This window comes from Isoptericola sp. NPDC057653, from assembly GCF_042799955.1.
Classification (GTDB): Bacteria; Actinomycetota; Actinomycetes; order Actinomycetales; family Cellulomonadaceae; genus Isoptericola.
The window spans coordinates 115,344-173,014 of record NZ_JBHVHP010000003.1 but is presented as its reverse complement, the minus strand read 5'-3'; the positions used below and the strand labels follow the sequence as shown (position 1 = coordinate 173,014).

At 74.3% G+C, this 57,671-nt stretch carries 42 protein-coding genes and 2 riboswitches (2 of these 44 cut by a window edge); of the genes, 23 read left to right on the top strand and 19 right to left on the bottom strand.

Annotation, left to right across the window (positions count from 1 at the left end):
- The 3 genes from ACFU9A_RS17735 to ACFU9A_RS17725 form a co-directional block, all read right to left on the bottom strand.
- Positions 1-417, bottom strand: the 5' portion of a protein-coding gene (locus ACFU9A_RS17735) for a hypothetical protein (RefSeq protein ID WP_430576620.1). The gene continues 300 nt to the left of window position 1, outside the view; 417 of the gene's 717 nt are visible here — the first part of the coding sequence; it begins with the start codon at positions 415-417; its stop codon lies beyond the left edge, outside the window.
- 114 nt (positions 418-531) lie between these two features.
- A complete protein-coding gene (locus tag ACFU9A_RS17730; protein WP_430576619.1) occupies positions 532-2,178 on the bottom strand; it encodes a sensor histidine kinase in 1,647 nt (548 codons plus the stop codon).
- Positions 2,175-2,909, bottom strand: coding sequence for a response regulator transcription factor (locus ACFU9A_RS17725; protein ID WP_430576618.1), 735 nt, complete (start codon positions 2,907-2,909; stop codon positions 2,175-2,177). The genes ACFU9A_RS17730 and ACFU9A_RS17725 overlap by 4 nt, the downstream gene beginning before the upstream one ends.
- Positions 2,910-3,015: 106 nt before the next feature.
- Between ACFU9A_RS17725 and ACFU9A_RS17720 the strand changes: the two genes are divergently transcribed.
- Positions 3,016-4,260: a winged helix DNA-binding domain-containing protein gene (locus tag ACFU9A_RS17720; protein ID WP_430576617.1), complete on the top strand. Its 1,245-nt coding sequence runs from the start codon at positions 3,016-3,018 to the stop codon at positions 4,258-4,260.
- 19 nt (positions 4,261-4,279) lie between these two features.
- On the opposite strand, the gene ACFU9A_RS17715 is transcribed toward ACFU9A_RS17720, so the two are convergent.
- The 3 genes from ACFU9A_RS17715 to ACFU9A_RS17705 form a co-directional block, all read right to left on the bottom strand.
- On the bottom strand, positions 4,280-4,894 hold the full coding sequence (locus tag ACFU9A_RS17715; protein WP_430576616.1) for an NYN domain-containing protein: 615 nt from the start codon (positions 4,892-4,894) through the stop codon (positions 4,280-4,282).
- 36 nt (positions 4,895-4,930) lie between these two features.
- Positions 4,931-5,683 (bottom strand): PspA/IM30 family protein, encoded by a 753-nt coding sequence (locus ACFU9A_RS17710; RefSeq protein WP_430576615.1) that lies wholly within the window; start codon positions 5,681-5,683, stop codon positions 4,931-4,933.
- Positions 5,684-5,781: 98 nt separating this feature from the next.
- Positions 5,782-7,845, bottom strand: a complete 2,064-nt coding sequence (locus ACFU9A_RS17705) for a TPM domain-containing protein (RefSeq protein WP_430576614.1) — start codon at positions 7,843-7,845, stop codon at positions 5,782-5,784.
- Positions 7,846-7,913: 68 nt separating this feature from the next.
- Between ACFU9A_RS17705 and ACFU9A_RS17700 the strand changes: the two genes are divergently transcribed.
- Together ACFU9A_RS17700 and ACFU9A_RS17695 are read left to right on the top strand one after the other, a co-directional pair.
- Positions 7,914-8,834, top strand: coding sequence for a formylglycine-generating enzyme family protein (locus tag ACFU9A_RS17700; RefSeq protein ID WP_430576613.1), 921 nt, complete (start codon positions 7,914-7,916; stop codon positions 8,832-8,834).
- Between the two features lie 53 nt (positions 8,835-8,887).
- On the top strand, positions 8,888-13,561 hold the full coding sequence (locus ACFU9A_RS17695) for a GH92 family glycosyl hydrolase (RefSeq protein ID WP_430576612.1): 4,674 nt from the start codon (positions 8,888-8,890) through the stop codon (positions 13,559-13,561).
- Between the two features lie 32 nt (positions 13,562-13,593).
- On the opposite strand, the gene ACFU9A_RS17690 is transcribed toward ACFU9A_RS17695, so the two are convergent.
- The 3 genes from ACFU9A_RS17690 to ACFU9A_RS17680 all read right to left on the bottom strand — a co-directional run bounded on the left by ACFU9A_RS17690 (position 13,594) and on the right by ACFU9A_RS17680 (position 18,870).
- A complete protein-coding gene (locus ACFU9A_RS17690) occupies positions 13,594-15,279 on the bottom strand; it encodes a DNA repair helicase XPB (RefSeq protein ID WP_430576611.1) in 1,686 nt (561 codons plus the stop codon).
- Positions 15,280-15,369: 90 nt separating this feature from the next.
- Positions 15,370-17,859, bottom strand: a complete 2,490-nt coding sequence (locus tag ACFU9A_RS17685) for a helicase-associated domain-containing protein (protein WP_430576610.1) — start codon at positions 17,857-17,859, stop codon at positions 15,370-15,372.
- Between the two features lie 87 nt (positions 17,860-17,946).
- A complete protein-coding gene (locus ACFU9A_RS17680; RefSeq protein ID WP_430576609.1) occupies positions 17,947-18,870 on the bottom strand; it encodes an NAD-dependent epimerase/dehydratase family protein in 924 nt (307 codons plus the stop codon).
- A gap of 122 nt (positions 18,871-18,992) precedes the next feature.
- On the opposite strand from ACFU9A_RS17680, the gene ACFU9A_RS17675 reads away from it, so the two are divergent.
- The 5 genes from ACFU9A_RS17675 to ACFU9A_RS17655 all read left to right on the top strand — a co-directional run bounded on the left by ACFU9A_RS17675 (position 18,993) and on the right by ACFU9A_RS17655 (position 25,086).
- Positions 18,993-19,706, top strand: coding sequence for a TetR/AcrR family transcriptional regulator (locus ACFU9A_RS17675; RefSeq protein ID WP_430576608.1), 714 nt, complete (start codon positions 18,993-18,995; stop codon positions 19,704-19,706).
- Between the two features lie 162 nt (positions 19,707-19,868).
- A complete protein-coding gene (locus ACFU9A_RS17670) occupies positions 19,869-20,252 on the top strand; it encodes a cold-shock protein (RefSeq protein ID WP_430576607.1) in 384 nt (127 codons plus the stop codon).
- 67 nt (positions 20,253-20,319) lie between these two features.
- Positions 20,320-21,246, top strand: coding sequence for a DUF3027 domain-containing protein (locus ACFU9A_RS17665; protein ID WP_430576606.1), 927 nt, complete (start codon positions 20,320-20,322; stop codon positions 21,244-21,246).
- The gene (locus tag ACFU9A_RS17660; protein WP_430576605.1) at positions 21,243-24,416 is read left to right on the top strand and encodes a sacsin N-terminal ATP-binding-like domain-containing protein; all 3,174 of its coding nucleotides are present in this window, start codon (positions 21,243-21,245) and stop codon (positions 24,414-24,416) included. The genes ACFU9A_RS17665 and ACFU9A_RS17660 overlap by 4 nt, the downstream gene beginning before the upstream one ends.
- Before the next feature lie 67 nt (positions 24,417-24,483).
- Complete coding sequence (locus ACFU9A_RS17655; RefSeq protein ID WP_430576604.1) at positions 24,484-25,086, top strand: TIGR00730 family Rossman fold protein; 603 nt, start codon at positions 24,484-24,486, stop codon at positions 25,084-25,086.
- A 23-nt stretch (positions 25,087-25,109) separates the two neighbouring features.
- Here ACFU9A_RS17655 and ACFU9A_RS17650 read toward each other — a convergent pair whose 3' ends face one another.
- Positions 25,110-25,367 (bottom strand): DUF2530 domain-containing protein, encoded by a 258-nt coding sequence (locus ACFU9A_RS17650; protein WP_430576603.1) that lies wholly within the window; start codon positions 25,365-25,367, stop codon positions 25,110-25,112.
- Between the two features lie 227 nt (positions 25,368-25,594).
- Between ACFU9A_RS17650 and ACFU9A_RS17645 the strand changes: the two genes are divergently transcribed.
- The 8 genes from ACFU9A_RS17645 (at position 25,595) to ACFU9A_RS17610 (ending at position 39,036) form a co-directional block, all read left to right on the top strand.
- Entirely contained in the window at positions 25,595-27,103 is a 1,509-nt protein-coding gene (locus ACFU9A_RS17645; protein ID WP_430576602.1) for a sugar transferase, read from the top strand.
- A gap of 97 nt (positions 27,104-27,200) precedes the next feature.
- On the top strand, positions 27,201-28,664 hold the full coding sequence (locus ACFU9A_RS17640; RefSeq protein WP_430576601.1) for an NCS2 family permease: 1,464 nt from the start codon (positions 27,201-27,203) through the stop codon (positions 28,662-28,664).
- A gap of 138 nt (positions 28,665-28,802) precedes the next feature.
- Positions 28,803-29,198, top strand: coding sequence for a glycerol-3-phosphate cytidylyltransferase (gene tagD, locus ACFU9A_RS17635; protein WP_430576600.1), 396 nt, complete (start codon positions 28,803-28,805; stop codon positions 29,196-29,198).
- Between the two features lie 229 nt (positions 29,199-29,427).
- Positions 29,428-31,320: a glycosyltransferase gene (locus ACFU9A_RS17630; RefSeq protein WP_430576599.1), complete on the top strand. Its 1,893-nt coding sequence runs from the start codon at positions 29,428-29,430 to the stop codon at positions 31,318-31,320.
- A 14-nt stretch (positions 31,321-31,334) separates the two neighbouring features.
- Positions 31,335-32,582 (top strand): UDP-N-acetyl-D-mannosamine dehydrogenase, encoded by a 1,248-nt coding sequence (gene wecC / locus ACFU9A_RS17625; protein ID WP_430576598.1) that lies wholly within the window; start codon positions 31,335-31,337, stop codon positions 32,580-32,582.
- A gap of 191 nt (positions 32,583-32,773) precedes the next feature.
- Positions 32,774-34,816 carry a glycosyltransferase gene (locus ACFU9A_RS17620; RefSeq protein ID WP_430576597.1) on the top strand — a complete coding sequence of 681 codons (2,043 nt, stop codon included), beginning with the start codon at positions 32,774-32,776 and terminating at the stop codon, positions 34,814-34,816.
- A 19-nt stretch (positions 34,817-34,835) separates the two neighbouring features.
- Positions 34,836-37,631 carry a heparinase II/III family protein gene (locus tag ACFU9A_RS17615; protein WP_430576596.1) on the top strand — a complete coding sequence of 932 codons (2,796 nt, stop codon included), beginning with the start codon at positions 34,836-34,838 and terminating at the stop codon, positions 37,629-37,631.
- Positions 37,624-39,036, top strand: coding sequence for a hypothetical protein (locus tag ACFU9A_RS17610; protein WP_430576595.1), 1,413 nt, complete (start codon positions 37,624-37,626; stop codon positions 39,034-39,036). Before ACFU9A_RS17615 ends, ACFU9A_RS17610 begins: the two co-directional genes overlap by 8 nt.
- A gap of 23 nt (positions 39,037-39,059) precedes the next feature.
- Here ACFU9A_RS17610 and ACFU9A_RS17605 read toward each other — a convergent pair whose 3' ends face one another.
- Genes ACFU9A_RS17605 through ACFU9A_RS17590 form a run of 4 tightly spaced genes read right to left on the bottom strand, consistent with a single transcriptional unit; the run spans position 39,060 to position 43,834 of the window.
- The gene (locus ACFU9A_RS17605; protein ID WP_430576594.1) at positions 39,060-40,736 is read right to left on the bottom strand and encodes a DUF6270 domain-containing protein; all 1,677 of its coding nucleotides are present in this window, start codon (positions 40,734-40,736) and stop codon (positions 39,060-39,062) included.
- On the bottom strand, positions 40,733-41,890 hold the full coding sequence (wecB, locus tag ACFU9A_RS17600; protein WP_430576967.1) for a non-hydrolyzing UDP-N-acetylglucosamine 2-epimerase: 1,158 nt from the start codon (positions 41,888-41,890) through the stop codon (positions 40,733-40,735). The genes ACFU9A_RS17605 and wecB overlap by 4 nt, the downstream gene beginning before the upstream one ends.
- Before the next feature lie 11 nt (positions 41,891-41,901).
- Positions 41,902-42,921 (bottom strand): ABC transporter ATP-binding protein, encoded by a 1,020-nt coding sequence (locus ACFU9A_RS17595; protein WP_430576593.1) that lies wholly within the window; start codon positions 42,919-42,921, stop codon positions 41,902-41,904.
- The gene (locus ACFU9A_RS17590) at positions 42,908-43,834 is read right to left on the bottom strand and encodes an ABC transporter permease (protein WP_430576592.1); all 927 of its coding nucleotides are present in this window, start codon (positions 43,832-43,834) and stop codon (positions 42,908-42,910) included. The genes ACFU9A_RS17595 and ACFU9A_RS17590 overlap by 14 nt, the downstream gene beginning before the upstream one ends.
- A gap of 80 nt (positions 43,835-43,914) precedes the next feature.
- Between ACFU9A_RS17590 and ACFU9A_RS17585 the strand changes: the two genes are divergently transcribed.
- Positions 43,915-45,228 (top strand): UDP-glucose dehydrogenase family protein, encoded by a 1,314-nt coding sequence (locus ACFU9A_RS17585; protein WP_430576591.1) that lies wholly within the window; start codon positions 43,915-43,917, stop codon positions 45,226-45,228.
- A 28-nt stretch (positions 45,229-45,256) separates the two neighbouring features.
- On the opposite strand, the gene ACFU9A_RS17580 is transcribed toward ACFU9A_RS17585, so the two are convergent.
- Both ACFU9A_RS17580 and ACFU9A_RS17575 read right to left on the bottom strand, forming a co-directional pair.
- The gene (locus ACFU9A_RS17580) at positions 45,257-46,906 is read right to left on the bottom strand and encodes a glycosyltransferase family 4 protein (RefSeq protein WP_430576590.1); all 1,650 of its coding nucleotides are present in this window, start codon (positions 46,904-46,906) and stop codon (positions 45,257-45,259) included.
- Positions 46,903-48,216, bottom strand: coding sequence for a glycosyltransferase family 4 protein (locus tag ACFU9A_RS17575; protein ID WP_430576589.1), 1,314 nt, complete (start codon positions 48,214-48,216; stop codon positions 46,903-46,905). The genes ACFU9A_RS17580 and ACFU9A_RS17575 overlap by 4 nt, the downstream gene beginning before the upstream one ends.
- A gap of 124 nt (positions 48,217-48,340) precedes the next feature.
- Between ACFU9A_RS17575 and ACFU9A_RS17570 the strand changes: the two genes are divergently transcribed.
- Both ACFU9A_RS17570 and ACFU9A_RS17565 read left to right on the top strand, forming a co-directional pair.
- Positions 48,341-49,420 (top strand): LCP family protein, encoded by a 1,080-nt coding sequence (locus ACFU9A_RS17570; RefSeq protein ID WP_430576588.1) that lies wholly within the window; start codon positions 48,341-48,343, stop codon positions 49,418-49,420.
- Positions 49,421-49,499: 79 nt separating this feature from the next.
- Positions 49,500-50,918, top strand: coding sequence for a hypothetical protein (locus ACFU9A_RS17565; RefSeq protein WP_430576587.1), 1,419 nt, complete (start codon positions 49,500-49,502; stop codon positions 50,916-50,918).
- 22 nt (positions 50,919-50,940) lie between these two features.
- On the opposite strand, the gene ACFU9A_RS17560 is transcribed toward ACFU9A_RS17565, so the two are convergent.
- Positions 50,941-51,408: a hypothetical protein gene (locus tag ACFU9A_RS17560; protein WP_430576586.1), complete on the bottom strand. Its 468-nt coding sequence runs from the start codon at positions 51,406-51,408 to the stop codon at positions 50,941-50,943.
- A gap of 159 nt (positions 51,409-51,567) precedes the next feature.
- Here ACFU9A_RS17560 and ACFU9A_RS17555 point away from each other — a divergent pair, with 159 nt between their 5' ends.
- On the top strand, positions 51,568-52,914 hold the full coding sequence (locus ACFU9A_RS17555; protein ID WP_430576585.1) for an MFS transporter: 1,347 nt from the start codon (positions 51,568-51,570) through the stop codon (positions 52,912-52,914).
- A gap of 4 nt (positions 52,915-52,918) precedes the next feature.
- On the opposite strand, the gene ACFU9A_RS17550 is transcribed toward ACFU9A_RS17555, so the two are convergent.
- Both ACFU9A_RS17550 and serC read right to left on the bottom strand, forming a co-directional pair.
- Entirely contained in the window at positions 52,919-53,746 is an 828-nt protein-coding gene (locus ACFU9A_RS17550; RefSeq protein ID WP_430576584.1) for an MHYT domain-containing protein, read from the bottom strand.
- Between the two features lie 140 nt (positions 53,747-53,886).
- Entirely contained in the window at positions 53,887-55,071 is a 1,185-nt protein-coding gene (serC, locus tag ACFU9A_RS17545; RefSeq protein WP_430576583.1) for a phosphoserine transaminase, read from the bottom strand.
- 144 nt (positions 55,072-55,215) lie between these two features.
- Here serC and ACFU9A_RS17540 point away from each other — a divergent pair, with 144 nt between their 5' ends.
- The 3 genes from ACFU9A_RS17540 to ACFU9A_RS17530 all read left to right on the top strand — a co-directional run.
- Positions 55,216-55,935: a metal-dependent transcriptional regulator gene (locus ACFU9A_RS17540; protein WP_430576582.1), complete on the top strand. Its 720-nt coding sequence runs from the start codon at positions 55,216-55,218 to the stop codon at positions 55,933-55,935.
- A gap of 132 nt (positions 55,936-56,067) precedes the next feature.
- Positions 56,068-56,245: riboswitch (cyclic di-AMP (ydaO/yuaA leader) on the top strand.
- A gap of 3 nt (positions 56,246-56,248) precedes the next feature.
- Entirely contained in the window at positions 56,249-57,058 is an 810-nt protein-coding gene (locus ACFU9A_RS17535) for a C40 family peptidase (protein WP_430576581.1), read from the top strand.
- A gap of 217 nt (positions 57,059-57,275) precedes the next feature.
- Positions 57,276-57,438, top strand: a riboswitch (cyclic di-AMP (ydaO/yuaA leader).
- Positions 57,439-57,671 carry the start of a C40 family peptidase gene (locus ACFU9A_RS17530; RefSeq protein ID WP_430576580.1) on the top strand. Its footprint extends 568 nt past the window's final position, so only the first 233 of its 801 coding nucleotides appear in the window; the start codon lies at positions 57,439-57,441; its stop codon lies beyond the right edge, outside the window.

The window sequence follows — 57,671 nt, the reverse complement described above, 5'->3', positions numbered from 1 at the left end:
GTCGGGCAGCGGCTTGTGGCGGTCGATGGAGTCGACGAGGCGCGCGGTGCGCTGGACCGCGACGGCCGGAAGGCCGAGGTCCGTGAGCTGCGTGCGCGCGAGGTTCGCGCTGACCGTGGTCTGCTCGCCGCCCTGCGTCGCCTGGGCGACCTTGCGCGTCGCGTCGAAGACGGCGCCGTGGTACCAGGCCGCGAGCCGCACGAGGTCGGGCTCGTGCGTCTCCTGGGACAGCTCGTCCACGCGGTGCAGGACGTCGGCCAGGTGGCGCAGGTTGTGGAAGCGCCGGTCCGGGGCGGACCACCGCTCGAGGAGGTCCTCCCCGACGGCTCGGATCTCCGCCTCGTCGGCCGTGGCGCCCGCCCCGTGGCAGGTACGGACGAACGCGGAGAGGAACCACTGGGGCGCGTCGGCGCTCATGACGCCCATCGCAATCAGACCTTCGGTCGCCGGACTCGGACTGTCCTCCTCGCCAGAGTACGACCGCACGGCGACACCGCAGCGCGGTCGAGGCTCACCGGACCGGTATCCCGTTCAGGCGGACGAGGACGACGCGCCATCGTAGCCGTCCGCCGCCGGGAGCAGAACTCGCACCGTCATCCCGCCGCCGGGGGTCTCGGCCACGGACACGTGGCCCTGGTGGGCGCCGACGATCGCGGCGACGATCGCCATGCCCAGACCGGAGCCTCCGGACCCGCGGTTGCGCGAGGAGTCCGCGCGGTAGAACCGCTCGAACACGCGCTTCGCCTGCTCCGGCGTGATGCCGGCGCCGTGGTCGCGGACCTCGAGGACTGCCGCGCCGTCGGGCGCCCGGCCCACCGCGACCTCGGCCGGCGAGCCGGCCGGTGTGTGCCGCGCCACGTTGCCCACGAGGTTGGTGAGGACCTGGCGCAGGCGGTCGGCGTCCCCGGTCACGACCAGGTCCGCCGGCGGGGCGGTGCCGGGGACCAGGCCCGTCACGCCGACCTCGCGCGTCGGGTCCAGGGCGTGCAGGTCCTGGGCGGCGTCGCGCGCCATCGTCACCAGGTGCACGGGCTCGCGGCGCATCGGGCGGCCCTCGTCGAGGCGGGCGAGGACGAGGAGGTCGTTGACCAGCGTGCTCATGCGGCGCGCCGAGTCCTCGATGCGCTCCATGGTGTCGTCGACCTTGTCGGGCGTGTCGAGGGCGCCCATCCGGTACAGCTCGCCGTAGCCCTTGACCGTGGCCAGCGGGGTGCGCAGCTCGTGGCTGGCGTCCGAGACGAACCGGCGCATGCGCCGCTCGGACTCCTCCTGGGCGGAGAACGCCCGCTCGATCTGCGCCAGCATCGTGTTCAGCGAGGCGGACAGCGAGCCCACCTCGGTCGACGCCGGCCGCTCCGGGACGCGCTGGGACAGGTCGCCCGCGGCGATCTCCGCCGCCGTGGCCTCGATCTCCCGCAGCGGCCGCAGCGAGCGGTGCACCAGGACGAACGAGATGGCGCCGCCGAGCAGCACGATGCCGAGCGCCGAGAACAGCAGCGAGCGCGTGAGGTAGGAGACCGTCTGCTGCACGCCGGCGAGCGGCAGCGCGACGTACACCGACTGCTGCGTGGAGAGGTTCACGAAGCCGACGGCCTGCCACTGCGCCGGGTCGGTGCCGCCGGACGACCCGACGGTGAACGGCTGGGCCTTGCGGGCGGCGACGTCGGAGAGGCTCTCGGTGGGGAGGTCCGGGGTGCCGTACTTCTCGAGGTTGTGCGACCAGGCGTAGGGATCCCCGTCGCTGTTCCCCTCGGCGTCGTGGATGGACACGAAGTACTCGGTCGGGAGCCGCGGCTCGGCCTCGGGGGGCTGGCTGACCGCCAGGCTGGCGACGCTCTTCGCCGACTGCCGGAGCTGCTCGTTGGTCTGCTGCACCAGGTAGTCCGAGACCACCGTCCGGGTGACGACCGCGGCCAGGATCAGCCCCGCGGCCAGCACCAGCACGGTGATCACGACGAGCCGGGTGCGCAGCGGCAGCCGCTCGACCCACGACCAGCGCCGCGACCGGGCGGGGCCCGCCCCGGAGGGCGTCCCCGGGCCCGGGGCGGGGTGCGGCGTCGCGGCCGACCGCGGGTCGGCGGGCAGGGCCCGGCCGTCCGCCGTCGCGCCGGGAGCGGCGGGGGCCGCCTCCGGCGTCGCGTCCGCGGTCCCCGGGGCGCCGGGCGTGGGGGCCGTCATCGCGTCTGCGGCGCCCGGAGCAGGTAGCCCACGCCGCGCTTGGTGTGGATGAGGGGAGGCAGTGCGACGTCCTCGCCGTCGGGGCCGGTGACGGTGAGGTTGTCGATCTTGCGGCGCAGGTACGAGATGTAGGACTCGACGATGTTGGCGTCGCCGCCCCAGTCGTACTGCCACACGTGGTCGAGGATCTGCGCCTTGGACAGGACGCGGCCCGCGTTCAGCATGAGGTAGCGCAGCAGCTTGAACTCGGTGGGGGAGAGGTCGATCTCCACGCCGGCGCGACGCACCTCGTGCGAGTCCTCGTCGAGCTCCAGGTCGCCGACGCGCAGGACGGCATCGTCCTCGGGCTCGCCCGCGTGGGTGCGGCGCAGCACGGCGCGGATGCGGGCCACGACCTCCTCCAGGCTGAACGGCTTGGTGACGTAGTCGTCGCCGCCGACGGTGAGCCCCTGCACCTTGTCCTGCGTGTCGTCGCGGGCGGTGAGGAACAGCACGGGGGTGTGGCGGCCCGTGGAGCGCATGCGGCGGGTCACGGTGAAGCCGTCCATGTCGGGCAGCATCACGTCGAGCACGACCAGGTCGGGCTCGACGTCGCGGACGAGCTGTAGCGCCCCGTTGCCGTCGCCGGCCGCGTGCACCTCGAACCCCGCGAACCGCAGGGAGGTGGACAGCAGCTCGCGGATGTTGGGCTCGTCGTCCACGACGACGAGGCGTGCCTCGGGTGCGCTCATGGCTTCAGTGTGCGACCGGGCTCTGAGCGTTGCCTGGGAACGGGCTCGGACGGTCCTGGCGCCCGGGGCGGGCGCGCGTGTGGGTGGCGCGACCCATGATGGGCGGGTGCGGATCACGGGGGAGCAGCGCCGGCGGCGCCTGGTCGTGCGGCAGCTCGCGCTCGGTGTCGAGGGGCCCGGAGGCGGCCCGGCGGCCCGGTCCCCGGAGGACGTCACCCGCCGGCTGGTCGCGCTGCACGCCACGGACGCGCCCAGCGTGCACCTCGCCGTGCTCGCGCGGACAAGGGGCGTCACGCTCGACGACGTGCGCGACGCGCTGTTCGTGCGACGCAGCCTCGTCAAGGTGCTGGGGATGCGCCGCACGATGTTCGTCGTGCCGCGCGAGACCGTGCCGGTGGTGCACGCCGCGGCGTCCGCGGCCGTCGGCCGGCGGCTGCGCGCGCGGCTGCTCAAGGAGCTGGCGACGCTGCCGACCGACCCCCTCGTCGAGGATCCGGAGGCGCTGCTCGCGGCGGCCGAGGCGCAGGTGCACGCGGCCCTGGCCGCCGGCCCGCTCGACGGCGCGGAGCTGTCGAGGGCGGCGCCCCTGCTGCGGACCGCCTTCCTGCCCACCAGCGACAAGGCGTGGGACGTGCGGCGCACCATGACGTCGCCGCTGCTGTCCCTGCTGTCCGCCGAGGGCGCCGTCGTGCGTGGTGAGCCGCGGGGTGCCTGGTCGTCGCCGCGGCACGTGTGGTCGCCGATGAGCGACTGGTTCCCCGACGGCATCCCGGACCTGGACGAGGACGCCGCGCGCGTCGAGCTCGCCCGCGCCTGGCTGGAAGCGTTCGGGCCCGCCACCGTGGCGGACCTCAGGTGGTGGACGGGGTGGAACCTCGGACAGGCGCGGCGCGCCGTCGCGGCCCTGGACACGCGCGACGTCGAGGTGGAGGTGGGCGCCCCCGGCGCGGGGGCCGTCGCCGAGGGGGTGGTGCTGCGCTCGACCGACCTCGACGCGGACCTCGACCCCGCGCTCGACGACGTCGTGGCCGGGCACGCGGCCCTCCTGCCCACCCTCGACCCCACCACGATGGGCTGGACCGCCCGCGACTGGTACCTCGGCCCGCACCGGGGGCACCTCTTCGACAGCGCCGGCAACGCGGGCGCCACGGTCTGGTGGCAGGGCCGGGTGGTCGGCCTCTGGGTCGTGCGGCCCGACGGCGAGGTCGCGTGGCGGCTGCTCGAGGACGTCGGGGCGGACGGCCGGGCCGCCGTCGCCGCCGAGGCCGAGCGGCTCGGCGCGCTCCTGGCGGGCAGCACCTTCACGCCCGGGTACACGACCCCGGCGTACCGCGAGCTGCTCGCCGGCTGAGCGGCCCCGCCGGCCGCGGTCAGATGTAGCGCAGCGGGTCGAACTCGTCGAGCGGGATGATCCGCACGCGCGGCAGCGAGGTGGTGAACGCGTCGGCGTCGCCCTCGAGGTCGAACATCTGCAGCCCGCGCTCCGTGAGCTGCGTGAACTGGCCGTTGACGAACTCGCGGAACGCCAGCAGGCCCACGCGGCGCTCGCCGCCGAGCAGCGTCTCGATCTGCGGCAGGAAGTCGCCGTCGTGGCTGGCGAGAAGGACGTCGCCGTCCCGGTCCGCGAGGGCGTCCAGCGTGCGCTGGATACCGACGTCGACGACCTTCTCCGTGCCCGACGACGCCAGCGGGATCGGCTTGTAGCCCATCGCCAGCAGCGCCTGCACGAACGCCATCGGCATCTGCCCGCTGCTCGCGTTGAGGAAGAACAGCGGGACGACGTCCTGCTCCCACAGCTGCTGCGCGAAGGCCGAGATGCGGTCCCAGCGCGGCCGCTCCTCGGGGTTCGGCCGCCGCCCCAGCACGTTCATGCCCAGCGTGGCGTCGATGTTCTCGCCGTCCACCAGGAGGTAGGTGCGGCGCGCGGTGCCGTCGGCGGGAGCGGGCGCGCTCGCGGGGACCGGGGCGGTGAAGGCGGGGGACATGCTGCCCAGCGTATCCGCCCGCCCTCACCGGACCCGTCAGGCCGGGTCGGCCGGGGAGATCTGCGGCGCGGGGGAGCCGCCGGCCTTCAGCGCGGCGAGCCGGGCCTCGAGCTCGATGTCCTTGTCGGAGGACTCCAGCTCGGCGAACTGCGCGTCCAGGGACGACGCGGCGACCTCGGCCTGGCCCATGGCCAGGGCCTCCTCGCGGCGGACAGTCTCCTCGAACCGGGAGATCTCGCTGGTCGGGTCGAGCACGTTGATCGAGCTGATCGCGCCCTGCACCGTCTGCTGCGCCTGCGCCGCCTTCTGGCGGGCCACGAGCTGGTCGCGCCTGGACTTCAGCTCGCCCAGCTTGTCCTTCATCGCCGCGAGGCCCGTCTTGAGCTTCTCGACGGTGACACGCTGCTGCTCGATCATCGGCTGCGCGGTCGTGACGTCGGTCTCGGCGTCGAGCTGCTTGCGCAGCGCCACCTTGGCGAGGTTGTCGAACTTGTCGGCGTCGGCGGCGTTGCCCGCGGCGCGGTACTCGTCGGCCTTGCGCGACGCGGCGAGGGCCTTGGTGCCCCACTCGGCGGCCGCCTGGACGTCCTCGTTGTAGTCCTGCTCGGCGAGCCGCAGGTTGCCGATGGTCTGCGCGATGGCCTGCTCGGCCTCGGCGATGTTGTTCGTGTAGTCGCGCACCAGCTGGTCCAGCATCTTCTGCGGGTCCTCGGCGCGGTCGAGCAGCGCGTTGATGTTCGCCTTCGCGAGCTGGCTGATACGCCCGAGGATGCTCTGCTTCTGCGTCATGGTCGTGCTTCCTTCCGTCGCCCTGCTGAGGTGATGTTCGAGGTCACTGCCTGCCAGAACGCCCGTCGCCCTGGCCGAGTTCCGTGTCGGTCCCGTCGTCAGAAGCGGCCCCCGCGCGACCGCCCGCCGCGCCCGCCCGCCCCGCGGCCGCTGCCGCCGCCGAAGCCGCCGCCGCCGAAGCCCCCGCCGAACCCGCCGCCGTAGCCGCCGCGCCTGCGGCCGCCGCCGAGCCCGCCCCCGATGCCGCCGCCGGAGCCGCGCAGCACGGAGTCGAGCAGGATGCCGCCCAGCACCATCCCGCCGACGTTCGAGCCGCCCTGACGGCCGCCCTGGCTCATGTCCCACGACGCGGTGTCCTGCTCCGCGACCCGCGCCGCCTGCCCCGCGTACCGCTCGGCGAGCTGGGCGCGCTCGAGGGCCGCCGTCGGGTCCTGCGCCTGCAGCGCCTGCGCCTCGGCGACGAGGCGGGCGGCCTCCGCGAGGCGGGTGCGGGCCTCCGGGCCGACGGCGCCGCGGCGCGTGGCGACGTAGTCCTGGGTGGCGCGGACCTGCGAGTCCACGCGGCCCAGCGTGTCCCGCAGGAGGGCGCGGGCGCGGGCGTCGGACTCGGCCTTCTCCCGCGCGGGCGCCAGCGCGGCGTCCAGCGCCGCCTCGGCCGCGGTGAGACGGTGCAGCGCGGCGAGCGGGTCGCCGCCGCTGCGGGCGTCGCGGGCCTGCGCCATCGCCGCCCCCGCCTCGGACAGCGCGGCCGCGACGGCGGCCCGGTCGGCCGCCTCGGGCGACGTGCCGCCGGCCGGGACGAGGCGGGCCGCGTCGGCCACGTCCTGCCCGATCGAGGCGAGCCCCTTGTCGAGGTCCGCGCCCGCGGACGCGAGCTGCGCCCCGGCCGAGTCGACGGCGTCCAGCAGCGTGGCGGCCTGCCCGAGGGCGTTCTGCGCGGCGCGCAGGTGCGCGACGGCGGCGGACCGGGTGCGGCCCGTGAGCGCGGTGCGGCCGGTGGCCACGGCCTCGCGGGCGTGCGCGACCAGCGCGGTCGCCTGGTCCGGGTTGCCGCTGACCGACGCCAGCGCCGTCGACGGGTAGGTGGCGGCGAGCCCCGCGAGGGTCTCCCGGGCCACCGCGACGCGGGCCTCGATCTCGCCGGCGCGCTGCTCGGTCTCGTCCAGCAGCTCGGGCGCCCGCTGCTGCAGCGCGCGCAGCTCGTCGAAGGCGTCGGTCTGCGCGTCCAGGGACGTGCCGGCCCGCTCGCACAGCCGCAGGATGCCGGTCAGCAGCTCGCGCCGGCGGGGCTCGTCCTCGGGCACGTCGTCGTCCAGCTCCTGACGCAGGCGGAAGGCCTGCGCCACGTCGCCCTTGGCCGCCTCGAGGGCGGCCGCGAAGTCCTTCGTGGCCTCCAGCCCGAACTCCGCCTGCGCGAACCCGAGCTCCTGCTCCGAGGTGCGCACGGCGTCGTCGATCCCGACGAGGGCGGTGCCGACCCGGCGCTCCAGCTCCTCGGTGGGCAGCACGGCGAGCTCGTCCGCCGGGGCGGCGGGCCCCGCCTGGGCCGTGGCCCTGCGTCGGGAGCGGAACCAGAGCCAGCCGCCCACCACGACGAGCACCAGGACGCCGACGCCGAGGATCGCGCCCCAGGGCGTGCCCCCGCCGGACACCGTCGTGCCGCCCGTGCGCACCGTGTCCGCCGCGGCGATCGCCGCGCCCGCCCAGTCGCCGTCGCGCAGGTGGTCCTCGACCGTCGCGTCGACCGCGTCGAGCTGGGCGTCCGTGAGGGCCGCGTTGTTGTCCACCGACAGCCCGTACGCGCCGTCCTCGGTCGCGACGGCGAGCAGCAGGTCGTTCGCCCCGAGCGCCCCGTTGTTCGCCGTGGCGTTCGCCCAGCTGGGGCCGTCGGCGCCGTCGAAGGAGTCCACGTAGACCACGAACAGCTGGTACGGCGTCTCGTCCGCGAGGGCGTCGAGCGCGGTCTGCACCTGCGCCTCGTCGCCGGCGCCGAGCACGCCCGCCTGGTCGGTGACCTCGCTGGTGAGCTGGGTCAGGGGCGGGACGGCGGAGGCGGTGACGGCGGGCAGGGCGGTGGCGGCGGACGCCAGCAGCAGCGCCAGCACGCACGCGCCGACGGCCGCGGCGCCGCGGCGCCGGGCGGCAGGAGCAGGGGGATTCACGACCTGATCGTGTCGCGCCGTCCCGGGCGACGCAATCGCGGTCCGGCCCTCGCCGTACGATCGAGCGCGTGACCGACCACCCCCGGCCCGCGGGAGGCGACGGCCCGACGCCGCTGCGCCTGTCCCTGCCGTCCGCACGACGCGCCGGGCCGCCGAGCCCGGCGGCCTCCCGACGCGTGACCGCGGGCCTCGTGCCCCTGCCCGGCGGCACGTTCGACATGGGCAGCGAGGACCCGGACGTCAACCCCGGCGACGGCGAGGGGCCGGTGCGCCCGGTGGACGTCGCGCCCTTCCGGGTGGCCCCGACGACCGTGACCAACGCGGAGTTCGCGCGGTTCGTCGTCGACACGGGCTACCGCACGCAGGCGCAGGAGTTCGGCTGGAGCTTCGTGTTCCACCTGTTCGTGGGCGAGGAGCCCGAGGTGCGCGGGTCGGCCGCCGGCACACCGTGGTGGCTCGCGGTCGACGGCGCGGACTGGGACCACCCCGAGGGCCCCGGCTCGACCGTCGAGGACCGCGCGGACCACCCCGTGGTGCACGTGTCCCGCGAGGACGCGCTCGCGTACTGCGCCTGGTCGGGCACGCGCCTGCCCGCCGAGGCCGAGTGGGAGTACGCCGCGCGCGGCGGCCTGCACCGCCGGCGGTACCCGTGGGGCGACGAGCTCACCCCCGGCGGCGAGCACCGGTGCAACATCTGGCAGGGCACGTTCCCGCGGGTGGACACGGCCGAGGACGGGTACGTCGGCACCGCGCCCGTCGGCTCCTACCCGGCCAACGGGTACGGCCTGCACGACGTGGCGGGCAACGTGTGGGAGTGGACCTCCACCGCGTGGGACCCGCGCGCCCGCGACGTGTGGGTGGTGCGCGGCGGCTCGTACCTGTGCCACGACTCGTACTGCAACCGCTACCGCGTGGCCGCCCGCACGCGGAACACCGGCGACTCCTCGTCCGGCAACACCGGGTTCCGCGTCGTCGCCGACGCGGGCTGAGCCGCCGACCGGCCCTTGACCGCCGGTATCCACCTCCGCGTATCATCTGGCACATGACAGCGCTGTCGAGCTCGAGCTCGGCCCTCACGCCCCGCCGGTCCGCCCCGGCAGCACTCCTCCGTCGGATCGCCGTCCCCACGGCCCTCGCCCTGCTGGCGTCGGCGGTCGTCGCTCCGCTCAGCGCGCCGGCGAGCGTCGCGCAGGCGGCGACCGGGACCGACTACACGCGGTTCGTCAACCCGTTCATCGGGACGCAGGGAGACCACGGTCAGGACGGGCCGGGCGCCATCGCGCCGTACGGCCTCGCCACCGTCACCCCGACGACGACGCCCGGCAACCACGTGGGCTACGAGTACACGGCGGACACGCTCCGGGGCTTCACGAACGTCGCGCTCGACGGCGTCGGCGGCGGGGGCGGCGCGGGCGACGTCCTGGTCGTGCCGACCTACCGGACCTACACCTCGCGGCCCGCCACGAGCAGCTACGACAAGGCGATCCGCACGACCGACGGCGCCAAGGACGAGTCCGCGACCGCGGGGTACTACCGCGTCGGGCTCGAGGAGTCCGGCCAGGACATCGACGCGCAGGTGACCGCCGCGACGCGCACCGGCGTCCACGACTACGCCTTCGGCTCCGGGGGCCACGCGTCGCTCGTCGTCGACCTCCAGCACACCGGCAACGGGCGCCGGGCGACCGACCTCGAGGTCGGCACGAGCGCGGACGGGCGCACCACGCTCTCCGGCTCCTTCACCGGCTACTTCTACAACTCGGCGTACAAGCTCTACTACTACGCGGAGACGACCGCCCCGACGTCGTCGGTCCAGACCTGGGGGAGCGGCGGGCTGAGCAGCACGCGTACCTCGCAGGACGGCACCGACATCGGCGCGGTCCTGAACTTCGACGCCGCGGCGGGCGAGCACGTGGGCCTGCGGGTCACCCTCTCGCCCGTCAGCGCCGAGCAGGCGCGGCGCGACGCGGCCGTCGAGGTGGGCGGGAGGTCGTTCGACCAGGTCCGCGCCGCGACCAAGGCCGAGTGGAACGACCGGCTGGGCAAGGTCGACGTCGACGCGAGCACCACGAACGACCCGACGGGCGACCTGCGGACCCAGTTCTACACGCACCTGTACCGGCTCGCGGACACCCCGATGAACGCCACGTCGACCGACGGGACCTACCGCGGCGCCGACGGCGTGATCTACCGGGCGGAGGGCTACACCCACTACGACTCCTGGTCGCTGTGGGACGACTTCCACAAGTACGCGGCCGTCGCCTCGGTCTACCCCGACGTCTACCGCGACGTCGTCCAGTCGCTCGTCGACCTGTACGCCGCGGTCGGCCGGAGCGGCAAGGGTTCCGTGGGCGGCCTGCTGCACTCCGTGCCGACGGTCCGCTGGGAGCGGGCCCCCGTGGTCGTGGCGGACGCCGTCTCCAAGGGCGTCGAGCTCCAGGGGCTCGACCGGGCGTACCCCGCGCTCGTCGCCCAGGTCGGCGGCCCCGCGAGCCTCACCAACCTCGACTCGCGCGCCGGCGGCCTGCTCGGCTACTCCTACGACGCGTACGGGCTGTCCGTGATCGCCGACGCGATCGGCAGGACGTCCGACGCCGACCGGTACCGCACCGAGGCCGCCCGCTGGGCCAAGGCCTACGACGCCGACGCCCTGACCGGCGACGCGCGCGCGAAGGCCGCGACCGGCGCCGCGGCCGGGGTCGACCAGGTCGGGCTGCTGATGCCGCGCTCGTCGAACAGCGGCACCGCGGGCTTCACCGCCACCGACCCCGAGAAGTGGCAGGCCGCGGGCCTCTACCAGGGCACGCTGTGGCAGTACGCCTGGTACGACGCCCAGGACCTCGGCGGCATGGTCGAGCTGATGGGTGGGAAGGAGCAGGCCGCGAAGGCGGTGAACTACTTCTTCGGCACCTACACGGACGACTGCTCGCGCAACCTGCACCTCTACGCGAACGAGATCTCGGTCCACGCGCCGTTCCTGTTCAACTACGTCGGCGACCCGGCGCAGACGCAGGACCTCACCTACCGCACGGTCACCGAGCCGGTGTGCACGAGCTACACGGCCGACGGGTCGTCGACGAGCGCGTCGAAGAAGTGGGTCTACCAGAACGCGCCCGACGGCATGCTCGCGACGATGGACAACGACGCCGGGACGATGTCCGGCTACTTCGTGTCGAGCGCGCTCGGGCTGTACCCGGTGATGGCGGGCGGCGACACCTTCCAGATCACGTCGCCGATCTTCGACCGCACGACGGTCCACTACCCGGGCGGCAAGGACCTCGTCATCGAGGCGCCCGGCGTCAGCACGGCGAACCACTACATCCAGGGCGCGACGCTGAACGGCGTGCCGCTGCACCGCACGTGGCTCACCGCGGCCGAGATGAACGCCGGCGGCGTGCTGCGCTTCGCCATGGGGTCCGAGCCCTCGTCGTGGGGCGCCGACGGCGTCGCCGAGGACTCGGTGGTCGACCATGTCCCGAGCTCCCTGTACCGCCCGGGCGAGGCCGTCTCGACGTCGTCGCGCGTGCTCGAGGAGTCCGACGCGAACGACGGCTCGGTCGACGGCGCGGTCTCCGTGCGGGTGAGCGGCACGACGCTCGCCGGCAGGGCCGGCGCCGACCTGAGCCGGCAGGTCCGGGCCACCGGGGTGCCGAAGGGCCTGCGGCTGCGTGCGACCAGGACGGGGGACACCACGCTCGACCTCGCCCTCACGGGCCGGGCCGCGCGGCACCTCGTCGACGACTCGACCGACGACCTCGAGGTCACGCTCACGGCCGACGCGTTCGCCGGCACCGTGCCGGACGCGGCCGACCGGGAGCTCACGCTCCAGGTCCGGTTCGACGGGTACACGCTCACGCCGAGCACCACCACGCTCACCGCGGACGCGAAGGGCGCCGTGCGGGGCACGGTCGACCTCACGCTCGGCGGCGGCGCGACCTTCGCGGGGAAGAACCGCCCCGCGCTCTCGAAGGGCGCCGTCACGTTCCCGGGCCTCGACCCGGGCGTCACCGCCTCGGTCGCGCGGACCGGCGACACCACCGCGGAGGTCACCTTCCGCGGCAAGGTGCGGAGCGCGACCGGCACCCGCTTCACGGTCCGGCTCTCCGACGCGGCGCTCGAGGGCGCCACGGCGGCCCAGGTCACCGGCGCGGGGACGACGGCGCTCGACCCGATCACGCTCTCGCCCGCGACCACCACCCGCGCGGACCTCCGGGCGGTCTACGACGACGCGCGACTCGTGACCGCCGACCGCTACTCCGCGGCGTCGTTCGCCGCCCTCCGGTCGGCCGTCGCGGACGCGAAGGCGACGCTGGCCGACGAGGACGCCTCCGAGTACGTGCTGTCGTCCTCGCTCGCCGTGCTCCGGGCCGCCGCGGACGGGCTCGAGATCGCCGGGGACGGCTACCGGGTGCTGCAGGCCGAGGACTACGACCAGTGGTCCGGCGGCACGCTGAAGACGGAGAGCGGCGGCAGCGGCACCGACGTCGGCGGCGTCGCACCCGGCTCGTGGCTGGCGTTCCAGGGCCTCGACCTCGCGGGCGCCCCGCTCGACTCCGTGGTGGTCGACTACGCCCACAACCCGGGGACGGCGTCGGCCAGCTCCGCCGTCGAGCTCCGCACCGGCTCGCCGACGGGTCCGCTGGTCGCCACGATCGCGCTGCCCACGACGAACGGCTGGTCGAACTACACCGCGCTGACCCACACGTTCACCGCGGACGAGGCCGCGCGGCTCGACGGCCCCCAGGACGTCTACTTCGTGTTCACCGGCGCGCTCGCCCCGGGCCAGAGCTGGGTCGCGAACGTCGACTGGTTCCGGTTCGCCGCGAAGGCCGACGCGGCCCCGACGTCGACGAAGGTCCAGTTCGAGTCGGTCCGCAGCGGCTACGGCCCGCTGGGCGCGGCGGACTCCGGGCTGGTCGCCGGGACCGACTTCGCGGGCGCCGACCTCAAGACGGAGGCCGGCCCGGTGGGCGGGCAGCTCGCCGGGACGAAGGACGGCGCGTGGGTCCGTTACCCGGCCGTGGACCTCGGCGAGCACCGCGCCACCTCGGTCGGCGTCCGTTACGACGCGCCGTCGACCAAGGTGTCCGGGGCCAGCCTCGCCCTCTACGCGGACTCGATGTCCGGCGACCCGTTGGTCACCGTCCCGCTCCCGGCCACGGGCTCGGGCTGGGGCACCTACGCCACCACGACCGTCCCGCTCCCCGAGGAGCTCGCGGGCCGCCACGCGATCTACGTCGTCCTCCGCAGCACGCCCACCACGAGCCAGCCCTACGTGGGCAACCTCGACTGGTTCGAGCTCGGTCACGGCGTCGACAAGACCGCCCTGCACGCGGCGGTCGGCCGGTACGGCGAGCTCACCGCGGACTCCGACCTCTACCTCGCCACCGACTGGGGCGTGTTCGCACGGGCCCTCGCCGCGGCGAAGGCCGTCGACGCCGACGCCGACGCCACGGCCGACAGGGTCGCGGACGCCCTGCGCGTGCTCACCGTGTCGGGCGACCAGCTGCGGTGGAAGGTCGTCAAGCAGGTGGACGCGCTGCTGGCCCGGGCCGACGCGGTCGACCAGGACGACGTCACCGCCGCGTCGTACGCGCGGCTGCGGCGGGCGGTCGCGGCGGCCGAGGCGCTCGACCCGGCGACGAGCGACCACGACGACTGGGAGACCGCGCTCTCCGGCCTGGCGCGGGCCTACGACGGGCTACGGCCCCGCCGCTAGCCCGTGCCCCGAGCTCCCCCGCGTCGCCGTGGTCAGGCCGGCGCGGGGGAGTCGAGGTCCTCCGCGTCGACGATGCGGTACGCGTACCCCTGCTCGGCGAGGAACCGCTGCCGGTGGGCGGCGAAGTCCTGGTCCACGGTGTCGCGTGCGACGACGGCGTAGAAGTGCGCCGTGCGGCCGTCGGCCTTGGGCCGCATGACGCGCCCCAGCCGCTGCGCCTCCTCCTGGCGGGAGCCGAACGACCCGGACACCTGGATCGCGACCGACGCCTCCGGCAGGTCGATGGAGAAGTTCGCGACCTTGGAGACCACGAGCCGGCTGATCTCGCCGGAGCGGAACGCCTCGAACAGGCGCTGGCGCTCTCGCACCGTCGTCGCGCCCGTGATGAGCGGGGCGTCGAGGTGCGCGCTGAGCTCCTCGAGCTGGTCCAGGTACTGGCCGATGACGAGCACCTGGTCGTCCGGGTGCTGCGCCACGATCCGCTCCACCACGCGGTTCTTGCCCGGCGCGCACGCGGCGAGCCGGTACTTGTCCTCCGGCTCGGCCGTCGCGTACACCATCCGCTCGTGCTCGGGCAGGGTGAGCCGCACCTCGACGCAGTCGGCGGGCGCGATGTACCCCTGCGCCTCGATGTCCTTCCACGGGGCGTCGTAGCGCTTGGGCCCGATGAGGCTGAACACCTCGTCCTCGCGGCCGTCCTCGCGCACGAGCGTGGCGGTCAGCCCGAGGCGGCGGCGCGCCTGCAGGTCCGCCGTCATGCGGAAGATGGGCGCGGGCAGCAGGTGCACCTCGTCGTAGAGGATGAGGCCCCAGTCGCGGGCGTCGAGCAGCTCGAGGTGGCTGTACACGCCCTTCCGCTTGGTGGTGAGCACCTGGTAGGTGGCGATCGTGACGGGCTTGATCTCCTTGCGGGAGCCCGAGTACTCGCCGATCTCGTCCTCGGTGAGCGTGGTGCGGCGCACCAGCTCGTCGCGCCACTGGCGGGCGCTGACGGTGTTCGTCACGAGGATGAGGGTGGTGGTGCCGCTCTTCGCCATCGCGCCCGCGCCGACGATCGTCTTGCCGGCGCCGCAGGGCAGCACGACGACGCCCGAGCCGCCGTGCCAGAACCCGTCCACGGCCTGCGCCTGGTAGGGGCGCATCTCCCACTCCTTGGGCTGCTCCGTGGGGGTGCGCGGGTGGGTGGGGGAGGCGAGGGCGATCTCGTGCTTCTCGCCGTCGACGTAGCCGGCGAGGTCCTCCGCGGGCCAGCCGAGCTTGACCAGGACCTGCTTGAGGTGGCCGCGCTCCGACGGGTGCACGACGACGGTCTGGTCGTCGACGCGGTCGCCGACGAGGCCCGCGGTGCGCCTGGACTTCAGCACCTCGGCGAGCACGGCGCGGTCGCTGGCCTCGAGGACGAGCCCGTGGGTGGGGTGGGTCGCGAGCGTGAGGCGGCCGTAGCGGCCCATCGTCTCGGCGACGTCGATCAGCAGCGCGTGCGGCACCGGGTAGCGGGAGTACTCGATGAGCGTGTTGACGACCTGCTCGGCGTCGTGCCCGGCGGCGCGCGCGTTCCACAGCCCCAGGCTGGTGAGCCGGTAGGTGTGCACGTGCTCCGGCGCGCGCTCCAGCTCCGCGAAGGGCGCGATGGCCCGGCGGGCGTCGTCGGCGCGGGGGTGGTCCACCTCCAGCAGGATGGACTTGTCGCTCTGCACGATCAGCGGTCCGTCGGTCATGCGGCTCCTTCCGGGAGGCGATCGAGGGTGGCGATCCAGGGGGTCAACGCCGCGGGCGGGCGCGGTTGTTCCGGCGCGGTCCGGGGCTGGTCAGCCGTCCGCCGGCTCGACGGCGGCGATGCGGTGCACCGCGACGGTGAGCTCCGCCTCGCGCGCCGGGTCCAGCGCGCGCAGCCGCCCGCCGTCGAGGCGCAACGGCTTGAGCGCCCGCCGCTCCAGCGTGCCCGAGGCGCCGACCATCTCGATCCACACGAGGCGGCCGTCGCGCAGCGCGTCGTGCAGGATGGCGAGAGCGTCGCCGGGCTCCGTCGTGCGGGGCCGGCCGTTCGGGGCGCGCGACGGCGTGACGGGTGACGGTGCTGCCGTGGACGGCGCCACCGGCTCCGGACGGCGTCCGGCCAGGCGGTCCACGGCGGTCTCGTCGCCGGAGTCGGCGGCGCGCAGGCGCGCGACCAGCGCCGCGCGGGCGTCGTCGGTCGTCGCCTCCTGCTCGGCGGCGGGGCCGCGGCGCGCGTCCCGGGCCGCGCGGTCCAGCCGCGGCGGGCGGCGCAGCCGGGTGCTGAGCACGCGGCCGTCGGGGCCCTCCACGGCGGACAGCAGGCCGCGAGCACGCAGCGCGTCGTGCAGCTCGACGGCGGGCACGCTCGCGGCGAGCACCGTGGGGGCCAGGCGCACGAGCCCGAGGTGGGCGAGCCGCGGGTCCGCCGCGAGCCCGGCGAGCACCGTCGGGTCGGCCGCGCGCACGTACGACCCGGCCGAGCCGACGCGCAGCGACTCGTGCCGCCGCGCCGTGTCGCGCACCAGGTACTCCAGCGGCTGCGGGACGGGGACCCGCGACCGCTCGGCGAGCGCCCCGAGCAGCTCGTCCGCGGTGGTGCCGTGGTCCAGGGCCCGCGTGACCGACGCGGGCGAGAAGCGCACCGTGGTCGCCGCGCCCCGCGACTCGACGTCGGACGACCGCTCCAGCAGCAGGGCGAGCGCCTGCGACGGGCGGCCCGGCACGATGCCGGTGAGGTCGCCCTGCAGCAGCACCTCGTCGACCTCGCCGGGCAGGGCCGCGCGCATCGCCGCGGCCAGGTCGCCGGGGGCGAGGTGCACCGGGGTGGGCCGCGCGTCGGCCGGGCGGCCGGGGGCGGGCAGGTGCGCGAGCAGCGCCGCGCCGGGCCCGGACAGCGCGCCCGCCCCGGTCGCGCCGAGCAGCGCCGCCTCGCCGAGCAGCCCCGCCACCGCCTGCTCGGGCGGCACCGTGCGCGGGGCGTGCCAGCGCAGCACCTCCATCACGGCCTCCGGGCCCAGGGCCGTCTCCGGCTGCGCGGCGAGCACGTCCAGCACCTGCCGGCGCAGCCGCGGCACCCAGCCGCGGTGCAGGTCGGGCGACAGCGGGGCCCGCAGCGCCCCCTTCTCGTCGCGCGACCCGACCAGCCACGGCGTCCGGCGCGAGCCCACCCAGGCCGCCGCCAGGAGGGCCCACCGCTCGGCGTCGTCCATCCCCTCCCACGCGTCGGCGACCGTCGTGGGCCGGTACGACGGCGGGGCGTCGCCGTCGTCGGCCACCACGCCCGCGGCCGCGGCGAGCTCGACGACGAACGCCGCGTCCGCCTCGTCGGAACCCAGCGCCTGAGCGGTGCGGCGCACGTCGCGCACGCCGAGCCCGCCGCTGCGCAGCACCGGGGGCGCGGTCTCGTCCCACGCGGCGACGAGGAGGTCGACGCGGCGCACGAGCTCGAGCGCGGCGCTCGCGGCCTCCGCGTCGGCGGCCTCCTGCAGCACGAGGCGACCGTCCGGGCGAGGCGGCGCCAGCTCGGGGGAGCGGTGGGTGCGCCCGCCGCGCAGCGCCAGCCCGACGTCGCGCGGCAGCGTCACGTGCCGGGCGTCCGTGCGCAGCAGCAGCCGCGCGTCCACGAGCGCGTCGACCGCCGTCCGCGCGGTGGTGCCCGGCGCGGGGACGAGGCCGATCGGCGGCCCCCACGCGAGCGCGTCGAGCACCTCGTGCCCGCCGCGGGGCAGGTCGGTGAGCGCCGGGTCGGCGCCGTCGGCCGGCGCGCCTTGGGGCTGTCCCGGCCGGGCGCCCGGGCGGACCGGGCCGAGGCCGGCGGGGTGCGGGCCGAGCACGTCGTCCAGGCCGGGGGCGGGGCGCAGGTCGGGCCGGCCGGGCTCGCCCGCGTCCCACAGGAGCGCGGCGGTCAGCGCGTCGCCGAGCACGCGCTCGACGACCGACCCCGCGTCCTCGCCGTCGGGCGTCGGGGCGTCCTCGTCCGCGCCGACGGCGTGCCGCACGTCGCCGGGCGTCACGGGCCCGCCCGGGGCGAGCGCCACGACGGCCTCGAGCGCCTGCAACGTCCGCGCGTCAGCGTGGGCGAGCGCCCGCTCGAGGGCGGTGCGGCTGGACGCGCGGGCCGCGAGGGAGCGCAGCGTGGACGGCGACGGCGTGGCCAGGTCGGGGCGCGCGCGCAGCAGCGCGAGCAGCTCGTCGTCGTCCCGCGCGCGGACCGCCTCGGTGAAGGTGCGGGGCGCGGCCGGGGCGCCGGCGCCGTCCACGACGTCGGCCTCCGCCGTGCTCCCGGGCGAGGTGCTGGCCATCTGATCGATGCTACGCGTCGCCCCCTCGGTGCCGGACAGGTGGTCGCCCACGGGCTGCGCGCCGGCAGGGGGGCGGCCTGCTCGGCGTCACGGCCCGGCGGTGCGGCGGCAGACCTCCTCCCACGGGGTGGGCTCGAGGCCCCAGCGGGCGCGGGCGGCGGAGTCGTCGAGCACGTACGGCCGCTCCCACTGGTAGATCAGCTCGCGGAGCTCGCGCAGGAGCGGGGAGAAGGTCGCGACGGCGGCCAGGGCGGGCCCGCGCAGCGAGCCGACCTTCACGGGCGGGCGACCGGCGGCGGCGAGGACGTCGGCCAGGGCCTCGGCCTGCGTGCGCGGCGCGTTGCTCGGCACGTGCCAGGTGCGGCCGTGGGCGCCGGGGTCCTCGGCGGCCGCGACCAGGGTGCGCGCGACGTCGCCCACGTCGGTGAACGTGTGCGGCAGGTCGGTGCGGCCCATCATCGTGACGCGCCGCCCGCGCAGTGCGGCGGGCAGGACGCGCGAGACGTGCCCGTTGGCGCCCACGCCGGGGCCGACGTAGTCGGAGGCGCGGACCTCGACGACGCCGCGCAGGCGGCCGTCCTCGAACGCCTGCCGGGCGTCGGCCCACAGTCGGGCGCGCAGCCGGCCCTTGTGGTCGGTGGCGGCGTCGGGGAGGTCCTCCGTCATCGGGCCCTCGACCGGGCCGTAGGGGTAGAGGTTGCCGGTCACGGCGTAGACGGCGCCGGACCGCTCGGCGGCCGAGAGGAACGCGGCGGCCAGCGGGGGCCAGGCGCGCTCCCACTGCGTGTAGTCGCCGGGGTTGGCGCAGTTGTAGAGGACGTCGGCGCCGGCGGCCGCGCCGGCCAGGGCATCGGCGTCGGTCGCGTCGAGGGCGGCGTGCGCGACGCCGGCGATCCCGGTGTCGCGGCCGCTGCGGGTCACGACGGTGACGTCGGAGCCGCGTGCGGCGAGCAGCGCGGCGACGTGCCGGCCGACGGGGCCGGCGCCGACGATCAGGTGACGGTCGGTCATGACGGGTGCTCCATTCCGAGAGCGGTGCTCTCTGTCTCGACGATCGTGGCACGCGCGGCGACGCCTGGCAAGAGCGATGCTCTCGTTTGTGGTCACTGCTCTCGCGTGTCACGCTGGGCCGCATGGTCGACGCCCCCCGCACCGCCCGCGCCCTCGCCCGCGAGACCCTCACCCGCGAGATCCTCGCCGCGGCCCGCGCGCGCCTCGCGACCGACGGCCCGGCCGCCCTGTCCCTGCGCGCCGTCGCGCGCGACGTCGGGATGGTGTCCTCGGCGGTGTACCGGTACGTCCCGAGCCGCGACGCGCTGCTCACCGCCCTGATCGTGGAGTGCTACGACGAGCTCGGCGCCGCCGTCGAGGAGGCGGACGCCGCCGTCGCCGACCAGGACGACGTCGCCGCCCGCTGGCTCGCCGCGTGCCACGCGCTGCGCGGCTGGGCCGTGGCGCACCCCGCCGAGCTCGGCCTCCTCTACGGCACGCCCGTGCCCGGGTACGCGGCCCCGCGCGACACCGTCGACCCGGCGACGCGCGTGGTGCGCGTGCTCGTCACGGTGGTGGCCCGCGCCCACGACGCGGGGGCGACCCCGCGGCCGGCACCGCGCGACGCGCCCGACGTCCATGACCTCGTGGACCCCGCGCGACAGTTCGTCGCGGCGCGGGGGATCGTGGCCGACGCGCCCACCGAGCTGGTCGCCCGCACGCTCATGGCCTGGACCACGCTGTTCGGCACGGTGTCGTTCGAGCTCTTCGGGCATCTCGTCGGCTCCGTCGCCGACCCCGGGCGGTGGTACGACGCGGTCGCGCGGCGGCTGGCGGCCGACCTCGGGATCGCCTGACCGCCTGCTCGGCGGAGCGCGACGGACCGATGCGGCGTCGGGCGGCACCGGCCGGTAGCCTGAGCGTCTGGCCGGAGCCGGGCGTGCGCCCGGGCACCGGCCGGACCAGGTTCCGCGCACCGGCGCGGCACCGCAGTCGACGACGAGCACGAAGAGGTCCAGGTGCCCACCGGCAAGGTCAAGTGGTACGACGCGGAGCGGGGTTTCGGCTTCATCGCCAGCGAGGACGGCGGGGAGATCTTCCTGCACGCCTCCGCCCTGCCCACGGACGTGACGGGCGTCAAGCCGGGCGCGCGGGTCGAGTTCGGCGTGGCCGACGGCCGCCGCGGCCCCTCGGCGCTCTCCGTGACGCTGCTGGACCCCGCCCCGTCGGTGGCCAAGGCCCGGCGCAAGGCGCCGTCGGAGATGGCCGCGATCACCGAGGACCTCATCAAGGTCCTCGACCGGGTCGGCGACCAGCTCAAGCGGGGCAAGTATCCGGACGCCACGGCGGGCCAGCGCGTCGCGACGCTGCTGCGGGCCGTGGCCGACGACCTCGACTCCTGACCGGCGCGCCCGCCCGGCCGAGGGCCCGAGACGAGGACATGACGAGCACGAAGAGGACCACGACATGGTGACCGTTGCCGCAGACGCCCCCGCACGCACGACGCGGGTCAGCTCCCGCGCGCGCAAGGACGCCGTGCTCCTGGGCGCGGTCGACCTGGCCCGCGAGGCCGCGCAGGAGGGCGCGTCGTCGCCGTCGGACGTGGGGGAGCACCTCGGCACGGTCGCCGAGGGCGAGCGCCTCATGTCCCACCGGTTCGCCGCCACGATGCCGGGCTACCGCGGCTGGCACTGGACGGTGACGCTGGCGCGCGTGCCCCGCGGCCGCGTGGCGACCGTGTGCGAGGTCGAGCTGCTGCCCGGCGACGACGCGCTGCTCGCCCCGGCGTGGCTGCCGTGGGCGGAGCGCCTGCGCCCGGGCGACATCGGCCCCGGCGACACGCTGCCCTTCAAGGCCGACGACCCGCGCCTCGAGCCCGGGTGGGAGGCCACCGGCGACGAGGAGCTCGACTCCGTCGCGATCGACGAGCTCGCCCTCGCGCGCGAGCGGGTGCTGTCGCCGCAGGGTCGCGACGAGGCCGCCGAGCGCTGGTACCGCGGGTCGCGCGGGCCGACGGCGCCGGGGGCGGTCGCGTCGCCCGCGGAGTGCACGACGTGCGGCTTCCTCGTGCCGCTGCAGGGCCCGCTCGGGCAGCTCTTCGGCGTCTGCGCCAACGCGTGGTCGCCCGACGACGGCAAGGTCGTCTCGCTCGACCACGGCTGCGGCGCGCACTCGGAGACCGACGCGCCGCACCCGCCGAGCGACTGGCCGGCCGACGCCCCCCTCATCGACGAGCTCCGGGTGGAGGCGGTGTCCGTCGAGCCGCGCGCACCCCGGGCCGCCGCGCCCGGCACGCCGGACGACGCGGCCACCCCCGACGGCACGACCGACGCCGCGGAGGCGACGGCAGAGGCGACGGAGGCGGACACCGCCGACCGGCGCCCCGACGCCGAGTGACGGGCGACGCCTTCGGGACCGCCGCGCTGCGGCACGCGGTCACGGAGGCGTGGCTCGGCTCGGGCACGCGCTTCCGGGAGGACGCGAACGCGGAGGAGGACCACGCCCGCGGCTACTACCGCGACCGCGTGGTGGTCGAGCTCGCGCAGAACGCCGCGGACGCCGCCGCACGTGCCGGGGTCCTCGGGCGGCTGCTGCTGCGCCTGACCCCCCTGCCCGCGGACGACCCGCGCGGCGTCGCGACCCTGGTGGCGGCCAACACCGGTGCGCCGCTGACGGCCGACGGCGTGGCGTCGCTCGCGTCGCTGCGCGCGTCCGCCAAGGTCGAGCCCGCGCCGGCCGCCGGCGCCGGGCCGGGGGACGGCGCGGAGCCCCACGCCTCGCTCCAGGTCGGCCGGTTCGGCGTCGGCTTCGCCGCGGTGCGCGCGGTGTCGGACGAGGTCACCGTGCGCTCCCGGGGCGGCGGCGTCCGGTTCTCGCTGGCCGCGACCCGTGACCTGCTGGCGGACGTCGCACCCGCGGGCTCGGCCCTCGGCGACGCCGTGGCCGGACGCGGCGCCGACCTGCCCGTGCTGCGCCTGCCGTTCCCCGCGCCCGCGCTGGGCGACGACGAGTCCGACGACACGGTCGTGGAGCTGGTCCTGCGCGACGCGGACGCCGTGGACGCGGTCCGCACGCAGCTCGACGCCCTCGACGACGCGCTGCTGCTGGCGCTGCCCGCGCTCGCCTCGGTGACGATCGAGCGTGACCACGACGACGAGGGTCCCCGGGTGCTCGCCGACCTCGAGGACCGGTGGGTCGTGCTGCGGCGCACCGGCGCGGTCGACGCGGACGCGGTGGCGGACCTGCCGCTCGAGCAGCGCCGGTCGCGCTGGTCGGTCGCGTGGGCCGTCCGTCGCGACGGCGCCGCGGCCGAGGGCGGCGTCCTGCACGCGCCGACCCCCACCGACGTGCCGTTGACGTTCCCCGCGCTGCTGGTGGCGTCGTTCCCCGTGGACCCGGGACGCCGCCGCGTGCTGCCCGGCGCGCTCGCCGAGACGGTCGCCGCGGAGGCCGGGCGCGCGTACGCGGACCTCCTCGCCGGCCTCACCCCCGGGCGGGGCGCCGACGTGCTGGACCTCGTGCCCGGCGGGATGCCGGCCGGCGACGTCGACGCCGCCGTGCGTGACGCCGCGCTGGACGCCCTGCGGTCCGCCCCGCTGCTGCCCGCGCCGCGCGGCACGGAGGAGGCCCCCTCCGCCGACGACGGCCCGGTCGCGGGTGCCGTCGCGCCCGCCGACGCCACGGTGCTCGTCGGTGCGGCGGGGGACGACCCCCGGCTGGTGGCCGTGCTGGCCGGCGTCGTGCCCGGCCTCGTGGCCCTGACCACCGCGCAGCAGGGCGTGGCCCGGCGCCTCGGCGCGACGCCGACCACGCTCGCCGACGTCGTCGCCGACCTGCCCGGCGGCCTGCCGCCCGCACGCTGGAACGCGCTGTGCGCGGCGCTCGAGCCGTACGCGCCCGACCCGGGCGTGCTCGAGGCGCTCGCCGGGGCGCGGGTGCCGCTCGCCGACGGCCGCACGGCGTCGGGGGTGCGGGGCACCGTCGTGCTGCCGGAGGACGACGACGACCCCGCGCTCGCCGCCGTCGCGCGCACCCTCGGCGTGCGGGTCGTGCATCCCGACGCCGCGCACCCCCTGCTGGTCCGCGCCGGCGCCACGTCCACGAGCCCGCGCGCGCTGCTGGACGACCCGGGCGTGCGCGCCCTCGCGCTCGCGGCGTCGGAGGCGCTGCTCGACGGCGCGGCCGACGTGCCCCAGGTGCCGGGCGTCCTCGGCGGGCCGACGCTGGTGGGCCCCGTGGAGGTGAGCCCGCGCGAGGTGGTGCAGAACGTGCTGGCCCTGGCCCGGCTCGCGCTCGCGGCCGGGGGCGGCACGTTCCCGTTCTGGCTCGGCGAGCTGCCGGTGCCCACGGAGGACGGCATGCGCCCCGCGCGCGAGGCCGTGCTCCCCGGTTCCTGGGCGGCGGGGATGCCCGGGCTGGCGCCCGTCACCCGCGCGGCGCTGGCGTACTACACCGCCCCGCTGCTGACCGCCGTCGGCGTGCGGGCCGACGTCGGCGTCTACCGCGTCACCGACGTCCTCACGCCCGACCCGGCGGACCCCGACGCGGAGCACGGGCCCGACGACCCCGCCGGCTGGCTCTCCGGCTGGGAGGACTACCTGCGCTACCTCGCCGACCGCGTGGGCCCCGGCGTCGACGTCGGCGACGTGGACGCCGTGGCCGACCTCGACGCGGTCGACGTCCCGGGCGACGACGACGAGGGCGACGAGGGCGACGACCCGTGGGCCGGGGTGCTGAGCACGCTCGTCGCCGACCCCGACGCGCGCCGGGCCCTCGTCGCCCCGGTCGCGGGCGCCCCGTCGTACACGGCGTGGTGGCTGCGCGACCGGCTCGGGGCGCCGTTCGCGGCCCACGACGGGGTGCCGCTGCTGCCGCCCGCGCCGCCCGCCGTGGCCGCCCTCGACCCGGAGGCGCAGCGCGCTCTCGGCGTCGTGGACGGCCTCGACCGTCTCGACCCGCTCGACTGGCCGGCCGCGCTGGACCGGCTGCCCGAGCCCGGCACGTCCGTGCCCCTGCCGGTCGCGCTGGGGGTGTGGAGGGGGCTCGCCGGCCTCGCCGTGCGGCTCGCGCCCGGCGCTCGCACCAGCGCCCTCGACCCGCTGCCGGACCGGCTGCCCGCGCTCGACGCGAGCGACGTCGTCGTGCGCCTGGCCGACGACGTCGAGGTGGCGGGGACCGCACGCTGGGCCGTGCTCGGCGCCGTGCTGCCGGTGCCCGAGCCCGAGGTGGCCGCCGTCGCCGACCTGCTCGACCTGCCCGTCGTGGGCGAGGACGGACTGCCCTCCCCCGACGGCCCGGGTCGCGAGCGCGAGCTCGACGAGCGCGTCGCGGCGCTGGACCCCCGCCTGCCGCGCGTGTGGTTCGAGCACGGGAGGCTGTCCGTCGCCGGCGGGCCCGTGCCGTGGTGGGTCGACGCCGAGGGGCGCGCGCACGCCACCGACCGCGCCGGCCTGGCCGCGGCGCTCGCCGACCTCCTGGGCCGGCCCGACCGTGCGGCGCTCCTGGCCACCGTGCTCGCGGCGCCCGAACGCGCCGCCGAGCTGTGGGTCACGACCGCCTGGGGCTGACGGCCCCGACGGCGCCGGCCGGGCCGACCGGGCCGACCGGCGGCCCGCGCCTCCCTACGATGGCGGGATGCTCGAGCCCGACACCACGACCTCGCCCGCGGCGCTGCGCCGCCTGACCCTCTTCACCGGCTCCGCGAGCGGGCGGGAGCCGCGGTACGCCGCCGCCGTCCGCGACCTCGCGGGCGTGCTGGCCGGGCGGGGCGTCGGCGTCGTCTACGGCGGCGGGCGCGTGGGCCTCATGGGCGAGCTCGCCGACGCCGCGCTGGGCGCCGGGGGAGAGGTGCTCGGCGTGATGCCGCGGTCCCTGGTCGACGGGGAGATCGCGCACCCCGGCCTCACCCGCCTCGACGTCGTCGCGGACATGCACGAGCGCAAGCAGCGGATGGGGGAGCTGGGCGACGGGTTCGTCGCGCTGCCCGGCGGCGCGGGCACCCTCGAGGAGCTGTTCGAGGTGTGGACCTGGCAGCAGCTCGGCATCCACGCCAAGCCCGTCGCGCTGTACGACGTCGACGGGTTCTGGCAGCCGCTGCTGCGGATGGTCGACCACATGGTCGACGAGGGGTTCCTGTCGTCCCGCTACCGGGAGTCGCTGGTCGTCGCGCGCTCCCCGCAGGGGCTCCTCGACGCGCTCGCGGCGTGGGAGCCGCCCGCCGCGAAGTGGGGCCGCTGACCGGTCGGTCGCGTCCGGGCGGGTCAGTCCTCGCCGCGGTACTCGTCGCGGTGCCGGCGCTCCCAGAGCAGGCCGGCGCCGCCGAGCAGGATGCCGGCGACGCAGGTCACGACCGCCTCGACGGTCCCGCGGTCCAGCACGAACATCACGAACGTCGCGACGAGCGCGACCACCCACAGGCCGATGCCACCGAGCATCACGCGCCGCAGGTCCACGCGCAGGGGCGGGGGGCCGGGGCGGCGCTCCTCGGGGTGGGTCAGCAGGCGGACGAGGGAGGGCACGGGCCCAGTCTATGGCCCGGGGCGGCGGTGTCCCGAGGCACCTCGACCATGACGCGGAGCGACGGCTGAAGTGCGGGTGAAAGTGCAGGTCAGAGGGTGAAAACGGGGTCGGGTGAAAGCCGGGGTGAAAGGACCCCCGAGGGGGCTCCGTGACCCCTCCGACGCTCCTACCTTGGTGACGCCGCCGTGCGAGGGCACGGCGGCCGGCCCGGAGGAAGGAGGCCGTCGTGATCACCGTCCCGGACACCGGCCAGCCCCTCCGGTCGCGTACCGCCGCCGTCCGCGCCGCGCGCCTCAAGGAGGTGCGGGACTCCTTCCGCGCGGGGTCGTGGCAGACCTCCTACCGCCGCCGCCTGGTACGGACCGACGTGGTGGTGGTCGTCGTCACGGCCCTCGTCGCGGCCGCCGCGCGGGGCGCCGCCGTCCACGACAGCGTGACGCCGACGGTGCTCGGCGACCAGGTGCTGTCCGTCGGGGTGCTCGTCACCGCCTGGCTCGCCAGCCTGTGGCTCGCCCGCGCCTACGACGTCCGGGTGTTCGCGTCCGGGCCGGCCGAGTACCAGCGGGTCTTCGACGCGTCGTGGCGGCTCGTGGCGCCGCTCGCCCTGCTCGCCCTGCTGGTCGCGCGGCCCGGCGTCTCCACGTTCCTGCTCGTCGCCGTCCCGACCGGCGTCCTCGCCCTGCTCGTCGGCCGGTGGCTGTGCCGCAGCTGGCTGCACCGGCAGCGGCAGCAGGGCGGCTGCGTCACCCTGGTCCTCGCGATCGGGCTGAGGGACCAGGTCGAGCGGCTGGTGCACGAGCTCAACGACCGCCAGTCCGGCTACCGCGTCGTGGGGGTGTGCGTCCCGACGACCGACGACGTGCGCCCCGGCGAGGACATCCTCGGGGTCCCGGTGCTCGGCGACCTGCGCACCGCCGGCGTCATGGCGGCGCAGGTCGGCGCCGACTGCGTGGCCGTGAGCGGCTCGGACGCCATCACCGCCGACGTCGTGCGCCGCCTCGGCTGGGAGCTCGAGCCGGTCGGCGTGGACCTCATGCTCACCGCGGAGCTGGCGGACGTCGCCGGTCCGCGGATCACCGTCACCCCCGAGCAGTCCGTGTCGCTGCTGCACGTGGACGCGCCGCGGTTCACCGGGCCGCGGTACGTGCTCAAGTCCGTCGTCGACTGGACGGGGGCGGCGTTCATCACGCTGCTGCTGCTGCCGCTCATGGTCGTGGTGGCGCTCGCCGTCAAGCTGTCGAGCCGCGGCCCCGTCTTCTACACCCAGGACCGCGTCGGCCGCGACGAGCGGACCTTCCGGATGCTGAAGTTCCGGTCCATGCGCGTGGGCGCCGACGCGGAGGTCGCGGTGCTGGCGGAGCCGAACGACGGCTCCGGCGTCCTGTTCAAGCTGCACGACGACCCGCGCGTGACCGCCGTCGGCAAGGTGCTGCGGCGCCTCTCCCTCGACGAGCTGCCGCAGCTGCTCAACGTCCTCGCCGGGCAGATGTCCCTCGTCGGGCCGCGGCCCCCGCTGCCGCAGGAGGTGTCGCGCTACGAGTCGCGCGTCCGGCGGCGGCTGCGGGTCAAGCCGGGCCTCACCGGGCTGTGGCAGGTGGGCGGCCGGTCCGACCTGACGTGGGAGGAGGGGGTGCGGCTCGACGTCTTCTACGCCGAGAACTGGACCGTCTTCGGCGACCTCCTCATCCTCGCCCGGACGGCGAAAGCCGTGGTCAGCGGGCGTGGGGCGTACTGACGGACGGTCGCCCCGGCACATCGCCGGGCTGTGAATTCCGTGTCACGGACCGGTTTCCGTGCAGGAGGCCTTCACAAGATCTGGCACGATTCTGCTCATGGCGAACCAGACCACCGCGCCGCCGAAGGGCGACCTGAGCGCGATCGACCGCTTCTTCAAGATCTCCGAGCGAGGCTCCACCATCGGCGCGGAGATCCGCGGCGGTCTGGTGACCTTCTTCGCGATGAGCTACATCATCGTGCTCAACCCGCTGATCATCGGCACGGTGCAGGACGGCACCGGGCAGGTGCTCGGCGGCGGCACCGAGGCCACGCCCGAGACGCTCGGCATGGTGGCCGCGGCCACGGCCCTCGTCGCCGGCGTCGCGACGCTCATCATGGGCGTCTTCGCGAACTACCCGCTCGGCCTGGCGGCCGGCCTGGGCCTCAACGCCGTCGTCGCCTACTCGATCGCCGGTCTGCCCCAGGTCACCTGGGCCGACGCCATGGGCCTCGTGGTCATCGAGGGCATCATCATCCTGCTGCTCGTCCTCACCGGGTTCCGGGAGGCCGTGTTCAAGGCCGTGCCCGTCGAGCTCAAGACGGCGATCAGCGTCGGCATCGGCATGTTCATCGCCCTGGTCGGCCTGGTGAACGCCGGCTTCGTCGTGCCCGGCGAGGGCACCGTCGTCGCGCTCGGCAACCTCGGCACCTGGCCGATCCTCGTCTTCGTCGTCGGCCTCGTGCTCACCATCGTGCTGTTCGTGCGCAAGGTGCGGGGCGCCATGCTGGTCGCGATCATCACCGCGACGGTGCTCGCGGTGATCCTCGAGAACACGCTCCACATCGGCACCAAGGCCGGCGGCAACCCGAACGGCTTCAACCTCAACGCCCCGACGTTCAACGGCGTGTTCACGACGCCCGACCTCGGCCTGATCGGTCAGTTCTCCCTGCTGGGCTCGTTCCAGAACATCGCGGCCGTGTCAGTGATCCTCATCGTCTTCTCGCTGCTCATCGCGGACTTCTTCGACACGATGGGCACGATGGTCGCCGTCGGCGCGGAGGGCAAGCTGCTCGACGGCGAGGGCAACCCGCCGCGCACCCGCGCGATCCTCGTCGCGGACTCGCTCGCCGCCGTCCTCGGCGGCGTCGGCAGCACGTCGTCCAACACCGCGTACGTGGAGTCGACGACCGGTGTCGGCGCCGGCGCGCGCACGGGCTTCGCCGCCGTCGTCACCGGCGTCGCGTTCCTGCTCGCGACGTTCCTGTCGCCCGTCGTCGCGCTCGTGCCGTACGAGGCCGCCGCGCCGGCGCTGGTGTTCGTGGGCTACCTGATGATGGCCCAGGTGGCCGGCATCTCCTGGCGCAACGTCGAGATCGCGATCCCCGCGTTCCTCACGATCATCCTCATGCCGTTCACGTACTCGATCGCCGACGGCATCGGCGCGGGCTTCATCGCCTTCGTCATCATCAAGCTCGCGCTCGGCAAGGTGCGCCAGATCCACGCGCTGATGTGGATCGCCGCCGCCATGTTCGTCGTGTACTTCACGCTCACGCCCATCCAGAACGCCCTCGGCCTCTGAGCCGACGCGTCGTCCCGCGGCCCCGGCCGGTCCCCGCGACCGGCCGGGGCCGCGGCGCGTGACGTGAGGGGTCGGTGCCCGGTCTAGGCTGCGTCGCAGACCATGACGTTCCGTTCGCCCTCGACCAAGGATGAGTTCATGAAGCGAGTGATCACCTACGGCACCTACGACCTGCTGCACTACGGGCACATCGAGCTGTTGCGCCGTGCGAAGTCGCAGGGCGACTACCTGATCGTCGCCCTCTCGTCGGACGAGTTCAACGCGGGCAAGGGCAAGAAGTCGTACTTCACGTACGAGGAGCGTCGCCGGATGCTCGAGGCGATCCGCTACGTCGACCTGGTCATCCCGGAGGAGAACTGGGAGCAGAAGACCACCGACGTCGAGAAGTACCACGTCGACACGTTCGTCATCGGTGACGACTGGGCGGGGAAGTTCGACTTCCTCAAGGACCAGTGCGAGGTCGTCTACCTCGAGCGCACGCCGGAGATCTCGACGACGCAGATCAAGGCGGGGCTGTCGCGCGCGGACGGCTGACGGGGCCGGGGCGGTGGCGCCTCGCGGCCCCCGCCGCGGACCGCGCGACCGGGACATCCGGCGCACCGGGGTGAAATCGGCGTGACGGTGGACGTTTCCCCGACATTCCTCGGAGGCACGGTCGAGGCGGCCGGTATGGTTGCCCCCGGCCTGGCGAGGAGCGTTCCGTCGGCTGCCGCGAGCCCGCCTCCCGGGTGGCTCCGCGGCTCTCCTACCGAGGACTGACCGCATGCCCGCTCGTGCCGACCGACGGTGGTCGTCGGCGACCACCCGGAAGGCCCTGTGGCACCTCCGGCACGGCGGGCCCGCCCAGCTGCGGACGTTCCTGAGGCGGCGGCGCGCGACGGGCGACGAGGTGCGCGGGTCGGGCCGGCGGACCGCCGAGGGGCTGACCTTCGACGCGTGGGCGATGCCGCGCCGGGACCCGGCCCGCGACCTGCGGGTCGGCGTCGTCCTGGACGAGTTCTCACGACTCGCCTTCGGGTACGAGTGGGGCCAGGTGCTCCTCAAGCCCTCGTCGTGGCGCGAGCAGCTGGACGGCCTCGACCTCGTGTTCGTGGAGTCCGCCTGGCGCGGCAACGGCGGAGCGTGGCAGTACCACCTCACGGGCGCGTCGGCGCCGCGGCCCGCGCTGGTGGAGATGCTCGCCGCGTGCGCCGAGCGGGGCATCCCCACGGTCTTCTGGAACAAGGAGGACCCGGTCCACTTCGAGGACTTCGTCGAGACCGCGGCGCTGTTCGACCGGGTCTACACGACCGACGTCGGCCGCGTCGACGCGTACCGCGCACGCCTCGGCCACGACCGCGTCGGCGTGCTCGAGTTCGGCGCGCAGCCCGCGATCCACAACCCGGTCCGCACGCACGGCGACGGCCCCGGGCGCGACGTCGCGTTCGCCGGCACCTGGTTCGCGCACAAGTACCCGGAGCGTCGCGAGCAGGCGGAGATGCTGCTGGGCGGTGCGCTGGACGTGTCGCCGCGCATGGCGACCGGGCTCGAGATCTTCTCCCGCTTCCGCGGCCAGGGGGACCAGTACGAGTTCCCGGAGCCGTTCGCGTCGCGCGTCGTCGGGTCGCTCGACTACGCGCAGATGCTCACCGCGTACCGGGACTACAAGGCGTTCCTCAACGTGAACTCGGTGGTGGACTCGCCGAGCATGTGCGCCCGCCGCATCTTCGAGATCACCGCCTGCGGCACCCCCGTGGTCACCGCGCCGAGCGCCGCGACCGGCGAGTTCTTCCCCGCGGACGAGGTCTTCGCCGTCACGACGCGGGCCGAGGCCGCGGACACGGTGCGCGCGCTGGTCCGCTCGCCCGAGCTGCGCGACCGCGCCGTCCACCTCGGCCAGCGGCGCATCTGGCGCGAGCACACCTACGGCGCCCGGGCGCAGCGCGTGCTGCACGACGTGAGTCTCGCCGACTCGGCCGCGGTGCCGCGGCCGTCGGTCACGGCGCTCGTGTCCACGAACCGGCCGCACCGGCTCGACGACGTGCTGCGGACCGTCGGCGCGCAGCGGGGCGTGGACGTGCAGCTCGCGCTGCTCACGCACGGCTTCGACGTGGACGAGGCGGACCTTCGTGCGCGGGCCGAGGCGGCCGGCATCGACCAGCTGGTGCTGCTCCATGAGGGCACGGATGTGCCCCTGGGCGCCTGCCTCAACCGCCTCGTCGACGCGGCCGACGGCGACGTCGTCGCGAAGCTGGACGACGACGACCTGTACGGGCCCGAGTACCTCTCCGACCAGCTGTACGCCATGGCCTACAGCGGCGCCGAGGTGGTGGGCAAGCAGGCCCACTACATGTACCTCGAGGGCCACGACGCCACCGTGCTGCGCTTCGCGGAGCGGGAGCACCGGTTCACAGACTTCGTGATGGGCCCTACCATCGTCGCGCGACGCCCGGTCGCCGCCGAGGTGCGCTTCGGCGAGACGGCGCGGGGCGAGGACACGTCGTTCCTCCGCAGGGTGGTCGACACCGGTGCGCGGATCTACTCCGCGGACCGTTTCAACTTCGTCCAGGTGCGCTCCGGCGAGGGCCGTCACACCTGGACCGTCACCGACGCCGAGCTGCTCGCGAGCGGCTCGGTCGCGTTCTACGGCCGTGCTGACCGGCACGTCCGAGTCTGACTGGGGAATGAGCAATGGAGATCAACACCGTCGGCGTGATCGGCCTGGGGTACATCGGCCTGCCGACCGCCGCCATCCTCGCGTCGAAGGGCGTCAAGGTCGTCGGCGTCGACGTGAAGCCGTCGAACGTCGAGGCCATCAACCGCGGTGACGTGCCCTTCGTCGAGCCGGACCTCGCGACGTACGTGGCCGGCGCGGTGCAGCACGGCACCCTGCGCGCGACGGACAGCCCCGAGCCGGCGGACGCCTTCATCATCGCGGTGCCCACGCCCTTCCAGGGCGACCACGAGCCGGACCTCTCGTACATCGAGGCGGCGGTCAAGGCCGTGGCCCCGCAGCTGCAGGGAGGCGAGCTCCTCATCCTCGAGTCGACGTCGCCCCCCGGGGCGACCCGGAAGATGGCGGAGTGGGCGCTCGAGGCGCGGCCCGACCTGTCCCTGGACGGTGCGGACGGCCGCCCGCAGATCCACGTGGCGCACTGCCCGGAGCGGGTGCTGCCCGGCCGCGTGATGATCGAGCTCGTCACCAACGACCGGATCGTGGGCGGGCTGACGCCCGAGGCCGCCGAGATGGCCAAGGACCTGTACGCCGTCTTCTGCCAGGGCGAGATCCTGCTCACCGACGCCGTGACGGCCGAGATGGCCAAGCTGGTCGAGAACTCGTTCCGCGACGTCAACATCGCCTTCGCCAACGAGCTCTCCCTCATCGCGGACAAGCTCGACATCGATGTCTGGGAGCTCATCCGCCTGGCCAACCACCACCCGCGCGTCAACATCCTGCAGCCCGGCCCGGGCGTCGGCGGTCACTGCATCGCCGTCGACCCATGGTTCATCGTCGACGCCGACCCCGAGCAGGCCCGCCTCATCCGGACCGCGCGCGAGGTGAACGACAGCAAGCCGCAGTGGGTCATCGACCAGGTCGTCGCCGCCGCCGACGGCGTCGAGGCGCCGACCGTCGCCGCCCTCGGCCTGGCGTTCAAGGCCGACATCGACGACCTGCGCGAGTCGCCCGCCCGCCGCATCGTCGCCGACCTCGCCGACCGGCTGCCGCACGCGCAGGTCGTGGTCGTCGAGCCGCACATCGAGACCCTTCCGCCGGAGCTGGCCAACCGCCGCAACGTGCGGCTGGCGTCCTTCGCCGACGCGACCGCGGCGGCCGACGTCACCGTCGTCCTGGTGGACCACACGGAGTTCAAGCAGCGTGTCGCCGCGGGCGAGCTCGCGGGCGCGGGCGTCATCGACACCCGGGGCGTCGCGCGGTGAGCACCAGGTCTCGCGTCCGCCGCCGGGTCCTCCGAGCGCTCGGCGGTGTGCCCGTCACCGCCGTGAAGGTCCCGCCGGCTCCGTCCGGCCCCGATCGTCGTGCCCAGATCGACGGCCGGACCGCGGCGGAGCTCGTCGTCGCTGCCAAGGAAGCGTGGCGCGGCGGGAAGCGGAACCGTGCGCTCGACTACATGCGCCGAGCCCTCCTCCTGGACGCCGGTCGGGCGGACCTCTGGTTCATGCACGCGCAGTGGTCGCTCGACGTCTCGCGGTCCGACGTCAGCTTCGAGTCCGTCAAGTCCGCCTTGGACCTGCGTCCGTGGCACCTCGACGCGCTCGAGCTCCTGGTAGAGCTCGTCCGGAGCAAGGACAAGAACCCGGCGGTCGTCGCCCAGGCGTTCGACGGTCTGGGCGCCACCCTGGGATCGCACCCCGAGATCCATCGGGACGCGATCGCCCTGGTGGTGCCGGCACGCCACGAACAGGGGATCGCAGTTCTCGCGGAGAGCTCCGACCCGGTGGCACGGGCGGCGACGCGGCACTACCTGGCGCGGCACGGCGACGAGGCCGCGGGCGACGCTCTCCTCGCGGGCCTCGACCCGCGCGAGGCACGTCTGGCGCTGATCCTCCGCTATCTCGCGACCGGGAACGTCTCGCGCGCCGTGGAGCTCCTCGCGGAGCAGCCCGTGGACGAGATCCCCGTGGCCGGTCTCCGGCGCGCCGTCCGACGGAGCTGGGCCCGGCAGCAGTACGGCCGGACCGCTCGGCTCGCCGACCAGTACCTGCGGGCGGTGCCCGGAGACGGCTGGGCGACGCGCCTTCGCCGTGAGTCCGAGCAGGCGCTCAAGAAGAAGCAGGCCCGCAAGGGCGAGGTCTCGAACTACCAGCTCATGAAGCGAGGGTTCCCCTTCGGTCCGCGAGCGACGGCGACGGCCTACACGCCGGACGAGCGTCGTGCCTTCTACCTGCTCCACAACTCGTTGCCGTACAACTCCGCCGGCTATGCGACGCGGTCCCACGGGCTGCTCCGCGCCCTGACGGAGAACTGGTCGATGGCCGCCGTCACACGACTGGGCTATCCGTTCGACGCGCCTGGCCACGACGAGCTCACGGAGATCCCCGCACGCGAGGTGATCGACGGCGTCGACTACCTGCGCCTGACGACCGCTCCCGGTCGGTGGCTCAAGAACCCGATCACGGACTACGTCCGGGACTACTCCGCCGCGCTGGAGGGTCTCGCCCGCGACGAGCGACCTTTCGTCATCCACGCGGCGTCGAACCACTGGAACGGCCTGACGGCGGTCGAGACCGCCCGGCGTCTGGGGATCCCGTCGGTCTACGAGGTCCGCGGGCTCTGGGAGGTCACGCGCGCGTCGCGGAACCCCGAGTGGCACGACTCGGGCATGTACCGGTACATCGCGCGCATGGAGGCCGACGCCGCGGCGAAGGCGACCCGGGTCATCGCGATCACCGGCGGTCTGAAGGACGAGCTCATCAACCGTGGGGTCGACGAGGAGAAGATCCTCCTCGTCCCGAACGGCGTCGACACGGAACGGTTCGTCCCCGTCGAGCGGGACGTCCAGCTCGCCCGGGAGCTCGGCCTCGAGAGCAAGACGGTGATCGGATACATCGGGTCGTTGCTCGACTACGAGGGCCTGGACCTCGTGATCCGGGCGGCGGCCGAGCTCGACCGGACCCGCGACGACTTCCACGTGCTGATCGTGGGCGACGGCGCCGAGAAGGAGACCTTCGAGGCTCTCGCCGACGAGCTGGGCGTGCTCGGCCGGGTGGTCACGTTCACCGGCCGCGTCCCGCACGCTGACGTCGAGCGCTACTACTCCCTCGTCGACATCGCCCCGTTCCCGCGTCTCCCGCTCCCTGTGTGCGAGCTCGTGTCCCCGCTGAAGCCCTTCGAAGCGATGGCGATGGGCAAGGCGGTCGTCGCGTCCGACGTGCGCGCTCTCGCCGAGATCGTCGACGACGGGAAGACCGGTCTGCTCCACCGCAAGGGCGACCACGCCGACCTGGTGCGCACGCTGACGACCCTGCTCGACGACGAGGACCTCAGGCGGGGACTCGGTGCCGCAGGTCGTCGGTGGGTCGAGCAGGAACGCACGTGGAGTGCACTCTCCGGCCGCGTGTCGGCCGTCTACGACGAGATCTCCCGGCACGAGGTTCGTGCCGAGGTGTCGGATGCCTCGCCCGCGCGAGAGGGCACCCCGAGTGGCAGCTGACCTCGAACATGCCGTGAGGGTGGCGCTGCGCCAGTCGTTCGGACGACACTTCGAGGCCACCCCGAACGACCGGCAGCTCGTCGACGAGCTGGTGGCCGGGAAGGTCGTCCTACCGCCGCACCCGACCGCCGAGATCGGCGCGCCGATCGACTGGACGATGGATCCGTACGGGCAGCGGAACTGGGCCGCGCAGTTCCAGATGCTTCGCTGGATCGACCCGATCCGGCGGTTGGCGGCGAACGGCGACCGTTCGTTCATGCCCCTGTGGGAGCGGATCGCCCGGTCGTGGTGCGCCGCGCACGACCCCCAGGAGGGCCGCCGCCACGGAAGCTATGCGTGGGCGGACATGGTCGACGCCATGCGGGCGCAGACGCTGCTCTTCGGGTTGCCCTACGTGGACGGTCCGGACTGGCTGCTGGACGCACTCGGGGTGCACGGCGAGTGGCTCGCCGAGCCTGCGCACCTGGGGCACTCCAACCACGCGTTGCACCAGCACGCGGCGCTCCTGATGCTCGGGAGCGCGCTCGGGCGGGACGGCTGGACGCAGCTTGCTCGCGAGCGCATCGAGGCCCACGCGCAGAGCGCGTTCGACGACGAAGGTGTGAACGCCGAGGCGGCGCCGGGGTACTGGTTGCTCAACTACCAGTGGATGTCCGATCTCGTGCGCCGGTGCGAGCTCGAGGGCGTCGACCCGGGGGCCGCGGCCGCACGGCTGAAGGCCACGCCGCAGTCTCTCGCGCACGCGGCGCGGCCCGACGGCCGGCTGGAGGTCATCGGCGACACCGGGCCCAACACGCACCTGCGCGGGTCGACCGACCCGCACCTGCTCTATGTCGCGACCGAGGGGGCCGACGGTCGGCCTCCCGAGTCCACCAGCGCCGTCTACCGCGCGGGGTTCGCCTTCGGTCGGAGCGGATGGGGAGAGACCGAGAGACGGATGCGGGAGGAGACCTTCTACTCCTTGCGCTTCGGCTCTGCCAAGGCGGTCCATGGCCACCACGACGGTGGCAGCGTCACCTACTGGGCGCAAGGTGCGCCGGTCCTCGTCGAGGCGGGGAAGTACGGCTACATGAAGGACGAGTTCCGCGACTACGTCCTCGGCCGGCTCGGCCACAACGTCGTCCACGTCCTCGGTCGTCGCTACGATCCCGCCGCCACCGTGGAGCTGATCGCGCACAGCGCCTCTGACACCCACGAGTACTACCGCACTCGTGACACGGGGTACGCCGGAGTGTCGATCGACCGGGAGGTCGTGTACTCCCGCGCGACCGAGAGCCTGCTGGTCGTCGACACGGTGCGCGCCGACACCGACGTCGAGGTCGAGTCTCGCTGGCACATCGATCCTTCCTCCCGCGCGACGGTCGACCGCGGGCGCGTGGTGGTGACCCGGAACGGCAGGTCGACGTCGCTGGTGTGGGGCGGCAGCACACCTCGCCTGGAGGTCGTGCGGGGACAGACCGAACCGATGGACGGCTGGACGTCACCGGGGTGGGGCGACCGTGTACCGACCACGGTCGTCAAGGCGGCCCGGCGGGGCAAGCGGTTCCGCACCATCATGGGCGTCTTTCCCGGCTCGGACGCCGTTCGGGTGAACGTGCAGGCGGTCGACGGCAACGGCACCGCGTTCGACGTGCACGGGTTCGGCCGCAGCGAGCGCGTCGTGCTCAAGGACGGGACGGCCACGGGCGGCAACCTTGATGCCGACCCCTCGCGGGCCGGCACGAGCGGGCCCCGCGAGCTCGACCGCACCACCATCGACCTGCTGGAGGACGAGTACGCGAATGCTCGCACCGTCGCTGCGCGGAGGGCTGCTCCGGCGAAGAACGACGTCGCGGGCATCGTGGAACGGCTCAGGTCGGGGGTGGACTACGGAGGTGCCGCTCTGCTGCGGGACCTCCACCCTCAGGACGATGCGGCCGCGGCCTTGGTCGACGAGCGCACCCGGATGCGCCTCGGGCACGGTGACGTCGTGGCCTCGGCGTCGATGTCCCCCGCCGGCGTCCACGTCTACGAGAGCCTTCCGCGAGCTCTCGACCTCCGGTCGGAGCGCTCCGTGCAGGTGGTCGGCGCCGGGCCGCTGGCGCTGCCTGCTCGAGTCCACCTCGCCGGGTCCCCGTACCTCGTCGTCTCTCTTCACGGGGCTCTGAACCGACTGAAGACCGGGCTCCCGCGCTTCGAGCGGATGCGGTCGCTCGGGGACCTCGGCGTCAACGTCATGGCGTTCGCCGACCCGACCCTGGACCTCGACCCCTCGCTCTCGCTCGGGTGGTACCTGGGCACCCGAAACGTGGATCTGGTCCCCGTCATGGCCAGGATGATCGAACGCGTGGTCGAGCAGAGGGGCATCGAGAAGGTCGTGCTGCTCGGGACGTCGGGGGGTGGGTTCGCCGCCCTGGCGACGGCTCTCTACGTTCCCGGAGCGACGGCCGTCGCGATGAGCCCGCAGACCGACGTACGGATGTATCACGCGTCGTACTCGGAGCGCGCTCTCCGACGGGTCTTCGGCAGCGGCGAGCTGCGGCCCCAGGACGTCACGCGAGTCTCGCTCGGTGAGCGGTACCGCGACGCCCCGGGACGCCCCGAGATCAGGTACGTGATCAACTCGGGCGACACGCACCACCTGCGGGACCATGCCGTGCCGTTCTGGGATCGGCTGCAGGCGGAGCGGCCCGACGTCCCGCTCACGGTGGAGCGGCTCGACCTCGGCAACGGCCACATCAGTCCTGACGCCGCGACGGTGAAGGACGTGGTGACGAGGGTGCTCGCCGGTCCGGCAGGGGCGAGCGAGTCGTCGACGAGGGGGCGGGATGGCTGAGATCGACCTGCGGCCCGAGCGTGATCCGCGCGTCTTCCGATACGGGTTCGCCTGCTTCGCCGAGACCACGCCGACGGATCGCACGCTCGTACGTGACTGGAGCACCCTCCGTCTCCACGGCCACGTGCTGGCCGTGCACCCTGACGCGGAGGTCCGCGTCGTCCCCACGCCGGCCGGGACCTGTGCCGTCATCGGCGAGGTGTTCGTCGCGCACGGGAGCGAGGGGCTCGACGAGGTCCTCGCCCGGCACGTCACGACGGGGGACTGGGAAGCGATCGATCGGCTGTCCGGTCGGTTCGCGCTGCTCGTGTTCACCGGGAGCTCGGTCCGGGTGCTGAACGACCCGATCGGCTCGCGCACCGTCTACTACACCCTGCGGGGACCAGCCGTCGTGGGGTCGCACGCCGCCCTGGTGGCAGGGCTTGCGGGTGTGGGCCTGGACGGCGAGACGAGTCGGTACATGGCCGCCCCGGAGTATCGAGCACGGCGCACGCGGTATCTGCCGGGCGACCTGACCCGGTACCGCCACGTGGTGACGCTGGTCCCCAACAGCGTCCTCGACCTCGGCACACGTCGGACCCAGCGGTACTGGCCGCGGGTCGCGCCGGGCGAGACCACCTTCGCCGACGTCTTCGAGCTCGTGGACGAGTATTTCAAGGCGTACGCCACCTTCCTCTCCGCGCGGTACACCCCTGTCGTCGGGGCCACGGGCGGTAGCGACTGCCGAACTCTGCTCGCCGGGCTCGTCGCGCACGGGGTCGCACCGAGGCTCGTCACGTGGCCCGGCCTGCCGCCCGCAGAGGTCGCGACGGTCGAACGGATGGTCGCGCATCTCGGGCTGCCGCACACCGTCGTCGACGACCCTGATGTCAGGGACCCGCAGGTCGCCGAGGTGATGTCGATCTCGGCGCTCAACACGGGGCACACCCGAGGGCGTCCGCGTATCCCGGCCATGCTCGCGCCGCACGTGGAGGTCACCGACGTCTTCGTCCGGGGCTACGGGGGCGAGGTCATGCGGGGTTCGTGGAACTCCGCTTTCGTCCCCTCCAACGGCGACGGGCTCGCCGGGATGATCCGGCAGTTCTATACCCGAGCCGTGCGGGAACCGTCGACGGGCGACCAGGCCTTCACGCGGTCCGCGTTCGAGGGGTTCGCGGCACGAGGGCACGTCGAGCCGGAGAACCCTCCGTACGACCTGGGGGACCTTCACTACCTCGAGCAGCGGATGGCGGTGTGGGCCGCCGTCGTGATGGGCGAGGCCGACACGGTCATGAGGACGCACGCCGGGCTCAACAGCCGCCCGATCTATCTCGCGTCGATGGCGCTCCCGGACGAGGAGCGGTTCGACAAGCAGCTGATGTTCCGCATCGTCGCCGAGTACGACCAGCGACTCGCCGCGCTCTGAGCGGCTCCCGACGAGGGAGCCGCTCAGCGGTCCGAGGTCTCGACGGAGCCCTGGACGATCAGGTTGCGGTCGCGCCAGTCCGGAAGCTTGCGACCGAGCAGCGACTCCACGAACGTGACGTCCCGGCGGTAGAGCTCGAAGAGCGCCGCGACCTCCTGCTCGGTGATCGTGCCGCGCTGCTGGAACGGCTTCACCCACGGCTTGGCGGCGACGGCAGGCTTGAGGTTCACCGCCCTCCAGAAGTCGTCGCCGGCACCGAGGCCGAGCGTCGACAGCACCTGGGAGAGCGCTGCTCGGGGATCCTTGACGAGGTCGTCGTAGAGCACGACGTGGATCCGGTCGCTGCCCAGGACGGAGGCCCACTGCTCGTAGTGGCGTCGGTAGAACCCGAGGTCGACGACGCCGAGGGTGCTGGGCACCTGGAACAGGCCCGAGCTGAGGTCGAACCTGCCCAGGGAGAAATGGTGCCAGTAGGCCGACAGCGCTCTGGCCACGGGTTCACGGAGGACGACGATGGCGGGCGTGCCCGCGGGCGTCAGCTCGTTGATGTTCTCGGCGGTGTTGGGCTTCTTCGGGCCGAAGGCACCCCCGCGGGAGTGCCAGAAGTAGTCGGGGGTGCAGTCGACGCGCCAGCGTGCGGTCCGTCCGGCCTCGAACGCCTTGGCGTACGCATCGCTCTCCGACGAGCTCTTGAGGCGTGTGGGCCTGTTGAAGAAGGTGCTCCCCTTGCCCTTAGCGAGGAAGACCTCGGGGTGAGCGCCGAGCTGACGGGCCAGCCAGTCGGCACCGGCCTGCTGGGTCCCTGCGATCACGAGGTTCGGACCGTCGACCGCGGTCGAGGTGGTCCGCGACGGGGTCACAGCGTTCCGGTCGCGGACCGACGCGCGGGTGGGTGCGCTCGGGGCACCCGCGCCGTGGTCACGGCGGACGCCCCCCGTGGGCGCGGGGGTCGCCGCCGACGCAGGCCGTCCCTCCGTACCGGTGATCGCCTTGACGACCTTGAGGTAGACGTCCTCGGCGTAGTGGAACGGCGCGTCGCCCCAGGGGTGCGTGGGGCTCGACACGACCTCCTCGGGGCGCAGCGAGACCACCTCGGCGCGAAGCGCCTGGGTGGCGACCTGCACGTAGGCGTCGAAGACAGGGTTGGCGTCCGCCGCGCTGATGCCGAAGCTCGCCGGGGTGGGGGCGCCGGAATCGGAGCGCTCCGCCCATGCGATGTCCAGGAGCACGACGGCGGCGTGGGGCATGTGCTGGCGGACGAGCTCGCCCACTGCGGCGATGCCCTGGGACCAGTACTGGAAGTGTTGGTCGCTGCCGAACGGCAGGTGCTGCGATCCAGCAGGCAGGTGGTTCTCGGCGCCGGAGCTGATGAGCTCGGTCGACCGGGTGATCACCGAGCCGTCGGGGAGCACGTAGGCGCCGAGGCGCTCGTCCGTGAGGTCGACCAGGACCAGGTCGGTCTGGTGGGCGGCCTCAGGGATGAGCGACTGCAGGTTGGACGAGAAGTCGCCCGAGACCATCCGTTGCTGGAACGACGACTCGAGCTGCGGCGGGTCGACCAGGGTGACCGGCCGCGTGTACGCGCTGAGGGCGGACTGCCGCGCGACGTACTGCACGAGCTCGAACTGGTCGGGGTCGAAGTGCTCGAAGGTGTCCCGGGAGACGCACGAGCCGTAGATGAAGACGCGATGCCTGCTCATCGGGTCGCCCCTACCTGCCAGTCCGCCGGCCGGGGTCCGCCGTTGAGGAGGTGGTGGATGGCCTCGACCGATCGCGCGGCGCTCGAACCGTCGCCGTACGGGTTGGTCGCCTGGGCCATGGCCTCGTACGCGCCCTGGTCCGTGAAGAGCGCCATGACCTCGTCCACGATGCGGTCCTCGTCGGTGCCGATGAGCTTGACCGTGCCGGCGCCGACCGCCTCCGGCCGCTCCGTGTTCTCCCGCATGACCAGCACGGGCTTGCCCAGGCTCGGTGCCTCCTCCTGGACCCCGCCGGAGTCGGTGAGGACGACGGTGGCCAGCGACAGCATGCGCGTGAACTCGCCGTAGGCCAGGGGCTCCGTCACCGTGACGTTGTCGAGGCCCTCGAGGTGCGGAAGCACGGCCTCGCGGACGACCGGGTTGCGGTGGGCGGGCAGGACGACCTGCACGCTGGGCAGGGCGCTCGCGAGGCGCGCGAGGGCCCGTCCGACACCCTCCATCGCACCGCCCCAGTTCTCCCGGCGGTGTGTCGTGACGAGGAGGATCCGGCTGCCGGAGTCGGCGAGGTGCTCGAGCGCCGGGTCGCTGAACGGGGTCTTCTTCTCGACCGTCATGAGCAGCGCGTCGATCACGGTGTTACCGGTGACGACGATGTCGTCGTCGGCGACGGACTCGCGCTCCAGGTTGGCCCTGCTGGTCGCGGTCGGAGCCAGGTGCAGGGCGGCGAGCTGCGACGTGATCTTGCGGTTCGCCTCCTCGGGGAACGGAGACAGGATGTTCCCCGACCGGAGCCCCGCCTCGACGTGCACCACCGGGATGCCCCGGTGGAAGGCGGCGAGGGCGGCGGCCGTCGAGGTGGACGTGTCCCCCTGGACGACGACGGCGGCCGGGTGCTCCGCGACCAGGACGGGGTCCAGGCGCTCGAGCACGCGGGCGACGATCGTCGAGAGCGATGCCCCGTGCTCGAAGATGTCGAGGTCGTGGTCGGGGGTGATCCCGAAGATCGTGTTGACCTGGTCGAGCATCTCGCGGTGCTGGCCGGTGACCACGGTGATCGAGTCGAGGTGCTCGCTGGCCTCGAGCGCCTTGATCACCGGGGCGACCTTGATGGCCTCGGGTCGGGTGCCGTACACCGTCATGATGCGCGGGCGCATGGTTGCCACTGCTACTTCTCTCCTTGGTTGCGACGCCGCGACGTCGTGGACGGCCGCACGTGACGGGCAGTGTACAGACGAGTTGCCCGGGGCTCCTCCACCCGGACCTGGGTCTGTTCCCGCTCGGCGAAGGCGGTCTCGATGATCTGCTTGGCCTCTTGGGCCTTGTCCTTGGCGACGGCCCACGCCCACTGGCGGTAGCGGAGCGCGACGTCCTCGGCGGGGCCGTCGAGGACCAGGCGGCCGTGGTTGAGCCAGATGGCCCGGGTGCAGGTCTCCTCGATCGTCTGGGCGGCGTGCGACACGAGGAAGACCGTCCCGGCACTCTCGCGCAGGCGCCGCATCCTTGCCTCGCTGCGCTCCCGGAAGGCGGCGTCGCCGGTGGCGAGGGCCTCGTCGATGAGCAGGATGTGGGGGTTGGACGCGGTCGCGATGGCGAACCGGAGCCGCGCTCCCATGCCGGACGAGTACGTCTTCATCGGCAGGTAGATCGACTTGCCGAGCCCGGCGAGCTCCTTGACCTCCGGGGCGGCTGCTTCGGCCTGCGTCGGAGTCAGCCCCATGGCGAGGCAGCCGAGGCGGATGTTCTCCTCGCCGGACAGGTCGGGCACCAGTGCGGCGTTGACGCCGATGAGGACGGGGGTGCTCTCGGCGAGCACCCGGCCCTTGGCGGGGTTCTCGAGCCCGGCGATGATGCGCAGCAGCGTGCTCTTGCCGGACCCGTTCTGCCCGACCAGGCCGATCTGCTCGCCCGACTTCGCGACGAACGAGATGCCGGACAACGCGCGCACGAGCACCTTGGGGTCGTTGCCGAGCACGGTGCGGGCGGCCTTGACGACCGGGTTGGCGCGACGGCGGCGCTCGGCGGCGTCGGTGGACGGCACGCGGTAGCGGACGCTGACGTCCTGCACGGCCACCGTGGCCTGGGCGAACGGGTCGGCGAAGGACCCGGCGGGCTTGCCGGTCGTGGGCTGGTCGGCGGTCGTCGGGCGACTGAACTGCGCGGCGACGGCAAGCTCAGGCACGGCCATAGGACTCTTCCGCCCGCCAGAACACGAGAAAGCCGATGACGAGCGTGCCCGCCGACCACGCGGTCAGCCCGATCCAGGTCGAAGCGCTGGGTACGACGCCGTAGAGCAGGGTGTCGCGCGCGGCGTCCAGCACCATGTACATCGGGTTGGCCTCCATGATGCCCACGACCCACGGGTAGTTCGCGAACTTGTCGATGGAGAAGAAGACGGCGGACCCGTAGAGCCAGAACCGCATGAGCACGCTGATGAGCTGGTTGAGATCGGGGAGTGCTGCGGCGGCGCGCGCGAGCAGCAGCGCCAGCCCCGTGACGAAGACGACCTGGAGCACGAGCACCGCGGGGAAGAACGCTGCCGCCGCCGTCCAGTGCTCCTTCTCGGGGAGGGCGAGGATCAGCACGAACATGGCGGCGAGCGTCGGGAGGAGGTTGAGCACTCCCCGCAGCACGACGGAGATCGGCAGGGAAGCACGCGGAAAGCTGAACGCGCGGATGAGGTTGCGGCCGCTGGCGATCGACTTGGCCCCGCCGTTGACACAGGTGGTCGTGAACTGGAAGAGGAACACCCCGACGATCAGGTAGCCGAGGAAGTTGTCGATCCCCCGGCTGGACTTGAGCACGAGCCCGAAGATCAGGTAGTACGCCAGCCCGTTGAGCATGGGGTTGATGACCAGCCACGCCTGCCCGAGCAGGGTCTCGCGGGTCCCGCTGGTGACCTTGGCCCGCGCCTCGGCCCACAGGAAGTGCCGCCGCTTCCACAGCTGGGCGAGGTAGGTGCGGATCGGGGGCCGGGCGCCCACCTGGGACAGCCGCCCCGTGGACACGACCTCGAGGGTGGACGCCTGCTTGCCGAAGAGTTCCGCGTACAGGTCGGCGGGGCGCGTCGCGCCCTGTCGAACTTCGGCTTCGTACGTCATCGCCCCGCATCCTAGAGTGAGCGACGGTGTGCCCTTGCGCGCCGCCGTCCCGACGGCCCCCTCCACGAAGGGCAGCGAACGTGCAGATCTCGGTGATCGGGCTGGGGTACCTGGGGGCGGTGCACGCCGCGAGCATGGCCAAGCTGGGGCACGACGTCGTCGGCGTCGACGTCGACCCCGACCGTGTCGACGCGCTCGCCGCCGGCAAGGCGCCGTTCTTCGAGCCGGGCCTGGACGAGCTGTTGACCGAGGTCACGGGGACGGGGCGGCTCACGGTGTCGACGGACCTGGCCGACGTGGCGGCCGCGCAGGTGCACTTCGTGTGCGTGGGGACGCCGCAGCGGACGGACGGCCAGGCGGCCGACCTCACGGCCGTCGACGCGGCGTTCTCGGACCTGGTCGAGCACCTCGCGCACGGTGCCGTCGTCGTCGGGAAGTCCACCGTCCCGGTGGGCACCGCGCAGCGGCTGGCGGACCAGGTGGCGGCCGCGCGTCCCGACGCGCTGCTCGCGTGGAACCCCGAGTTCCTGCGCGAGGGGTTCGCCGTGCAGGACACGCTGCGTCCGGACCGGCTCGTCTACGGCGTCGCCGACGGCGCGGCGGGGGAGCGCGCCACGGCCGCCCTCGACGGCGTCTACGCGGCGCTGCTGGCGGACGGCGTGCCGCGCATCGTCGCCGACTACCCGACGGCGGAGCTGGTCAAGGTCGCGGCCAACTCCTTCCTGGCCACGAAGATCTCGTTCATCAACGCGATGGCGGAGCTGTGCGAGGCGGCGGGCGGCGACGTCGCGCGCCTGGCGGACGCGATCGGGTACGACGCCCGGATCGGCCGCCGGTTCCTCAACGCGGGCCTCGGCTTCGGCGGGGGCTGCCTGCCGAAGGACATCCGCGCCTTCCGGGCGCGGGCGGAGGAGCTCGGCGCCGGCGACGCCGTCGCCTTCCTGGGCGAGGTGGACGCGATCAACACGCGGCGCCGGGCCCGGATGGTGGACCTGGCGGTCGAGGTGCTCGGCGGGATGGTCGAGAGCGCCGAGGTCACCGTGCTGGGGGCCGCGTTCAAGCCGGACAGCGACGACGTGCGCGACTCGCCCGCCCTCGACGTCGCGGCGCGCCTGGCGGAGCTGGGCGCGGTCGTCACCGTGCACGACCCGCAGGCCATCGACAACGCGCGGGCCAAGCAGCCGCACCTGCACTACGAGCGGGACCTGGAGGCCGCGCTCGCCGGCGCGGACGCGCTCCTCGTGCTCACGGAGTGGGAGCAGTACCGTGAGCTGGACCCGGAGCGCGCGGGCACGCTGGTCGCGCAGCGCACCGTCCTGGACGGGCGCAACGCGCTGAGCCGCTCCGCATGGACGGCCGCCGGCTGGCAGTACCGCGCCCTCGGGCGCCGCTGATCCGCCCTCGGGATCCCTCGGGCCCGGATCAGGCGGGGGACGCGGTGACGGCCGCGTACACGCCGGCGTACCGGCCCACGAGCCGCTCCCACGTGCGCTCGGCGGCGAGGCGCCGCCCGGCGTCGACGAGCGTGGCGCGGTGCGCGTCGTCCGTGAGGACGTGACCGACCGCGTCGGCCCAGGCCTCCGTGTCGACAGGGTCCACGAGGACGCCGGCGGGGGAGCCGCCGTCCGGCGCGGCCGGGTCGAGCGGCGAGAGCACCTCGGCGAGGGCGGGCAGGTCGCTGGCGACGACCGGGCGGCCGAGCGCCATCGCCTCGACGGGCTTGAGCGGGGTGACGAGCCGGGTGACACGGTCGGGCCGCCGGGGCACGAGCACGGCGTCGAGCGCGGCGAGACAGGTGCGTGCGACGTCGCGGGGCACGCGCCCGGGCAGCAGGGCGTGGTCGCCGAGCCCGAGCTCGTCGGCCAGGCGCAGGAGCCGCGGCCGGTCGACGCCGTCGCCCACGATCAGCGCGGAGACGTCGACGCCCTGGGCGCGCAGCCGCGCGACGGCGCGCAGCACGGTGTCCAGGCCCTCGTACCCGACGACGCTGCTCACGGTGCCGACGACGAACGGCGCGGTGCGCAGCCCCAGCAGGGCCCGGGCCTCGGCGGGGGAGGGGGCGGGCCCGAGCAGCGCGGCGTCGACGGCGTTGGGCACCACGGTGACGCGCCCGCCGGGGACGCCGCGCGAGACGAGCTCGTCGCGCATCGTGCCGCTCAGCGTGACGACGTGGTCGGCGGCGAGGGCCAGCGCGGTCTCCTTGGCCCGCAGCAGCGCGAACCGCTCGGACGCGGCCGCTCGCTCGCGGGCCTCGGGCGTGGGGTGCGAGGCGGCCCAGGTCTCCTCGGGCAGCCCGCGCACCTCGTACACCCAGGGCAGGCCGACCCGGGCCGCGGCGGTGCGTGCCGCGTCACCGGTGGTCCAGGGCGTGGTCGCGTGCACGACGGCGGGCCGTGCCTCCTCGAGCGCGCGCACGAGCAGGTCGACGCCGTCCCGGGACCTCCGGCCGTGGTCCGCGGGCAGCGACCGCGGCACCAGGCGTCCGTACGGGACGCCGTCGACCACGTCCGTGCCGCGCGCGCCCAGCACGCCGATCGTGAGGGGGTAGCCGGCCCGCGTGGTCGAGGTGACCCGGTGCCCTGCGGCGCGCTGCGCCGTGAGGATGGCGTGCGTCCGCAGGGTGTAGCCGCTCTGCGTGTGCGGCAGCGAGTTGGTGAGGTGGTGGTGCACGGGGACCGGAAGATCACCCGCTCGGGGTCCGGCGGCCTTTTCACCCGCGCGAGGGCCCGGATCGTCCGCATCGTGAGACGTTCCGGGGAGGACGGCCGCCTCGAGCAGCGCGACCTGGCCGAGCAGGGACGCCCGCACCCGCCGTCCCGACCGGGTCGAGGGGTCGGCGGCGCGCAGGGCGGCGACGTCCCCGGCCTGCCACGCCGCGCGCAGCCGGCCCGCCTCGCTCGAGGAGCCGTCGCCCAGGAGGCGCTCCACCCGCGGCACGACGACGACGCTCACCCGCGCCGGGGTGCGGCGGGCGGCCTGCAGCGCCAGCCACGCCGGGTCGGTCGCCAGCGCGCCGCCGACGAACGACGCGGCCAGGCGGGCGTTGCGGGCCAGCTCGCGCAGCCGGGTCACGCCGCCGTCTCCCCGGAGCCCGTGAGCTCGCGCAGCAGCTCCAGGTAGCGGTCGGCGAGGACGTCGTCGTCGGCGTTCCGGGCCACCCACGACGCGGCGCGGGGGTCGGCGTCGGGCACCTCCCCGGCGGCGGCCCAGCCCGACCACAGCTCGGTGAGCGCGTCGACGTCGCCGGGCGGCACGACCGAGCCGGCGCCCGAGCGCTGCACCAGCGCCGCCGCCTCGCCCGCGACGCACGCGGTGGCGTACGCGCCGGAGGCCATCACCTCGTACAGCTTCGACGGCACGGTCCACTCCAGGGGCTTCCAGTCGCGCAGCGACACGACGACCGTGTCCGCCCACGCGTAGTAGCGGCGCACGTCGCCGGGCGGGACGTGGCCGACGAAGGTCACCGGCGCCCCGAGCTCCGCCACGAGCTCCTCCAGGAACGGGACGCGCGCCCCCGCGCCGACGATCCGGACGTCGAGGGGTAGCCCGCGCCGGGCCACCTGCGCGGCCGCGCGCACCACGGACTGGAGGTCCTGGGCGCGGCCCACGGTCCCCGCGTAGACGGCGCGGAGCGGCCGGGCGCCCGACGCCGGCGGGTCGCCCTGGGTCAGGTCCGCGGCGTCGTCCGACGTGAGGGGCTGGAACGACGTCCCGTTGCGCACCACGGCCACGCGGCGCACACCGCGCTCGAGGAGCACCTGGGCGAACGTCTCGGTGGTGGTGACGACGGCGTCGGCACGCGCCTGCAGGCGCGTCACGGCGCGGTGCACGAGGGCGCGCGAGCCCGCGAGCAGCCGGGCCGTCAGGGAGCGGCGGGCGTCGAGCACCCCGCTGGGCTCGATGAGGTCGGGCCAGGCGTCGCGCATCTCGATGACCAGGCGGGCGCGGAACGCCCGGGCCAGCACCCAGGCGGCGAACATCGACGGGATGCCCGGCACGGTGCCGACCACGACGTCGGGCCGCTCGCCCGACTGCCGGAAGTGCTTGAGGCCGAGCGTGACGGCGCTCGCGGCGGCCACCGCCTGGTCGCGGGTGCGCGACAGCAGGTCGGGGCCGTGCGGCCGGAACCGGGTGCGCACCACGCGCTCGCCGTGCCGGCCGCGCGCGACCGAGCCGGGGCGGTGCGCGCCGTGCGCGTCCTGGAGCTGTCCGCTCGGGTAGTGCGGCGGCGGGGTGAGGACGGCGACGTCCACGCCGGCCTCCATGAGGCGCGGCGTCAGGGTGTCCCAGCGACGCTGCGGCGCGCCGTTCTCGGGCGGGTAGTGGTGCGTGACGAGCAGCATCCGCGGACGGCGCGCCGGCGTCCCCCTGCTGCCGCGCATCCTCCGTGCCTCCCCGGTCGCCGTCGTGCGTCCCTTGCCCGGGGCGCACCGGGCGAATGCTACGGCGGGAAGCGTCACGAGCGGAACACAGGTTCTCCGCGGGCTGGCCGTATGATCCCGCCCTGTGAGCCGAGCGACCGCCGACCCGACGCCCGCCCCCGTGGGGGACCCGTCCCCGCGCCGTCACGCCCGCGCCGAGGCGCGCAGCACGCACCGCGCCCTCGCCGTCGTCGGGGTCCTGGTGCTCCTGCTCGCCGGCGGCGGCTTCGGCGCCGCCTGGTGGTTCCAGCACCAGCTCGACAGCAACATCGAGCGCCTCGGCGACCCGTTCGCCGGGATCGAGAACAACCCGGAGCCCGCGGACGAGGCGGACGACAAGGCCGTGAACCTCCTGGTGCTCGGCTCGGACAGCCGGATCTCGGCCGGCGACCCGTCGCAGTGGAAGGCCGGCGCGCAGCGCACCGACGCGATCATGCTGGTCCACCTCCCGGCCGACCGCGAGAGCGCCCAGGTGATCTCCATCCCGCGCGACTCGTGGGTCGACATCCCGGGCCACGGCCAGGCCAAGATCAACGCGGCCTTCTCCTACGGCGGCCCGTCGCTGATGATCCAGACCGTCCAGGACCTCACGGGGGTGAAGATCGACCACTTCGTGGTGACGGACTTCGACTCGTTCACCGCCATGACCGATGCCCTCGACGGCGTCCGCATCCGCGTGCCGGAGGACATCGGCGACGGCAAGAAGGTCTTCTTCACCAAGGGCGTGCACATGATGTCCGGCGAGGAGGCGCTGACGTACACGCGCCAGCGCCACGGCCTGGCGAACGGCGACTTCGGCCGCGTGCAGCGCCAGCAGAACTGGATGCGCGCGATCCTGGCCAAGGTCAACAACAACCGGAACGACGTCAGCATGATGACGTCCTTCTTCACCACGGTGAGCAAGTCCGTCGCGGCGGACGACGGCTTCACGATCGACCGGATGCGCAACCTCTACATGAGCGCGCGCGGGCTGAGCACCAACGACGTCACCTTCATGACGGCGCCGTACTCGGGCACGGGCCGCAGCGACGACGGCCAGTCGATCGTCGTGCTCGACCGCGACCGGTTCGACCCGCTGATGGCGTCGATCGCCAAGGACAAGGCGGCCGGGTACGTGGACAAGCACGCCGACGACCTCGAGGTCCTCCCCGCCACCGTCAAGTAGCGACGGGTCGCGGATGACGCGCCTCGCGCGACGGGCGGTCGCGCCGCGCAGCGCCACCCGACCGCCGGGTCTCCTGGCGGTGGTCCTGACGACCGTCCTCGCGCTGGCACTCGTCGCGTGCTCCGCGCCCTCGTCGGGTCCTGCGCCCGGGGCGACGACGCCCGCCGGGGCGGGCGGGACCCCGGCCGCGCCCCGGCCGACGGGCAGCCCGGCGCCGGCACCCGCCCCGGCCTGCCCGGGCGGGGAGCGGCTGGACCGCCCGGACCGCACCGTGCGGGCCGCTTACGGCGTCACCGGCTACTTCGCCTTTCCGTCGCCGTCGCGGTGCGCGACGCGCGCGACCGTGCAGGGGGCGCACGCGATCGGCGCGGACACGCTCGTCACGTTCGGCGCGCAGCTCTCGCCCGCCACGCCCGCGGACCTGCGCCCGGGCGCCGACGACCCCTTCGCCGGGTTCGCGGTGGACGGCGCGGACGGCTACCGCCACGCGGTCGCGCGCACCGGCGGTGGGTCGGTGCGGCACGTCTACACGTACGGGGGTCGGACGACGTTCGGCGACGCCGCCCTGTTCTGCCCCGGCCGCGACGGACGGTCGGCGACGGCGGCTGGCGTCTTCACCTGGTGGCTCCTGCCCGTCGAGGGCGGGTACAGCGACTGCGACTCGCCGAGCCGCACCTACGACCTCGTGGTGGCGTTCGACGACTCCGCGGCCGACAGGGACGTCCTCCTGGTCACCGACGCCGCGCTGTTCGGGATGTCCGTCTACCTGGGGCTGCCGAGGCCGGCCCCGGACCCCGAGGTGCCCTACCGCGCCGACGACTCCTTCACCCAGACGCTCGGGGCGTTCACGTCCCGCATGCTCGCGGACTGGGACGCCAAGGTCGGCCGCAGCCCGGGCTTCGCGGGCGCGTACCAGACCCTCGAGACGGCCGTCTTCACGGACGCGGCCACGTGGGCGCCCAACCTGAGGGTGTACGAGCTGCAGCACCGCGTCGTCGGCTACCGGCTCCCCCAGGACAAGCAGCGCGTGGTGGTGAGCCCGTACGCCGACCTCCGTCGCGGCGCCGTGCCCGTCGCGGCCGTGCGTCCCGCGCTGCAGCGGATCGCGGACACCCGCGCGGGAGTCACGATGGTCCTCGCGCCGCAGGACGGCGGGGGCACGGGCCGGGTGGGGGTCTTCGCCCGCGCCGAGCGGGACGACCCGGTCCGGCCGGACCTGCGCGGCGTCGTCGGCGACACCACCTACGGGGCGGCCTACGCCGCCTCGACGGCGACGCTCTACGCGGAGGCCGCGAAGGTGCGCGGCGTGACCCTGTGGGCGAACGTCGAGGCGTTCCGGCCGCCGGGACAGGTGGGCGACCGGGCGCCGAGCGACCTGGCGACGCTCGACCGGCAGGTCGCGCTGGCCCGGCCGCACGTCGCGAAGGTCGTCGCCTACCGGTGGGACGACTACCTCGACGCCTCCGGTCTCGCCGACGCGATCGCCGCGCGCGGGTGACGCGACCGGCCGGGAGCGAGGGTCAGGCCGCGGTGTCGACGGCGACGCGGCCGTCGGCGAACGCCATGCCCTGCACCACGGTGCCGGGGTAGCGGGCGGCGAGCAGGCGCTGCACGTCGAGGGAGATCCGCGCGTCGCTGCGCAGCTGCACGGAGCCGGCCGGCAGGCCCTTGGCCGCGAGCACGGTCTCGATGCGGTTCGCCGCGAGGCCCATGAGCTTGTGCGCGGGGAGGCCGCCGGCGCTCGCGTCGACCGTGAGCACCGCGACGCCGCCGTCGAAGCTCTCGACCCGCAGGCGCGAGCGCACCGCGGGGACGAGCCGGGTGGCGAGCTTGAGGGGCCCGGGCAGGTTCTTCACCGCGCGGGCGTCGGCGACGACCTCCAGCTCGTCGCCGGCTCCGCCGACCGACGTGACGAATCGGGGCAGTGTCCGGCCGCCGAGGAGGCCGAGCTCGTTCAGGGTCTCCGCGAGGGACATCTCGGTGCGCACGGCGCATACCGTACTTGACTCCGCCGCCGACGTGTCGCGGGTCACCGCCGGGCGCGGAATAGAACGATTCGATACCCTGTTGCCCAGGGAGACGACCGACCCGAGGAGAAGGAGATCCGTGGCCCCCGCGAGCGACGAACCGACCGGGGGGCTCGCCCCATGAGTGCCACCTTCTCCTCCCTCAAGTACACGAACTACCGCATCTGGTTCGCGGCCGCCCTCGTCGCCAACGTCGGCACGTGGATGCAGCGCATCGCGCAGGACTGGATCGTCCTCACCGACCTCAGCGACAACTCCGGCATCGCCGTCGGCCTCACCACGGCGCTCCAGTTCCTCCCGTTCCTCGTGCTGTCCCCGTGGGCCGGGGTGCTGGCCGACCGGCTGCCGCGCCGCCGCCTCCTCATGGCCACGCAGGCGGGCATGGGCGTGCTCGCGCTCGGGCTCGGCGCGCTCGTCCTCTCCGGCCGGGCCGAGCTGTGGCACGTGTACGTTTTCGCCCTGCTGCTCGGCATCGTGTCCGCGCTGGACAACCCCGCCCGCCAGACGTTCGTCGCGGACATGGTGCCCGCCGACAAGCTGCCCAACGCCGTCGGCCTGAACAGCGCGTCGTTCAACGCGGCGCGGCTCATCGGCCCGGGCGTCGCCGGGCTGCTCATCGCCGCCGTCGGCGCCGGCTGGGTGTTCGTCATCAACGGCGTCACCTTCGGCGCGACGATCGCGGCACTGGCGCTCATGCGCGTGCGCGAGCTCCGTCCGCAGCCCGCCCCACGGCGCGCGAAGGGGCAGATCCGCGAGGGCGTGCAGTACGTGCGCCGGCGCTCGGACATCGTCGTGATCATGGTCGTGATGTTCGTCGTGTCGACGTTCGGGCTGAACTTCCAGCTCACGTCCGCGCTCATGGCGCGCGTCGAGTTCGGGCGCGGCGCGGGAGAGTACGGCATCCTCGGGTCGGTGCTGGCGATCGGCTCCCTCGCGGGCGCGCTCCTGGCCGCGCGCCGCGACCGGCCGCGCGTGCGCCTCGTCATCGGCTCCGCGTTCGCCTTCGCGGTCTCCACGGCCGTGCTGGGGCTCATGCCCACGTACGCGTCGTTCGTGGTGGCGTGCATCCCCGTGGGGCTGTCCTCGCTCACGATGATGACGGCGGCGAACAGCGCCCTGCAGGTCTCCACGGACCCCGCGATGCGCGGCCGCGTCATCGCGCTCTACGTGATGATCTTCCAGGGCGCGACGCCGATCGGGTCGCCGGTCGTCGGCTGGATCGGCGAGGCCTGGGGGCCACGCTGGTCGATCCTCGTCGGCTCGATCGCGACCTTCCTCGTCGCCTCGGCCGCGACCGTGTGGGCGGTGCGCCGCTGGCACCTGAGGGTGCGCTACCGCGTGCTGAGCCGCCCGCACCTCGAGGTGGTCTACCTCGACCGCGAGGTGCTGCAGGGCGCGACGACCCGCGACGGCGTGCGCCGCGAGCTCAGCCGCGCCGACGCCGAGCGGGTGCCCACCACGGCCTGAGCCGTCAGTGGCGCGGGGCCGCCTCGCGCTTCGCGGCGTGGCGCGTGACGCGCTCGCTGGCGGTGGTGCCGGCCTGCCGGGCCATGCGCGCCTCGAACTCCTGCTGGTCGCGCATCTCGTCCTCGGTGGGCCACATGAGCACCACGAAGACGAGCGCCACGGTCAGCGCCGCGATCCCGAGGATGAGCGGGCCGAGCAGGTCGATGGCGGTCGTGCCGCTGGTGGGGACGCCGGGGGTCCCGGTGATCGTCAGCGCCGCCATGCCGGTGTAGTGCATGCCGCTGACGGCCACGCCCATGATGAGGGCCGCCCCCAGCGTCGCGCCGCGGCCGCGCACGTTGACGCTGAGCCACAGGGCCGCCGTGGCCGCGATGATCGCGATGGCCACAGACAGCCCGACCACGGGCAGCGAGAACTCCATGCCGCCGCTCATCCGCATGGCGGCGATGCCCATGTAGTGCATGGTCGCGACGCCGAGCCCCGCGACGACACCGCCCGAGACGAGCCAGACGGGGCGGTCGCCGGCGAAGCCCACGATGAAGAGCCCGATCGCGACGACCACCACGGCCACGAGGGCGCTGAGCACCGTCTGCGGGATGTCGTAGTTGATCGGCATGTCCGTCACCGTGAAGCCGAGCATGGCGATGAAGTGCATCACCCAGACGCCCGTGCCGCCGATGGCGAGGGCGCCCACGAGCAGCCAGACCGCCCGGGTCCTGTTGTCGGTCGCCGCGCGGGCCCGGGACGTGGCCGACAGGCCGGTGGCGGCACCGAGGCACGACGCGACGTACGCCAGCACGGGCGTGATGAGCCCGTAGGTGAAATGGTGCATCTCCGGCATGGGGGGCCTCCCGGCTTCCTCGCCCGAACAGGACGAGGCGGCACGTTATCAGCCCGTGACCTGACGGGTGAAACGTGCCGCCTGACCTGCGGGTTTGCCGGACCGCGGAGCGGCGGCGCGAGCGGCGTGCGTCAGCCGAGGTGCGCCACGACGTGGTCGATGCAGGCGGTGAGGGCGCGCACGTCGTCGGGCTCGACGGCGGGGAAGACGCCCACGCGGAGCTGGTTGCGGCCGAGCTTGCGGTACGGGAAGACGTCGAGGACGCCGTTCTCGCGGAGGGTGCGCACGACCGCCGTCGCGTCGATCGCGTCGTCGAGGTCGATCGTCGCGACGACGGTGGACCGCTCCGCCGGGTCGGTGACGAACGGCGTCGCCCAGTCGCGGGCGCCGGCCCAGTCGTAGAGCACGCCCGCCGACTCCGCGCAGCGCGCGCTCGACCACGCGAGCCCGCCCTGCTCCAGGAGCCACTCGACCTGCTCGGCCAGGAGCACGAGGGTCGCGACGGCCGGCGTGTTGAGGGTCTGGTCGAGCCGGGAGTTCGCGAGCGCGGTCGTCAGGGAGAGGAACTCCGGCACCCACCGGCCCGTGGCCGTCCCGGCGGTCCCCTCGACCCGCTCGGCCCGCTCCACGGCGGCGGGGGAGAGGGCGGCGAGCCACAGGCCGCCGTCCGCCGCGAACACCTTCTGCGGGCCGAAGTAGTAGACGTCGGTGTCGGCGACGTCGACGGGCAGCGCGCCCGCGCCCGACGTCGCGTCCACGAGCAGCAGCGCCCCGTCGGCGCGCGCGTCCTGCACCTGGCGCACGGGCGCCATCGCGCCCGTGGAGGTCTCGTTGTGGGGGGTCGCGTAGACGTCGACGCCGTCCGTGCGGCGCAGCCGGGCCACCGCGCCGGGCTCGGCGCGGACCACGTCCGGGTCGGCGAGGAACGGGGCCCGGGTGGTCGCGGCGGCGAACTTGCCACCGAACTCGCCGAACACCGCGTGCTGCGCGCGCCGCTCGACCAGGCACGCCGTCGCGACGTCCCAGAACGCGGAGGACCCGCCGTTGCCGAGGGCCACCTCGTACCCGTCGGGCAGCGCGAACAGCGTGGCGAGCCCGTCGCGGACGCGGCGGACCAGGTCCTTCACGGGCGGCTGGCGGTGCGAGGTGCCGAGGACCGGGGCGGCAGGGTCGCCCGCGGCGGCGAGCGCGGCCACCTGCGCGGCGCGGACCTTGGAGGGGCCGGAACCGAACCGGCCGTCGCCCGGCAGGAGCGACGGCGGGATGACGAGGGTCGGCTGGGTCGGCACGGTCGGCACGGTCGGCGCGGCGGGCATGGTGTCTCCGGTTCCGGGCGGGGGAGCGGGTCGTCGGTGGCGCAGGGCAGGATGGCGCGGGGAGCACGCACGACGGCGCCGCGCGACCCCGCCTGCGCCCACGCGTGCGAATAGACTAGGCCGCGCCGAATGACGGGAGTTGACGTGACCGACCTGATCGACACCACGGAGATGTACCTCAAGACGATCTACGAGCTCGGTGAGGAGGGCATCCCGCCGCTCCGCGCCCGGATCGCGGAGCGACTGGGGCACTCGGGCCCCACGGTGTCGCAGACGGTGGCGCGCATGGAGCGCGACGGGCTCGTCGTCGTCACGGGCGACCGGCACCTGGAGCTCACCGAGGCCGGGCAGGCCAAGGCGACCCGCGTGATGCGCAAGCACCGTCTCGCCGAGCGCCTCCTCACGGACGTCATCAAGCTCGACTGGGAGCACGTGCACACCGAGGCGTGCCGCTGGGAGCACGTGATGAGCGACCTCGTCGAGAAGCGCCTCGTGACCCTGCTCGACCACCCGCACGCCGACCCGTACGGCAACCCGATCCCCGGGCTGTCGGAGCTCGGCGAGCAGTTCCAGGACGTCCCGTTCCTCGAGGGCGTGCAGTCGCTGCCGGCGGTGCTGGCCGCGGGGCGGGTCGCGGGCGAGGCCGACGGCGAGGGCAAGGACCTGGTGCTGCAGCGCATCGCGGAGCCCCTCCAGGTGGACGTCGAGCTGCTGGCCCGTCTGGCCGAGTCCGGGATCGTGCCGGGGGCGCAGATCACCGCGCGGACCGCCGGGGACGACGTCACGGTCGAGGTCGAGGGGTCCGGCGTCGTCCTGGACCTGCCCGAGGAGCTGGCGCGCCACCTCTTCGTCGCGAGCCGCTGACCAGCGCAGGGAGGCCCCGGCGGGGTCGGCACGCCACATCGTGACCGCAGCGTGACATCGCCCGGGGTCTTCCGGTACGGTCGGGGGCGCTCGCCGGAGTTCGATCCGGGGAGCGCTCGACCGGACGCCGAACCCTGCCACCGGCCGAGCTCCACGGACATCCGCACGGCAGGAGCGGGGGACCCACTTCGGGCGTCGGTGACGACGTCCTCGGGGTGAAGCCGAAAGGGCCCGGACACGGGCCCGGAAGGCCGGGTGTTTCTCCCACCCGAACCCGACAGCTGACCTCGCAGGCGACAGGAGAGGTAGACACGTGACCGCACGCACGAGCCACGGCCGGCATCGCGCCGCCCGTCGTCCGATCGCCATCGCCCCGACGGGTGCCGCCGGTCGCCGCGCGGCCGTCGTCGCCGCAGCCGGTGGCATCCTGGTCTCGACCTTCGCCAGCGCGGGCGCCGCGCAGGCGGCCCCGGTCGACACCGACGCCGCCCAGAAGCTCAGCACCGTCGACCTCGGCGCCCTGACCGACCAGGCGCGCGAGGCCCTCGAGGCCGCCCCGGTCGTCACCGTCGACGCCAAGGCGAAGGTCGACGTCGAGAAGCTCACCGCGAAGATCGCGGCGGGCGCCAAGATCACCCCGGCCCCCGAGCCCGAGCCGGAGCCCGTCGTCGAGCAGGTCTCGAGCACCACGACGAGCACCGCCTCCACCGCGACGGACTCCCGGTCCTCGGACACGGCCTCCCGCTCGGAGGACCGCGCCGCCGTCGAGACCGCCGTCCCGGCGTCCGCGAACGGTTCGGCCATCGTCTCCATCGCGATGCGCTACGTGGGTGTCCCGTACGTCTCCGGCGGCAGCAGCCCGTCGGGCTTCGACTGCTCGGGCCTGACCCAGTACGTCTACGCGCAGGTCGGCATCAACCTCCCGCGCACCTCGTCGGCGCAGCGTTACGCCGGCACCGTCGTCTCCGCCTCGGCCGCGAAGCCGGGCGACCTGATCTGGACGCCGGGCCACATCGCGATCTACGCCGGCAACGGCATGCAGATCGACGCCCCGAAGCCGGGCGACGTCGTGAAGTACCGCGCGATCTGGCAGTCGAACCCCACGTTCATCCGCGTCGGCTGAGTCCGTCCGTCGCGTCCTGACGACGCCCCGTCACGCCTCCGCGTGGCGGGGTTTCGTCGTGTCCGGGGAACCGGTTCGACCTGGGCCGACGACGCCTGCGGAGCCCCGTCCACAGGGGCTGTGATCGAAACGTGACATTGCCGCTGCGGTCCGCTACGGTGTCATCCATTCGGCGGTCATCCGCCGATTCTCGACCGGCACGCCGAGCCCTGCCGCCGGCCGAGAACCGCAACCGCATGGCAGGGGCGGGGGACCCACTTTCGGGCACCGGAACACGGTGTCCTTGGGGTGAAGTCGCACGGACCCAGGTCCGCGCGGCCGGGTGATTTCTCCCACCCGAACCCGACAGCTGACCTCGTAGGCGACAGGAGAGGGAACACGTGAACGCACGTACCACGCGCGCCCGGCACCGTGCCGCGCGCCGTCCGCTCGGCGGGCTGGTTCAAACCGCGACCGGCCGCCGCGCCGCTGTCGTCGCCGCAGCCGGCGGACTGCTCGTCTCGACCTTCGCCAGCGCGGGTGCCGCGCAGGCGGCCCCGGTCGACCACGACGCATCGAAGAAGCTCAGCACCGTCGACCTGGGCGCTCTGAGCGACCAGGCCCGCGAGGCCCT

Coding starts and splice junctions, on each gene's coding strand:
- ACFU9A_RS17730 (WP_430576619.1), bottom strand. CDS start 2,178: ATGACGGCCCCCACGCCCGGCGCCCCGGGGACCGCGGACGCGACGCCG.
- ACFU9A_RS17725 (WP_430576618.1), bottom strand. CDS start 2,909: ATGAGCGCACCCGAGGCACGCCTCGTCGTCGTGGACGACGAGCCCAAC.
- ACFU9A_RS17715 (WP_430576616.1), bottom strand. CDS start 4,894: ATGTCCCCCGCCTTCACCGCCCCGGTCCCCGCGAGCGCGCCCGCTCCC.
- ACFU9A_RS17710 (WP_430576615.1), bottom strand. CDS start 5,683: ATGACGCAGAAGCAGAGCATCCTCGGGCGTATCAGCCAGCTCGCGAAG.
- ACFU9A_RS17695 (WP_430576612.1), top strand. CDS start 8,888: ATGACAGCGCTGTCGAGCTCGAGCTCGGCCCTCACGCCCCGCCGGTCC.
- ACFU9A_RS17690 (WP_430576611.1), bottom strand. CDS start 15,279: ATGACCGACGGACCGCTGATCGTGCAGAGCGACAAGTCCATCCTGCTG.
- ACFU9A_RS17685 (WP_430576610.1), bottom strand. CDS start 17,859: ATGGCCAGCACCTCGCCCGGGAGCACGGCGGAGGCCGACGTCGTGGAC.
- ACFU9A_RS17680 (WP_430576609.1), bottom strand. CDS start 18,870: ATGACCGACCGTCACCTGATCGTCGGCGCCGGCCCCGTCGGCCGGCAC.
- ACFU9A_RS17675 (WP_430576608.1), top strand. CDS start 18,993: ATGGTCGACGCCCCCCGCACCGCCCGCGCCCTCGCCCGCGAGACCCTC.
- ACFU9A_RS17655 (WP_430576604.1), top strand. CDS start 24,484: ATGCTCGAGCCCGACACCACGACCTCGCCCGCGGCGCTGCGCCGCCTG.
- ACFU9A_RS17640 (WP_430576601.1), top strand. CDS start 27,201: ATGGCGAACCAGACCACCGCGCCGCCGAAGGGCGACCTGAGCGCGATC.
- tagD (WP_430576600.1), top strand. CDS start 28,803: ATGAAGCGAGTGATCACCTACGGCACCTACGACCTGCTGCACTACGGG.
- ACFU9A_RS17630 (WP_430576599.1), top strand. CDS start 29,428: ATGCCCGCTCGTGCCGACCGACGGTGGTCGTCGGCGACCACCCGGAAG.
- wecC (WP_430576598.1), top strand. CDS start 31,335: ATGGAGATCAACACCGTCGGCGTGATCGGCCTGGGGTACATCGGCCTG.
- ACFU9A_RS17620 (WP_430576597.1), top strand. CDS start 32,774: ATGCGCCGAGCCCTCCTCCTGGACGCCGGTCGGGCGGACCTCTGGTTC.
- ACFU9A_RS17610 (WP_430576595.1), top strand. CDS start 37,624: ATGGCTGAGATCGACCTGCGGCCCGAGCGTGATCCGCGCGTCTTCCGA.
- ACFU9A_RS17605 (WP_430576594.1), bottom strand. CDS start 40,736: ATGAGCAGGCATCGCGTCTTCATCTACGGCTCGTGCGTCTCCCGGGAC.
- wecB (WP_430576967.1), bottom strand. CDS start 41,890: ATGCGCCCGCGCATCATGACGGTGTACGGCACCCGACCCGAGGCCATC.
- ACFU9A_RS17595 (WP_430576593.1), bottom strand. CDS start 42,921: ATGGCCGTGCCTGAGCTTGCCGTCGCCGCGCAGTTCAGTCGCCCGACG.
- ACFU9A_RS17590 (WP_430576592.1), bottom strand. CDS start 43,834: ATGACGTACGAAGCCGAAGTTCGACAGGGCGCGACGCGCCCCGCCGAC.
- ACFU9A_RS17575 (WP_430576589.1), bottom strand. CDS start 48,216: ATGCGCGGCAGCAGGGGGACGCCGGCGCGCCGTCCGCGGATGCTGCTC.
- ACFU9A_RS17555 (WP_430576585.1), top strand. CDS start 51,568: ATGAGTGCCACCTTCTCCTCCCTCAAGTACACGAACTACCGCATCTGG.
- ACFU9A_RS17550 (WP_430576584.1), bottom strand. CDS start 53,746: ATGCACCATTTCACCTACGGGCTCATCACGCCCGTGCTGGCGTACGTC.
- serC (WP_430576583.1), bottom strand. CDS start 55,071: ATGCCCGCCGCGCCGACCGTGCCGACCGTGCCGACCCAGCCGACCCTC.